Below are 57,390 nucleotides of genomic sequence, written 5' to 3'. Positions count from 1 at the left end.
CGGGGGCAGTATCCGGACCACGAGGTCCTGCGGGGTCACCGTCATCGCTCCACTCCTCCCGCCGGCCTCAGTTCGTAGACCACGCCGGCGCTGTTCTCCGCCACGAGCCGGAACCGCGGTGAGGCGGCTATCGCCTCCCGGACGCGGTTCAGCTGGGCCTCGTCGAGCATGCCGTTCATCTCGGAGTCGGCGAGCTGCCCCTGGGTGAGCAGGAAGTAGGCCCGGCCCGGCGGCTCGACCCCGGCCATGTCGCCGGCGAGGACAGCGGCCGGGTCCTTCAGGATCTGGTCGACATGGCGGCGGTCGTCCTCCAGGAACCAGTAGTGGTCGACGTTCCAGTACGAGGCGTACGCGAGCGGGTAGTTGCGGTCGGCGGCGACCACGAGCGAGCCCGGGGCCGCGCGGTCGAAGAGCCGGCGGACGAGGTCCACTTCCTGCGGCGGGAAGTAGTTGATCCGGTCCTTGCCCGAGTAGCTGGGCACGAAGGCCAGCGTGCCGGCGAGCAGCGTGAGGAGCGGTACCCAGACGCCTGGGCGCAGTCGGCTGCGGACGTCGTTCTGCCGGGTCCCCGATTCCCGCGCGGCGTCGGCGGCCAGCGTGCGCACCTTGGGCAGGAGCGCGGCGGCGGCGAAGAAGGCGGCGCCGGGCAGCATGAACATCAGCACCCGGAAGATCATCTCGCTGCCGTAGCTGCTCGCAGCGAACATCGGCAGCGGGGCCGAGGCGAGCAGCAGCAGCGGCATCGTCCGGTGCCGCAGCACCCGCTGGCGCAGCACGCCGACCAGTGCGAGCAGCAGCACGGAGGCCGACAGCAGCCGGGCCGCCCAGGAGGTCGCCACCGCTCCGGTGCCGGTCGGGGTGGCGCCGTACCCGGTCTCGACGTTGGCGCCGACATCGCCGACCGAGGCGATCATTTCCGGCAGCGCGGCGGACAGGAAGGGCAGCGCGGCGGTCAGGCACCAGGCCAGGAAGATCACGACGGTCGTGATGACCGGGAACCAGCTGCGGTAGCGGCGGGTCAGGCACAGGGCGGCCAGGCAGACGACCAGCATGCCCGGGGTGAGCTGGTGCGAGATGACGATCGCGACGACCAGCAGGGTGAGGACGACCGTCCACACGGCCGGGCGCTGCGACCCGCCTGGTCCGCCGGAACGGCCGTACCGGCGCAGGACGACGGCCAGCACGGCGAGGTGCAGGGCGAAGGCCATGGACTGCGGGGAGAAGTAGTCCTGGCCGACCCAGTTGCCGACGCAGAACAGCCAGACCGCCGTCCAGATCAGCCGCCGGTCCTGGGTGAACGTGCGGTAGATCAGCAGCAGCGGCAGAAGCAGCAGCAGACTTGAGGCCAGCGGCCACCAGGCCATGTACATCGCCGCGGAGTCCACGCCGAGCAGCCGCACCAGCGCCGCCTGGGCGGCGAAGAAGCCCGGCCACTGGTCGTACACGGCCATGTCGCCGAGCTGCTCGGCGGTCTGCAGCTGCCCGGACGTCAGCAGGTGGTCGATGACCTCGTCGTGCTTCCACGCCCACGAGTACAGCGGGGTCGGGTAGAGCACGGCCTGCGTGGCCCGCTCCATCACCAGCAGGCCGAGGACGTAGGCCCCCGGCCAGCCTCTGCGGTGGCGCGGGGCGCGCAGCGTGAACCAGAAGCCCGCCGTGAGCAGGACGAGGCCGAGCCAGAACGTGGGGTGCAGCGCGGTGACGAGCCCGAAGTCGTCGAGCCGGGACACGTTCGTGTGCCGCACGGCGTACGCCCACAGCGCCAGCGCCCCGAGCAGCGGAATGGCCGGCCAGACGAACAGCCCGCGCCCCGGCCAGACGGGCGGCAGATCGGACAGATCCGTCACGGTCTGGTCCGTCGGGTCGGCCTGGCCCATCGGGCCGGTCTGGTCCGCCTGATCAGCCTGTTCCTTCCGGCCGGCCGGCCAACGGCGCGGCCGGTCCTCGGGCACGGCGTCCGACGGTGTCGGCCCGGTGTCCGATGGCACCGGCTGGGCGTCCGGCGTCCGCGGTCCCGGTGCGGGCTCTGGCGCGGATCTCTCCTGTGCAGTTACTGGCGGACGCACTGACGGTTCCCCCCTGGAATTGCGGCTCTGGAGCTTGATCAGTCCCTGGACCGGCCGTTCGGCCGTCTGCGGTGCCGGAGCACCGTCGCCGACGCGGCACGGCCGATCAGCAGGAACAGGACGAGTACGGCGAACAGGGGCAGCGCGACCGGTGCTAGCGGCTCCCGCCACACCCAGCCGCCCACCGCGACGAGATACACAACCCCCCAGCGTCCCGCCCACGTCAGCCGGCCGCCCACGCTCGCGAGCAGCAGCCACAGCGGCACGAGACACAGCAGTTGGAAGACGGGCGGCGCCCAGCGCAGCAACGGCTCGGGCCCGCCCAGCCCGGTCGCGTCCGCGAGGAAACCGGCCGTCTCCGAATACAACGCGCCGCCGACCGGCCGCGGTTCCCATCCGAGCGCGGCGGGCGCGGCGTACAGGGCGGCCAGGGATACGCCCAGCGCGGTCGCGGGCAGCCACGGCTCGCGCCGCGCGCACAGCGTCACCGAGGCGGCGAACACCACGAGCAGCAGCCCCCCGGCCACCAGCGCGGTGAGCGGCAGCCCCGCCAGCAGCCGACGCCCGGTCAGCTCACCCTCGGGCGAGCCCCCACCGAGCCACGACAACCCACGCACCGCCAAACAGAACAACCCGACGGCAACAACAACCAGCCCCCACAGCACCCCTCGCAGCCACCGCTCACCAGCGTCGGCACGAGCACGATCACCGTCCACGCCCGCACTGCCCGACACCGCCCGCTCCCCAGCCCCGGCACGATCACTCCCACCGGCCCCGCCCCGGGCGATTTCCCCAGCCGTACCCCGCCGGCCCGGCGCCTCCAGCTCCCCCGGACCGGCAAGCGCCTTCTCGCCCTCGTCCAGTTCAGCACGGTGCCGGTCGGCGTCGTCCTCGTTCGGGCGGACGATCAGTGCCAGCGTGTCCGCCTCCAGGGCCTCGCGCTCGTAACCGGGATGCCCGATGAACAGCGTGACCGTGTCCTCTTCGGGGCTCCGGTGCTCGTACGCCGCCCGGCGGGCCCAGCTCGTGCCGTACCCGGCGGTGGCGTTCAGCCGCGCCCAGTGCGTGCCGTAGGACGCAGTGACCGATCCGCGGGCGAGCCCAGTGGACCTGTCCTGCGAGCCGCGCAGCGCGGAGCGCAGGCCGAACACCGAGACGACGGCGATCACCGTCATGCTGAGCAGCACCGCCCACCCGGCGCCCGCGATCCCGGCCGGCGTGAACAGCACGGCCGCGCTGCCCAGCACCAGCGTGCACATGGCGCCCTGGAGCGCGGCGAGCACCCCGGTGCGGCCCTGGACCCGCAGCACTCCTATGTACAGCTCGACCACGACCCTGGGCAGCGCCCCGGCCGCGAGCAGCCGCAGCACCGTGGAGCCGTGCTCGGCGTAGTCCGGGCTGAACGGCGCGAGGATCTGCGGCGCGAACACCACCAGGACCAGCACCACCGGCACCAGCAGCAGCGTCATGCGGCGCAGCGCCCCACGGACGCCGTCGGCGAGCTGGCGCGGGTCGTGCGAGGCGTGCGCGGTGAGCGAGGAGGCCATGTTGATGGCCATGAACTCCATCGTGCCGCCGACGGTGTACGCCACGTAGAAGTAGCCGTTCTCGGCGGCGCTGAAACGGACCGCGACCATCACCGGCAGCAGGTTGATCATCGCCAGGCTGAACAGCGCACCGAGCGAGTCACCGGCCAGGAACCGGCCCATGTCACGGATTTTCGGGGGCTCCTTGTCGCGTTCGGCGGCGGCCTGGCGCGGTATGAGCCGCCGGAAGATCAGCCAGCCCAACGGCAGCGTGGAGAAAGCGATCGCCACGGCCCAGGACACGAAGATGCCCAGCACCGGCAGCGCACTGGCGAAGAAGGCCAGCAGGACCAGCTTTCCGGCCGAGAACACCGCGTTCCCGGCCGGCACCCACTCGGCCTTGCGCAGCCCGGTGAGCACCCCGTCCTGGAGCGTGAGCAGCGCCCACGCCACGCACGCGGCCACGAACACCGCCCCCGCCACCGGGGTGCCGAGCGGCGCGTACGACGCCCCCCACAGATCGAGCGTGAGCAGGAAGACGAGCGCGGCCACCGCGACGATCAGCGAACTGACCGCGTACGCGCCCCACACCAGTCGTCCCGTCTCCCGTCCCGCGCGCGGGACGAAGCGGACCACGGCGCCGATCATCGTCGTCGCCGTGATGCTGGCGAGCAGCCGCATCGCGGCGATCGCGGCGGAGCCCTGGCCGACGGCGTCCTCCGAGTAGTAGCGCGCAGCCACCAGCCAGAAACCCAGCCCGAGCACGGCGGACACGCCGGTGCTCAGCATGAGGAAGTACGCGTTCTTGAACAGCGAGTCGGAGCCGGACTCCTTCCCGGCAGGCTGCGCACCGCCGTCGGCCGACGGCGCGGCGGTCTCGTGCACCTGCATGTCAGCCACTGATCGGCCCCAGCCCTCCGGGTGTCTCGGCGGGCAGTGCCCCGGACCGCTCCAGCACCTCGACGACCTCCCGGGCCCGCCGCGGGTCCACGGGGAGCGCGTGCCGCGCGAACCAGCGGGCCCCGTCCGGCGCGGGCGAGAGGTCGGTGAACTCCGCGCCCGCGTAGTCGTCCAGCGGCGGGTCGTAGAGATACCCGACGACGATCCCCCGCCGCGCCAGCGCCCTGATCGCCGCGTCCCGGTCCGCCACGAACAGCGGCACCCGGAACAGCGGCTGCACCCCATGCGCGGGGCCCGGTCCCGCCCACCGGGTGGACAGCAGCAGTTCCGTGCCCGCCCGGCAGTCCGCCAGCACCTCCTCCAGCCGGTCCAGCCTGCGTCCGATCCGGCCCAGCCGCATCCGGCCGGGCTCCAGGCGGTAGTCGTGCATGTCGACCCGCACCCACGGATCGTGCGCCGCGAGACCGGGCCCCGCGGCGACGGCGCGGGCCAGCGCCTGCGGGCGCAGCGGCATCCGGATCTCCTCGCGCTCGACCCTCCCCAGCCGCCGCAGCGTCGCCCACGCGGCGCGCCGCAGCCCGAGCCTGCGCACGGCGGCCTCCGCGTACGGCCGGACGGCATAGGCGAGTTCGGACGTCGTCCTGCGCGGCGCGAGGAGTTCGACGCAGGTCTTCTCCAGCGTCTCGCGCAGCCTCGCGTCAGCGAGCGACAGCATGCCTCCGGCCTGCGCGCCGACGTGCTTGGACAGGCTGAACACGGAGGCGTCGCCCCATGCCCCGACGGGCCGCCCGCCCGCCTCGCTGCCGATCGCGTGCGCCGCGTCCTCGAACAGCGGGATCCCCAGCGCGTCGCACCGCGCCCGCAGTTCGGGCGCCGCGTCCGGATTGCCGTACAGGTTCGTCGTCAGTACGGCGGACACCGAACCCCACACCGCGTCGGGCACGGCGTCGACGTCGGTCGACGCGTCCCACGGCTGCAACGGCGCCTGCACGGGCCGCAGTCCGGCCGCGAGCACCACGAAGAAGATCACATCGTCGTTGACCGGCGACATCAGCACCCGGCCGCCGGGCGGGCACCAGTGGCGCAGCGCCACGAACAGCCCGAACCGGCATGACGGTACATATACGCATTCCCGGCCGAGTCGTGCGCGCATGGTCTCTTCGAGCCGTTTCGCCCGCGAGCCAAGCAGCGCCGATCCCGGGCCGGCCTCCCCAATGGCCATCCGCCCCCCTGGTGTGCCATCGGAATCGCCCCCTCCCCCGAGGCCTTCCGGCACCCGCCCAGAGTCTCCCTGTTCGCACCGCTCCGTCAAGATTGCGTACCGGCCTGTGGATAACTTCCGGAACGCAAGTTGCGGCAGAGCGCTGCCCGTCGACCACCCGTTCCGGCCCCTCCCCGGCCGCCCTTCGATCTCTGCCCAAAACCGTCCGACCACCCGTAACGTGTGGCCCGACCACGGATTCGTGGAGCACATGGCGCACACGAAAGCGAGGCAGCACCCCATGCCCCCCTTCGATGTCCCCGAAGGCGACCCCTTCGGTCCGCACAACCTGCCGTACGGCGTGTTCTCACTCCCCGGCTCGACGGACCGGATGGTGGGCGTCCGCCTCGGCGGCCACGTCCTCGACGCCGGCGCGGCAGCCCACGCCCTCGGCTCCCCGTACGCCTCCCTGTTGGCCCGGCCCGGCCTCGGCCCGCTGCTGGCGGCGGGCCGCACGGCCTGGTCGGACGTACGGCGCGCGCTGACCGCGTGGGTGACGGTGCCGGCCCACCGCGAAGCCCTCGCGCCCCTCTTCCACCCCCTGTCGTCGGTGAACCTGCACCTGCCGTTCGAGGTCGCGGACTACGTCGACTTCTACGCCTCCGAGAACCACGCCCGGAACGTCGGCCAGATCTTCCGCCCCGACGCCGCCGACTCACTGACCCCCAACTGGAAGCACCTGCCGATGGGCTACCACGGTCGCTCCGGCACGGTCGTGGTGTCCGGCACGGACGTCGTCCGCCCCTCGGGCCAGCGCAAGGCGCCCACCGATGCCGCTCCCGTCTTCGGCCCGTCCGTCCGCCTGGACATCGAGGCCGAGGTCGGCTTCGTGGTCGGCGTGCCGACCCGGATGGGCCGGTCCGTGCCGCTCGGCGACTTCCGCGAGCACGTCTTCGGCCTGTCTCTGCTCAACGACTGGTCCGCCCGCGACCTCCAGGCCTGGGAGTACGTCCCCCTCGGTCCGTTCCTCGGCAAGTCCTTCGCCACCTCGGTGTCGGCGTGGATCACCCCGCTGGACGCCCTGGAGGAGGCCAGGGTGACGCCGCCGGAGCGGACGCACCCGCTGCTGCCGTATCTCGACGACTCCGACGAGGAACCCGGTGGCTACGACCTGCGCATCTCCGTGGCCGTCAACGGTCACGTCGTCTCCGAACCCCCCTTCTCCACCATGTACTGGACGGCCGCCCAGCAGCTGGCCCACATGACCGTCAACGGCGCTTCCCTGCGCACCGGCGACCTGTACGGCTCGGGCACGGTGAGCGGCGCCGGCGAGCGCGAGCGCGGCTCGCTGCTGGAGCTGACCTGGAACGGCCGCGACCCGCTCGAACTCCCCGACGGCAAGCGGACGTTCCTGGAGGACGGCGACGTGGTCACCCTGTCGGCCTGGGCCCCGGGCCCGGACGGCCTGCGCGTGGGCCTGGGCGAGGTCACCGGGCGGATCGTGGCCGGATGAGCCGGGCCGGGCCGGGCCGGGGCGGGGCCGACGGGTGGCCGTGACCTTGGGGCGGGTATGCGCCGTGGCCTTGGACTGGGTCCGCCCTGTCGCCATGGCCGTGACCTTCGCCTGGGCCCGCGCGTCGCCGTGGCCGTGGGCCGACAGGCGGAGGAACCGGCCGACTACGGCCCCCGGGACCCACACGAGATGACGTCCGACCCCTGACTCACACCGCCCGTCGCCGTCATACTGGCGTCGGGTGGTGTGCCCGCGCGCTCGTCGCGGCCCCGTGGCACACGGCCGCCGCCCTTCCCAGCACGACCCGTAGCCGCCCCTCTTCCGACCAGGAACCGGAGCCCGTGGCATGACCGTCTGCCTGCTCCTGCTGAGCGTTGTCGCCCTGACGGCCGCTGTGCCGGTCCCCCGCGCCCTGACCCGGGCCGCATGGCCCGAGCGGGAACCGGTGGTCGCCCTGTGGGTGTGGCAGTGCCTGGTCGCCACCGTGCTGCTGTGCTGCCTGACCGCGCTCGCCCTGGGCGCCGCCGCCGTCTTCGGCACCGTCCGCACACAGCTGTTCGCCCCGGCCCCGCCCGCGGTGACCGAGGCGTACGACCTGTCGATCGCGCCGCCCTGGGCGGTCGCCCTGACCGTGCTGCTGGCCAGCGGCGCCGCCTGGACGACCGCGATGCTCGCCCACGAGCTCGTCGAGGCGCGCCGGCGCCGCGCCCAGGCCCGCGCGCACCTGCGGGAGCGCGCCCCCGACCTGCCCGCCGGGCTCCCCGCGGCCCGCGGCCCCCTTCTGGTGCTGGAGGACGAGTACCCGGACGCCTGGTGGATGCCGGGCAACCCGCCCCAGCTGATCGTCACCACCGGCGCCCTGCACCGCCTCACCGACCACCAGCTCGACGCCGTCCTCACCCACGAGCGCGGCCACGCGCGCGCCCGCCACGACTGGCTGCTCCACCTCTCCACGGCCCTCGCCACCGGTTTCCCCCGTATCCCGCTGTTCTCCCACTTCTGCGACCAGACCCACCGCCTGGTCGAACTGGCCGCGGATGACACGGCCTCCCGCCGTTGCGGGCATCTGACCACGGCGTTGGCGCTGATCGAGTTGAACCAGCACCGAGGCGTGCTGTCCTGCGCGTCCAGCCACCGGCTGCTCGGTGAGCGCGTGGACCGGCTGCTGGAGCCGCCGCCGCGGCTGGGGCGCCGGCATCGGGCGCTGACGACGACGGTGGCTTCGCTGGTGCCGTTGCTGCCGTTGCTGATCACGTTCGCTCCGGGGCTGAGGGCGCTGGGGTGACCGCCTGAGAGCTGCCGCCCCCAGACCCCCACTCCGGCCTGCGGCCTCGTCCTCATACGCCGGACGGGCTGGAAGTTGACGTCACCGTCGGCTCGTCGGCGCCCGGTTCGCCCACGGACGCCAGCACCTCCAGCACGCCCTCCCCGTACGTCACCAGCTTCTTCTCGCCCACTCCGCTGACGCCCCCGAGCTGTGCCACCGACGTGGGCCACACCGTCACGATCTCCCGCAGCGTGGCGTCGTGGAAGATGACGTACGCCGGGACGCCCTGCTCCCGGGCCTGGTCCGCCCGCCAGGCCCGCAGCGCCTCGAACGCCGGGAGCAGTTCCTCCGGCAGTTCGGCCGCGGCCGTCTTCGCCTTGCGCTCGCCCCGCCCGGACGCCGAGGCCTGCCGGGACGCCGCCGGCTTCTTCGGCTCCTTCCGCAACGGCACCTCCCGCTCGCGCCGCAGCACCGCCCCGCTCGCCTCGGTCAGCACCAGCGTGCCGTACTCGCCCTCCACCGCGATCAGCCCCTGCGCCAGCAACTGCCGTACCACGCCGCGCCATTCGCCCTCGGTCAGCTCGTCGCCGATGCCGAACACGGACAGCTGGTCGTGGTCGAACTGGATCACCTTGCCCGTGCGCTTGCCGAGCAGGATCTCGATGATCTGGCCCGCGCCGAACTTCTGCCCGCGCTCCCGCTGCAACCGCACCACCGTCGACAGCACCTTCTGCGCCGCGACCGTGCCGTCCCAGGTCTCCGGCGGCGTCAGGCACGAGTCGCAGTTGCCGCAGCCCGCCGGGTCGGGCTCCTGGCCGAAGTACGCGAGCAGCTGCCCGCGCCGGCACTGGGCCGTCTCGCACAGCCCGAGCATCGCGTCCAGGTGCTGGGCGGCCCGGCGGCGGAACGCCTCGTCGCCCTCGCCGGACTGGATCAGCTTGCGCTGCTGTATGACGTCGTTGAGGCCGTACGCCATCCAGGCCGTGGACGGCAGTCCGTCGCGCCCGGCGCGGCCCGTCTCCTGGTAGTAGCCCTCGACCGACTTGGGCAGGTCCAGGTGGGCGACGAACCGCACGTCCGGCTTGTCGATGCCCATCCCGAACGCGATGGTCGCGACCACGACCAGGCCGTCCTCCCGCAGGAACCGCGACTGGTGCGCCGCGCGCGTGCCCGCGTCCAGACCCGCGTGGTAGGGCACCGCCTCGATGCCGTTGCGGGACAGGAACTCGGCCGTCTTCTCGACCGAGTTGCGCGAGAGGCAGTACACGATGCCCGCGTCGTCCGCGTGTTCCTCGCGCAGGAAGGACAGCAGCTGCTTCTTGGGGTCCGACTTCGGCACGATCCGGTACTGGATGTTGGGCCGGTCGAAGCTCGCCACGAAGTGCCGGGCCTGCGGCATGTTCAGCCGCTCGGTGATCTCCCGGTGCGTCGCCCGTGTGGCCGTCGCGGTCAGCGCGATGCGCGGGACGTCCGGCCAGCGCTCGCCGAGCAGCGACAGCGCCAGGTAGTCGGGCCGGAAGTCGTGGCCCCACTGGGACACGCAGTGCGCCTCGTCGATCGCGAACACCGCGATCTTGCCGCGGGAGAGGAGGTCCAGCGTGGTGTCGAGGCGCAGCCGCTCCGGCGCCAGGTAGAGCAGGTCCAGCTCCCCGGCGAGGAACTCGGCCTCCACCACCCGCCGCTCGTCGAAGTCCTGCGTGGAGTTCATGAACCCGGCGCGCACGCCGAGCGCCCGCAGCGCGTTCACCTGGTCCTGCATCAGCGCGATGAGCGGGGAGACGACGACTCCCGTACCGGCTCTGACCAGGGACGGAATCTGGTAGCACAGCGACTTGCCGCCGCCGGTCGGCATCAGCACGACGGCGTCCCCGCCCGCCACCACGTGCTCGATGACCGCTCCCTGCTCACCGCGGAAGGCCTCGTACCCGAAGACCCGGTGCAGCGCGGCCAGCGCCTCGCTGTCATCCGGTCCCGCGGGCAGGCCCACCTCGGTCACCGTGTCCTGTTGCGTCATCACACCCGTCCCGCCGGTAGCGCTCATCGTCCTGTCCCCCGTACGTCACCCCTCGACCACTGCATCCACGATAGGGGCCGCCACCGACAGCCACGGAGTTATCCACAGGCCGCTCTTCCCGGATCCGTCCCGCCCTGTCCCTCAGCCCAATGGACCGCCCCGCCGGCCCGCCCCAGGGGGCGGGCGAACCCCAAGGGCCTCTTCTCCCCCTGGAACCCCAAGGTGACGTGCCCCTGACCGGCCCGGACTTTCGAGTGCGGAACACGCGGCGGACCCGGCTCCCGAAGGAGACCGGGTCCGTCCGTACGACCCCGCGATGCGTCAGCGCACGAACACGCCCGCCTGGCTCGCCAGGTCCAGGAAGTACTGCGGTGCCACACCGAGCACCAGCGTGACCGCCACGCCCACACCGATCGCCGTCATCGTCAGCGCCGATGGCACGGCGACGGTCGGGCCCTCCGGCCGCGGCTCGCTGAAGAACATCAGCACGATGACGCGGATGTAGAAGAACGCCGCGATCGCGGACGAGATCACACCGACCACGACCAGCGGGGCCGCGCCGCCCTCGGCGGCCGCCTTGAACACGGCGAACTTCCCGGCGAAGCCGGAGGTCAGCGGAATGCCCGCGAAGGCCAGCAGAAACACCGCGAACACCGCCGCCACCAGCGGCGAACGCCGGCCCAGCCCCGCCCACTTGGACAGGTGTGTCGCCTCGCCGCCCGCGTCCCGCACCAGCGTGACCACCGCGAAGGCGCCGATCGTCACGAACGAGTACGCGGCCAGGTAGAAGAGGACCGAGGACACACCGTCCGGCGTGGTCGCGATGACGCCCGCGAGGATGAAGCCCGCGTGCGCGATCGACGAGTACGCGAGCATCCGCTTGATGTCGGTCTGCGTGATCGCCACGATCGCACCGCCGAGCATGGTGATGATCGCGACGGCCCACATGACCGGCCGCCAGTCCCAGCGCAGGCCGGGCAGCACCACGTACAGGAGCCGCAGCAGCGCGCCGAACGCCGCCACCTTCGTCGCCGCCGCCATGAACCCGGTCACCGGTGTCGGCGCGCCCTGGTACACGTCCGGCGTCCACATGTGGAACGGCACGGCACCGACCTTGAACAGCAGGCCCATCAACAGCAGCCCGGCGCCGACGAGCAGCAGCGCGTCGTTGCCCATGGTGTCGGCGAGCGCCGGGTTGACGTCCTGCACCGTCCCGTCGACGACCTGCGCGATCGTCGCGTACGACATCGAGCCCGCGTAGCCGTACAGCAGCGCGATACCGAACAGCGTGAACGCGGAGGCGAACGCGCCGAGCAGGAAGTACTTGACCGCGGCCTCCTGCGACATCAGCCGCTTGCGGCGGGCCAGGGCGCACATCAGGTACAGCGGGAGGGAGAAGACCTCCAGCGCCACGAACAGCGTCAGCAGGTCGTTGGCCGCCGGGAAGATCAGCATGCCCGCGATCGCGAACAGCAGCAGCGGGAACACCTCGGTGGTGGCGAACCCGGCCTTGACCGCGGCCTGTTCGCTCTCGCTGCCCGGCACGGACGCGGCCTGCGCGGCGAAGGAGTCCACCCGGTTGCCGTGCGCCTCCGGGTCGAGCCGCCGCTCGGCGAAGGTGAACAGGCCGACCAGACCGGCCAGCAGGATCGTGCCCTGCAGGAACAGCGCCGGCCCGTCGACGGCGAGGGCGCCCATCGCCGCAATGCCCGCCTTGGTTGTGCCGTATCCGTCGACGGCGAGCGCGACGACCGCGGCGAAGGCGGCGACGAGCGCGACGACGGACACGAACATCTGGACGTAGTAACGGGACTTGCGCGGCACGATCGCCTCGGCCAGGATCCCGACGATCGCCGCGCCGACGATGATCAGGATGGGCGCGATCTGCCCGTACTCGATCTTCGGCGCGTCGATCTTCGAGATCGGTTCGGCCGCGGTTGCCGCCGTTGTCCACAGGCTGTGGACGGCTGATGCGCTCATTTGGCCGCCTCCACCTCGGGCTGGGGGTCCTTCTTCTGTACATCGGACATGGTCTGCTTGACCGCCGGGTCGACGATGTCCGTGACGGGCTTCGGGTAGACGCCCAGGAAGATCAGCAGTACGACGAGCGGGGCGACGACCACGAGTTCTCGCACTCTGAGGTCGGGCATCTTCGCGAGCTCCGGCTTCACCGGGCCCGTCATCGTCCTCTGGTAGAGGACGAGGATGTAGAGCGCGGCCAGCACGATGCCGAACGTGGCGATGATGCCGATCACCGGATACCGCGTGAACGTGCCGACCAGGACCAGGAACTCACTCACGAACGGCGCCAGTCCCGGCAGCGAGAGCGTCGCCAGGCCGCCGATCAGGAACGTGCCGGCGAGCACCGGGGCGACCTTCTGCACCCCGCCGTAGTCGGCGATGAGCCGCGAGCCGCGCCGCGAGATCAGGAACCCGGCGACCAGCATCAGCGCGGCAGTCGAGATGCCGTGGTTGACCATGTAGAGCGTCGCGCCGGACTGGCCCTGGCTGGTCATCGCGAAGATGCCCATGATGATGAAGCCGAAGTGCGAGATCGACGCGTACGCCACCAGTCGCTTGATGTCGCGCTGGCCGACCGCGAGCAGCGCCCCGTAGACGATGCTGATGACCGCCAGGACGAGGATGGCGGGCGTCGCCCACTTGCTGGCCTCCGGGAACAGCTGGAGGCAGAAGCGGAGCATCGCGAAGGTGCCCACCTTGTCGACGACCGCCGTGATGAGCACGGCGACCGGGGCGGTGGCCTCGCCCATGGCGTTGGGCAGCCAGGTGTGCAGCGGCCACAGCGGCGCCTTCACCGCGAAGGCGAAGAAGAAGCCGAGGAACAGCCAGCGTTCAGTGCTGGTCGCCATGTTCAGCTCGCCGCTCGCGCGGGCCTGCGCGATCTCCGTGAGCGAGAAGTTCCCGGCGACCACGTACAGCCCGATCACCGCGGCCAGCATGATCAGACCGCCGACCAGGTTGTAGAGCAGGAACTTCACCGCCGCGTACGACCGTTGCGTCGACGCCGTCTCCTCGCCGTGCTCGTGGGCACGGTCCCCGAAGCCGCCGATGAGGAAGTACATCGGGATGAGCATGGCCTCGAAGAAGATGTAGAAGAGGAAGACGTCGGTGGCCTCGAAGGAGATGATCACCATTGCCTCGACGGCCAGGATCATGGCGAAGAAGCCCTGCGTCGGCCGCCACCGCCCCGCAGCGAAGCTGCTGAGAGATGCAGCGCCGGTCTCCAGCGGGTCGGCGTCGTGCCAGCCCGCGAGGACGATGAACGGGATCAGCAGAGCGGTCAGCGCGATCAGCGCCACCGCGATGCCGTCCACGCCCAGTTCGTACCTCACCCCGAAGTCCGCGATCCAGGCGTGGGACTCGGTGAGCTGGTAGCGGTCGCCGTCCGGGTCGAAGCGCACCAGGACGACGATCGCCAGGACGAGTGTGGCGAGCGAGAACAGCAGCGCCAGCCACTTGGCCGCGGTGCGCTTGGCGGCCGGTACGGCGGCCGTGGCGATCGCCCCGATGGCCGGGAGCGCCGCCGTCGCTGTCAGCAGAGGAAAGGACATCGGTATCAGACCGCCCTCATCAGCAGGGTCGCGGCGACGAGGATTGCCGCACCGCCGAACATCGAGACCGCGTAACTGCGCGCGAAGCCGCTCTGCAGCTTGCGCATCCGCCCCGACAGGCCGCCCACCGAGGCCGCCGTGCCGTTGACGACCCCGTCGACCAGGGTGTGGTCGACGTACACCAGGGAGCGCGTGAGGTGCTCGCCGCCGCGGACCAGGACGACGTGGTTGAAGTCGTCCTGGAGCAGGTCGCGCCGGGCGGCCCGGGTGAGCAGCGAGCCGCGCGGCGCGATCGCCGGCACGGGGCGGCGGCCGTACTGCGCCCAGGCCACGGCCACGCCGATGACCATGCACGCCACGGTCGCGCCGGTGACGACGCCCGCGCTGATCGGCGCGTGTCCGTGGTCGTGCCCGGTGATGGGCTCCAGCCAGTGCAGGAACCGGTCGCCGATGCTGAAGAACGCACCGCCCGCGACCGACCCGACGGCCAGCAGGATCATCGGGATCGTCATGACCCTGGGCGACTCGTGCGGGTGCGGCGGGGCGTACTCGCCCTGTGTCTCGGCGGCGGGCTCCACGCTCGGCTCGGCCGGGGACGGCGTCGGGGCGTGCCGCCAGCGCTCCTCGCCGAAGAACGTCATCAGCATCACGCGCGTCATGTAGTACGCCGTGATGGCCGCGCCGAGCAGGGCCGCGCCGCCGAGGATCCAGCCCTCGGTGCCGCCCTTGGCGAACGCCGCCTCGATGATCTTGTCCTTGGAGAAGAAGCCGGACAGGCCCGGGAAGCCGATGATGGCGAGGTAGCCGAGGCCGAAGGTGACGAACGTGACCGGCATGTACTTGCGCAGGCCGCCGTAGCGGCGCATGTCGACCTCGTCGTTCATGCCGTGCATGACCGAGCCGGCGCCGAGGAACAGCCCGGCCTTGAAGAAGCCGTGCGTCACCAGGTGCATGATCGCGAAGACGTAGCCGATGGGGCCGAGGCCCGCGGCCAGGATCATGTAGCCGATCTGCGACATGGTCGAGCCGGCCAGCGCCTTCTTGATGTCGTCCTTCGCGCAACCGACGATCGCACCGAACAGGAGCGTGACCGCGCCGACGACGGTGACCACCAGCTGCGCGTCGGGTGCGCCGTTGAAGATGGCGCCGGAGCGGACGATCAGGTACACGCCCGCCGTCACCATCGTCGCGGCGTGAATGAGGGCCGAGACCGGGGTCGGGCCCTCCATCGCGTCCCCGAGCCAGGACTGCAGCGGCACCTGGGCGGACTTGCCGCACGCGGCGAGCAGGAGCATCAGGGCGATGGCGGTGAGCTTGTCCTCACCGGCGGCTCCGGCGAGCCCGGCCTCCTCGTGGCTGCCGAGGACCGGCCCGAAGGCGAAGGTGCCGAACCACAGGAACATCAGCATGATCGCGATCGACAGGCCCATGTCGCCGACGCGGTTGACCAGGAAGGCCTTCTTCGCGGCCGTCGCGGCGCTGGGCTTGTGCTGCCAGAAGCCGATCAGCAGGTAGGAGGCGAGGCCGACGCCCTCCCAGCCGACGTACAGCAGCAGGTAGTTGTCGGCGAGGACGAGCAGCAGCATCGCCGCGAGGAACAGGTTCAGATAGCCGAAGAAGCGGCGGCGCCGCTCGTCGTGCTCCATGTACCCGACGGAGTACAGGTGGATCAGCGAGCCGACGCCCGTGATCAGCAGGACGAACGTCATCGACAGCTGGTCCAGCTGGAAGGCGACGTCCGCCTGGAAGCCCTCGACCGGCACCCAGCTGAACAGGTGCTGGCCCAGCTCCCGGTGCCCGGCGTCCTTGCCGAGCATGTCGGTGAACAGGACGAGGCCGAGCGCGAAGGACACGAACGACAGCAGCACGCCGATCCAGTGACCGACGGCGTCCAGCCGGCGTCCGCCGCACAGCAGGACCGCCGCTCCTAGCAGGGGCGCCGCAACCAGCAGCGCAATCAGGTTCTCCACGATTCAGCGACCCCTCACAGCTTCATCAGGCTGGCGTCGTCGACCGAGGCCGAGTGGCGGGAACGGAACAGGGACACGATGATCGCGAGCCCGACCACGACCTCCGCGGCGGCGACGACCATCGTGAAGAAGGCGATGATCTGGCCGTCGAGGTTGCCGTGCATCCGGGAGAAGGCGACGAACGCGAGGTTGCAGGCGTTGAGCATCAGCTCGATGCACATGAAGACCACGATCGCGTTGCGCCTGATCAGCACGCCGGTGGCGCCGATCGTGAACAACAGGGCCGCAAGATAGAGGTAGTTGACGGGGTTCACTTCGATGCCTCCTCGGCCCGCTTGACGTTCTCCGGATCGATCGGCGTGCGCCCCAGCCGCTCATCGGAGCGCTGCTCCAGGGCCTTGAGGTCGTTGATCGCCTCGGTCGACACGTCCCGGATCTGGCCGCGTTCGCGCAGTGTCTTGCTGACGGTGAGGTCGGACGGCGTGCCGTCGGGCAGTAGGCCCGCGATGTCCACGGCATTGTGCCGGGCGTACACGCCGGGCGCCGGCAGCGGCGGCACGTACGTGCCCTCCCGGACGCGCTGCTCGGCCAGCTCCCGCTGGGTCTTGGCGCGTTCGGTGCGCTCGCGGTGAGTGAGCACCATGGCGCCGACGGCCGCCGTGATCAGCAGCGCGCCGGTGATCTCGAAGGCGAACACGTACCGGGTGAACAGCAGGGTCGCGATGCCCTCCACGTTGCCGCCCGCGTTGGCCTGCCCGATGCCGTTGAACTCACTGAGCGAGGCGTTGCCGATGCCTCCGACCAGCAGGATGCCGAAGCCGAGCCCGCACAGCAGGGCCAGCCAGCGCTGTCCCTTGATGGTCTCCTTCAGGGAGTCCGCCGCGGTGACGCCGACGAGCATCACCACGAACAGGAACAGCATCATGATCGCGCCGGTGTAGACGATGATCTGTACGACGCCCAGGAAGTAGGCGCCGTTGGCGAGGTAGAACACCGCCAGGATGATCATGGTGCCGGCCAGGCAGAGCGCGCTGTGCACGGCCCTCTTCATGAAGACGGTGCCCAGGGCGCCGAGCACGGCGATCGTGCCGAGGATCCAGAACTGGACGGCCTCCCCGGTGGAGGTGGAGTAGGCGGCGAGATACTGGGTCATCGGCGGATCACCTTCTCCGACGCCGGTTCCTCCTCGCCGAAGGTCGAGGAGGCCTCCTGGACGACCTCGCCCTCGGAGTGGACGTCCTGGCGCACCGTGCCGGGCGCGGCCTCGGTCACCAGACCCCGGTAGTAGTCCTGTTCGTCCGTGCCGGGGTACATCGCGTGCGGGGCCTCGACCATGCCCTCCTCAAGGCCGGCGAGCAGCTGCTCCTTGGTGAAGATGAGGTTGGCGCGGCTGGAGTCGGCCAGCTCGAACTCGTTGGTCATCGTCAGCGCGCGGGTGGGGCACGCCTCGATGCACAGGCCGCAGAAGATGCAGCGGGCGTAATTGATCTGGTAGACGCGGCCGTACCGCTCGCCCGGTGAGTAGCGCTCCTCGTCGGTGTTGTCGGCGCCCTCCACATAGATGGCGTCGGCGGGGCACGCCCAGGCGCACAGCTCACAGCCGACGCACTTCTCCAGGCCGTCCGGATGGCGGTTGAGCTGGTGCCGTCCGTGGAAGCGCGGAGCGGTGGTCTTGCGCTGCTCCGGGTACTGCTCGGTCAGCCGCTTCTTGAACATGGCCTTGAAGGTCACGCCGAAGCCGGCCACGGGGTTCTGGAAGCCGGGCTTCGCCCGCCCGGCCTCCTGGGGCTCCTCAGCCATCGGACGCCTCCTTTCCATCCGTAGATCCACCCAGAGATCCATCACTCTGAGTATCGGGCCCACCACTGACAATCAGCTCCTGCTCCCGGCGCGGGCGGCGCCGCGGCACCGGCGACAGCTCCTGTCCCGGCAGCGGCGGTACGGGGAATCCGCCGGCCATCGGGTCGAAGGCGGCGGGTTCCTCGATAGCCCGCTCGGCCGCCTTCGCCCGCTCGCGGTACATGTCGGCGACAAAGGACAGCAGCAACAGGGCGAGGACGCCGCCGGCGACGTAGAGGGCGATGTCGGTGAAGCCGTAGCCCTCGTTCCGCAGGACGCGCACGGTCGCGACGACCATCAGCCAGGCCACGGCGACCGGGATGAGGACCTTCCAGCCGAGCTTCATCAACTGGTCGTAGCGCACGCGCGGGAGAGTGCCGCGCAGCCAGACGAAGAAGAAGATCAGCAGCTGGAGCTTGACGACGAACCAGAGCAACGGCCACCAGCCGTGGTTCGCGCCCTCCCAGAAGGTGCTGATGGGCCAGGGGGCCCGCCAGCCGCCGAGGAACAGCGTCACCGCGATCATCGACACGGTGACCATGTGGACGTACTCGGAGAGCATGAACATCGCGAACTTGATCGAGCTGTACTCGGTGTTGAAGCCGCCGACCAGGTCGCCCTCGGACTCCGGCATGTCGAAGGGCGCCCGGCTGGACTCGCCCACCATCGTCACGATGTAGATCACGAACGACACCGGGAGCAGCACGACGTACCAGCGTTCCTGCTGGGATCCGACGACCGCCGAGGTCGACATCGACCCGGAGTAGAGGAACACCGAGGCGAAGGCCGCGCCCATGGCGATCTCGTACGAGATGATCTGGGCGCACGAGCGGATGCCGCCGAGCAGCGGGTATGTCGACCCGGAGGACCAGCCGCCCAGGACGAACCCGTACACCCCGAGGGAGCCGATGGCGAGGATGTAGAGCAGCGCGACCGGCAGGTCGGTGAGCTGCATCGCGGTGCGCTGGCCGAAGATCGAGACCTCGTTGCCGGCCGGTCCGAAGGGGATCACCGCGATCGCCATGAAGGCCGGGATGGCGGCGAGGACCGGCGCGAGGACGTACACCGCCTTGTCCGCGCGTTTGACGACGACGTCTTCCTTGAGCATCAGCTTCACGCCGTCGGCGAGCGACTGGAGCATGCCCCAGGGGCCGTGCCGGTTGGGACCGATACGCAACTGCATCCAGCCGACGACCTTGCGCTCCATCACGATGGAGAGCAGCACGGTCACCATCAGGAAGGCGAAGCAGAACACCGCCTTTATGGCGATCAGCCACCAGGGGTCGCGGCCGAACATCGAGAGGTCTTCAGCGGCGAGGTACGGGCTCATGCCTCCACCTCCTTGGGGGCCTCGCCGACGGGCGTCGCCGGGCCGATGCGGACGAGGGAGCCGGGGCGCGCCCCGGTGTCGGAGGCGACGCCGGCGCCGGTGGAGTTCAGCGGGAGCCAGACCACCCGGTCCGGCATCTCGGTGATCTCCAGCGGCAGTTCGACGACCCCGGCCGGGCCGGTAACGGCGAGGACGTCGCCGTCCTTGACACCCGCCTCGGCGGCCGTGGCGGCCGACACGCGCGCGTGTGCGGCGTGCCGGGTGCCGGCGAGCGCCTCGTCGCCCTCCTGGAGGCGGCCCTGGTCGAGCAGCAGCCGGTGCCCGGCGAGCACGGCCTCCCCGGCGGCCGGCCGCGGCAGCGGGTCCGCGCTCTCCAGGGGCTCGGTGGCCCGCGGGCCGTCCCAGGCGCCGAGCCGGTTCAGCTCCGCGCGCGTGGTGCGCAGATCCGGCAGCCCGAGGTGGACGTCCATGGCGTCGGCGAGCATCTGCAGCACGCGTCCGTCGGTGGGCGCGACACGCCGGGTCATCTGGTCGGGCTTGAGCGCGGCCTCGAAGAGGCGCACCCTGCCCTCCCAGTTGAGGAAGGTGCCGGCCTTCTCGACGACCGCGGCGACCGGCAGGACGATGTCGGCCTTCTCGGTGATCTCGCTGGGCCGCAGCTCCAGCGACACCAGGAAGCCGACCTCGTCGAGCGCTTCACGCGCGCGTGCCGGGTCGGGCAGGTCGGCGACCTCCACGCCAGCCACCAGCAGTGCCTGGAGTTCGCCGGTCGCGGCGGCCTCGATGATCTGGCCGGTGTCGCGACCGTAGCGGTGCGGGAGTTCGGCGAGGCCCCACAGGGCGGCGACCTCGTCCCGCGCGCGCGGGTCGGTGGCCGGACGCCCGCCCGGCAGCAGCGACGGCAGCGCGCCCACCTCGATCGCGCCCCGCTCCCCGGCCCGGCGTGGGATCCACACCAGCTTCGCGCCGGTCGCCAGCGAGATCCGTACGGCGGCGGTGAGACCTCCAGGGACGGCGGCCAGCCGCTCGCCGACGACGATCACGGCGCCTTCGGAGCGCAGTGCCTCGGCGACCCGCGCGCCGTCGCCTTCCAGCCCGATGCCGCTCGCGAGCGCGTCCAGCCACTCGGTCTCGGTGCCGGGAGCCGCCGGCAGCAGCGTGCCGCCTGCCTTCTCCAGACCCCGCGTGGCGTGCGTGGCGAGCGCGAAGACCTGCTGGCCGTGCCCCCGCCAGGCCTTGCGCAGCCGCAGGAAGACGCCGGGCGCCTCCTCCTCGGCCTCGAACCCGGCCAGCAGGACGGCGGGCGCCTTCTCCAGAGCGGTGTACGTGACGCCCGTGCCGTCGAGGTCGCGGCCGCGGCCGGCGACCCGGGCGGCGAGGAAGTCGGCCTCCTCGCCGCTGTGCACGCGCGCGCGGAAGTCGATGTCGTTGGTGTCGAGTCCCACACGCGCGAACTTGCTGTAGGCGTAGGCGTCCTCGACGGTGAGCCGGCCGCCGGTCAGGACGCCCGTGCGGCCCCGCGAGGCCAGCAGCCCCTGGGCCGCGATCTGCAGCGCCTCGGGCCAGGACGCCGGTTGGAGGTCGCCCTCGGCGTTGCGCACCAGCGGGGTCTCGAGCCGGTCCCGCTGCTGCGCGTACCGGAAGGCGAACCGGCCCTTGTCGCAGATCCACTCCTCGTTGACCTCGGGGTCCTGAGCCGCGAGCCGCCGCATGACCTTGCCGCGCCGGTGGTCGGTGCGGGTCGCGCAGCCGCCGGAGCAGTGCTCGCACATGCTCGGCGAGGACACCAGGTCGAAGGGGCGGGAGCGGAAACGATAGGCCGCCGAGGTCAGCGCGCCGACCGGGCAGATCTGGATGGTGTTGCCGGAGAAGTACGACTCGAACGGGTCGCCCTCGCCGGTGCCGACCTGCTGGAGCGCGCCCCGCTCGACCAGCTCGATCATCGGGTCGCCCGCGATCTGGTTGGAGAACCGGGTGCAGCGGGCGCACAGCACGCACCGCTCGCGGTCGAGCAGCACCTGCGTGGAGATCGGGACGGGCTTCTCGAACGTCCGCTTCTTTCCCTCGAAGCGGGAGTCGGCGTGGCCGTGCGACATGGCCTGGTTCTGCAGCGGGCACTCGCCGCCCTTGTCGCAGACGGGGCAGTCCAGCGGGTGGTTGATGAGCAGCAGCTCCATCACACCCTTCTGCGCCTTCTCCGCGACGGGCGAGGTGAGGTGCGTCTTCACCACCATCCCGTCCGTGCACGTGATGGTGCAGGACGCCATGGGCTTGCGCTGGCCCTCGACCTCGACGATGCACTGGCGGCAGGCGCCGGCCGGGTCGAGGAGGGGATGGTCGCAGAACCGGGGGATCTCGATGCCGAGCTGCTCGGCGGCCCGGATGACCAGGGTGCCCTTGGGCACGCTGATCTCGACGCCGTCGATGGTCAGCGTCACGAGATCCTCCGGCGGGACCGCCCTCTCTCCCCCGCCCGAGGGAGCGTTGGTGGTCACGGTCATGCGTTCACCTCCGTGCGGTCGGCCCAGGCCGTCGACTTGGCCGGGTCGAAGGGGCAGCCGCGGCCCGTGATGTGCTGCTCGTACTCCTCGCGGAAGTACTTCAGCGAGGAGAAGATCGGCGAGGCGGCGCCGTCGCCGAGGGCGCAGAACGACTTGCCGTTGATGTTGTCTGCGATGTCGTTGAGCTTGTCGAGGTCGGACATGACGCCCTTGCCGGCCTCGATGTCGCGCAGCAACTGCACGAGCCAGTACGTTCCTTCGCGGCAGGGCGTGCACTTGCCGCAGGACTCGTGGGCGTAGAACTCGGTCCAGCGGGTGACGGCGCGCACGACGCAGGTCGTCTCGTCGAAGCACTGCAGGGCCTTGGTGCCGAGCATGGAGCCGGCGGCGCCCACCGCCTCGTAATCAAGAGGCACGTCGAGGTGCTCGTCGGTGAACATGGGCGTCGAGGAGCCGCCCGGTGTCCAGAACTTCAGCCGGTGGCCGGGCCGCATGCCGCCGCTCATCTCCAGCAGCTGGCGCAGCGTGATGCCGAGCGGCGCCTCGTACTGGCCGGGACTCGCGACGTGGCCGCTGAGCGAGTAGAGCGTGAAGCCCGGGGACTTCTCGCTGCCCATCGACCTGAACCACTCTTTGCCCTTGTTCAGAATCGCGGGAACCGACGCGATCGACTCGACGTTGTTCACAACAGTCGGGCACGCGTAGAGGCCCGCGACAGCAGGGAAGGGGGGACGGAGCCGCGGTTGGCCCCGGCGGCCTTCGAGCGAGTCGAGCAGTGCGGTCTCCTCACCACAGATGTACGCGCCCGCGCCCGCGTGCACGGTGATATCGAGATCGAGTCCGCTGCCCAGGATGTTCTTGCCGAGGAAGCCCGCCTGGTAGGCATCGGCGACGGCCGAGTGCAACCGCCGCAGCACAGGGACGACTTCACCACGCAGATAGATGAAGGCATGCGACGACCTGATGGCATAGCACGCGATGATCATGCCCTCGATGAGGCTGTGCGGGTTCGCGAAGAGGAGCGGAATGTCCTTGCACGTTCCGGGCTCCGACTCGTCGGCGTTGACAACTAGATAGTGCGGTTTTCCATCACCCTGGGGAATGAACTGCCACTTCATTCCCGTCGGGAATCCCGCGCCGCCGCGCCCGCGCAGACCGGAGTCCTTGACGTACGCGATCAGGTCGTCCGGCGACATGGCGAGCGCCTTGCGAAGTCCCTCGTATCCTTCGTGCCTTCGGTAGACGTCCAGCGTCCAGGACCTGTCCTCGTCCCAGAAGGCCGACAGCACGGGTGCGAGCAGCTTCTCGGGGCTCGTGCCCTTCAGTTCGGGTGCCAAGGTCATCACTCCCCCTCCTCGGCGACAGGCCCAGCCGGGTGGGCAGGGTCGGAGGCCGACGTCTTCTGCGGCGCGTCGTGCGAGCTGAGGTGCTCCGTCGGCGACGGCTCGTGCACCGTGTCCTGCGGCTCGTCGTGCGGCCCTCCGTCGCGCGGATGGACCACGCGCGCGGGTGCGGCCTCTCCCCTGGCCAGGCGGAGGCCCACCAGCGACGGCGGTCCCGCACTGCCGCCCTCCTCGACGGCCCCCGGCCGCTCGTCGGGGAAGCCGGCCAGGATCCGCGCGGTCTCCTTGAAGGTGCACAGCGGCGCCCCGCGCGTGGGCGTGACCGGCCGTCCCGCGCGCAGGTCGTCGACGAGGCGCCGGGCGCTCGCCGGGGTCTGGTTGTCGAAGAACTCCCAGTTGACCATCACGACGGGCGCGAAGTCGCAGGCCGCGTTGCACTCGATGTGCTCCAGGGTGACCTTGCCGTCGTCGGTGGTCTCGCCGTTGCCGACACCGAGGTGCTCCTGGAGCTCCTCGAAGATCGCGTCGCCGCCCATCACCGCGCACAGGGTGTTGGTGCACACGCCCACCTGGTAGTCACCGGAGGGCCTGCGCCGGTACATGGTGTAGAAGGTGGCGACCGCGGTGACCTCGGCCGTGGTCAGGCCGAGCATGTCGGCGCAGAACTGCATGCCGGTGCGCGTGACGTGGCCCTCCTGCGACTGCACGAGGTGCAGCAGCGGCAGGAGGGCGGACCGGGAGTCCGGGTAGCGGGCGATGATCTCGCGCGCGTCGGCCTCCAGCCGGGCCCGTACGTCGTCCGGGTAGGCGGGCGCGGGCAGTTCCGGCATGCCCAGGCTGACGCCCCGCTCCGAAGGTGAGGTGGTCACCGGTCGACGCCTCCCATCACGGGGTCGATGGACGCCACGGCGACGATGACGTCGGCGACCTGGCCGCCCTCGCACATCGCCGCCGTGGCCTGAAGGTTGGTGAAGGACGGGTCGCGGAAGTGGACCCGGTAGGGGCGGGTGCCGCCGTCGGAGACGACGTGCACCCCGAGTTCGCCCTTGGGCGACTCGACCGCCGCGTACGCCTGTCCCGGCGGGACGCGGAAGCCCTCGGTCACCAGCTTGAAGTGGTGGATCAGGGCCTCCATGGAGGTGCCCATGATCTTCTTGATGTGGTCCAGGGAGTTGCCGAGCCCGTCCGGCCCCAGGGCGAGCTGGGCGGGCCAGGCGATCTTCTTGTCGGCGACCATGACCGGGCCGGGCTCCAGCCGGTCCAGGCACTGCTCGACGATCCTGAGCGACTGGCGCATCTCCTCCAGGCGGATCAGGAAGCGGCCGTAGGCGTCGCAGGTGTCGACGGTCGGGACCTCGAAGTCGTACGTCTCGTAGCCGCAGTAGGGCTGTGCCTTGCGCAGGTCGTGCGGCAGGCCGGTGGAGCGCAGGATCGGGCCCGTGGCGCCGAGGGCCATGCAGCCGGCCAGGTCGAGGTAGCCGATGTCCTGCATGCGGGCCTTGAAGACGGGGCTCCCGGTGGCGAGCTTGTCGTACTCCGGGAGGTTCTTCTTCATCTTCTTCACGAGCTCGCGGATCTGGTCCACCGCGCCGGGCGGCAGGTCCTGGGCGAGTCCGCCGGGGCGGATGTACGCGTGGTTCATCCGAAGGCCCGTGATCAGTTCGTAGATGTCGAGAATGAGTTCACGATCACGGAATCCGTAGATCATGATCGTGGTGGCGCCGAGTTCCATGCCGCCGGTGGCGATGGCCACCAGGTGGGAGGACAGCCGGTTCAGCTCCATCAGGAGCACGCGGATGATCGAGGCCCGTTCCGGGATCTGGTCCTCGATGCCGAGGAGCTTCTCGACCGCGAGGCAGTACGCCGTCTCGTTGAAGAACGGCATCAGGTAGTCCATGCGCGTCACGAACGTGGTGCCCTGGGTCCACGTCCGGTATTCGAGGTTCTTCTCGATGCCGGTGTGCAGGTAGCCGATGCCGCAGCGGGCCTCGGTGACCGTCTCGCCCTCGATCTCCAGGATGAGGCGGAGCACGCCGTGGGTGGAGGGGTGCTGGGGGCCCATGTTGACGACGATGCGCTCGTCGTCGGCGCGGGCCGCGGACTCGACGACCTCGTCCCAGTCGCCACCGGTGACCGTGTAGACGGTGCCCTCGGTGGTCTCACGGGCCGAAGCGGCGGCTGCTGCTGACTGCTGGCTCATGAGTACGACCTCCGCTGGTCCGGAGCCGGGATCTGGGCGCCCTTGTACTCGACGGGGATGCCGCCGAGGGGGTAGTCCTTGCGCTGCGGATGGCCCTGCCAGTCGTCCGGCATCATGATCCGCGTCAGGGCCGGGTGACCGTCGAAGACGATGCCGAAGAAGTCGTACGTCTCGCGCTCGTGCCAGTCGTTCGTCGGATAGACCGAGACCAGCGACGGGACGTGCGGGTCGCTGTCGGGGGCGCTGACTTCGAGGCGGATCAGCCGGTTGTGGGTGATCGAGCGCAGGTGGTAGACGGCGTGCAGCTCACGTCCCTTGTCGCCCAGGTAGTGGACGCCGCTGACGCCGGTGCACAGCTCGAAGCGCAAGGCCGGGTCGTCGCGCAGGGTGCGGGCGACGCGGACCAGGTGCTCGCGTTCGATGTGGAAGGTGATCTCGTCGCGGTCGACGACCGTCTTCTCGATGGCGTTCTCGGGCAGCAGACCCTGTTCCTCCAGGGCGCCCTCCAGTTCGTCGGCGACCTCGTCGAAGTATCCATATGCGCCTCCGGCGCGTGGGCCGCCGTAGGGGCGGGACGCCGGTCCCGGGAGCCGGACCGAGCGGACCAGGCCGCCGTAGCCGGAGGTGTCGCCGCCGTTGTCGGCGCCGAACATGCCGCGCTGGACGCGGATCTCCTCGCCGCCCTGACCGCGCTGGCCGGGCAGGTTGGAGGCCGACAGGTCCTTCTCGGGGTTCACGCCGTTGGCGTCGTTCGCGTCGCTCATTGCAGCAGCCCCTTCATCTCGATCGTGGGCAGGGCCTTGAGCGCCGCTTCCTCCGCCTCGCGGGCCGCCTCCTCGGCGTTCACGCCGAGCTTGGAGTTCTGGATCTTGTGGTGGAGCTTGAGGATGGAGTCCATCAGCATCTCGGGCCGTGGCGGACAGCCGGGGAGATAGATGTCGACCGGGACGACGTGGTCGACGCCCTGGACGATCGCGTAGTTGTTGAACATGCCGCCGGAGGAGGCGCAGACCCCCATGGAGATCACCCACTTGGGGTTCGGCATCTGGTCGTAGACCTGCCGCAGCACCGGCGCCATCTTCTGGCTCACCCGGCCCGCGACGATCATCAGGTCCGCCTGGCGCGGTGAGCCGCGGAAGACCTCCATGCCGAAGCGCGCCAGGTCATAGCGGCCGGCGCCGGTGGTCATCATCTCGATGGCACAGCAGGCGAGGCCGAACGTGGCGGGGAAGACGGACGACTTGCGCACCCAGCCCGCGGCCTGCTCGACGGTGGTCAGCAGGAATCCACTCGGCAGCTTTTCTTCGAGTCCCATGACAAAGGCCCCTCAGTCCCATTCCAGGCCGCCGCGCCGCCATACGTACGCGTACGCGACGAAGACGGTGAGCACGAAGAGCAGCATCTCCACGAGCCCGAAAATCCCCAGGGCGTCGAAGGTGACGGCCCAGGGGTAGAGGAAGACGATCTCGATATCGAAAATGATGAAGAGCATCGCCGTCAGGTAGTACTTGATCGGGAAACGCCCGCCGCCGGCCGGCGTGGGGGTCGGCTCGATACCGCACTCGTAGGCTTCGAGCTTGGCGCGGTTGTACCGCTTCGGACCGATCAGCGTGGCCATGACCACGGAGAAGATCGCAAAGCCTGCCCCGAGGGCTCCCAGTACGAGGATGGGCGCATAAGCGTTCACCGCTCCTCGCTCCTCTCAGTCGGCACTGACTGCTGGCGGTTTGCATCGGGCTCACATCCGCCTCAACCGTCCCGCGAACCCCGCCCGCCCCGGGCGGAGATCGAGAACATGTGAAGCAGGTCACAAGCCCAACCGCTCCGCATCTTATGCCCGCTGCTCTGTGATCTGCGACACGGGGCATTACCAAAGCTTTGTGATCTCCACCACCTGACGAAGGATCATGAAGCCGGATGAGCGGTGATCTTCATACGCGAAGCGTCCCGGCGATCACGAGAGGTGACATTTTGGCTCGTCAGCGCAGGCCGGGAGGGGCGTCTCCATATCAAGAGGCTTCCCTTGCATGCAAATTCGCGCTGGGCGCGACCGCTTGCTAGTGGCCCGCATTCACACCCGAGAGGGGGGCGCGATGAGGTGTGGACGCGTGCACGCGTTCACGAGTGGATCCGGCCAGCCGGCCGCGCCGTGCGACGCGGGCCGCCCCGGTAACCGTTCCGTGACCTGCGCCACATGCACGAGACGCGCACGGGAAGGGGGATTGGCCATCTGTCCCAACAAGTGGTAGGCGTGGGGCAATTCGGGCATAACGATCAAAGGTCGAGATCACGGGCCGGTTACGGCCCGTCCGCAATGTCCGTTACGGCGTCAATAAAGAGCGACACGCCCGGGGCTCGGGGCGCTGATTGAACAACTGTGGCGCAGCACACGTTTCTTGAAGGTATGGAGGAGCCCCTGATACCCGTTGGTCTCATGTCCCACACCGCTCACATACGCAGCCACCGGAAACCCCGCCGCAACGCGACCTCCACGATCGCGATGCGGGCCGGAGTTGCCGGTGGCGTACTCAGCACCTTGGCAGTGGCCGGGGCGTCGAGTTCGGCGAACGCCGCCGAGCCCGCGACGCAGACTCTTGAGCTGCCCACCCTGACGGCCGACCTGTCCGCTCAGGTCGCCGAGTCCGCGAGCGCCACCGAGCTGGCCGCCGCGAGCTACGAGCTGCGGGCCGAGCGTGACGCCGCGGCCGCCAAGGCCGCCGAGGAGGCCAAGAAGAACCTCGCGGAGGCCAAGAAGAAGGCGGAGGCCAAGAAGAAGGCCGCGGAGGCCGCCCGCAGGGCCGCAGCCGAGCGTGCCTCGCGCAACGCGGAGCGGGCCACCCTCAGCGCCAGTGTCAGCACGTCCACGGCGCCCGCGCCGTCCAGCGGCAGCGTTGCGGCGGTCATCGCCTTCCTCAAGGCGCAGGTGGGCGACGCCTACGTGATGGGCGCCACCGGCCCCAACGCCTGGGACTGCTCCAGCCTCGTCCAGGCCGCTTTCAGGCAGGTGGGCGTGGACCTGCCGCGCGTCTCGCAGGACCAGTCGATGGCCGGCACCGAGGTCTCGCTGTCCAACCTGCAGGTCGGCGACATCCTGTACTGGGGCAGCAAGGGCTCCGCGTACCACGTGGGTGTCTACATCGGTAACGATCAGTACCTGGACGCGGCCAACCCGTCCAAGGGCGTCGTCATCCAGGACCTGTCCGGGTACCCCGCGTCGGGCGCGGTGCGCGTGCTCTGAGCCGCGCACACCGTACGGACTGAGGCCGCTGCCCCTCGGGGGCGGCGGCCCTCCCGTGCTGCCGCAGAAGGGCTCCTGGGCCCTCTCTGGGCGCTCTCTGGGCCGCTCGCGGACGGCCCACCCGCCCCGGCGCTCGTGGTCGGTCACCCGCCCCGGGGCGCGGCACCCGCGCGCCCAGGGCTCACACCGGCGGCCGTCACGCCTTCGGCGCCACCTTGCTCAGGCCGTTGATGATGCGGTCCATCGCGTCGCCGCCCGTGGGGTCGGTGAGGTTGGCGAGGAGCTTGAGAGTGAACTTCATCAGCAGGGGGTGGGTCAGGCCCCGCTGCGTCGCGATCTGCATGACCTTCGGGTTGCCGATGAGCTTCACGAAGGCGCGGCCGAGGTTGTAGTAGCCGCCGTAGGTGTCCTTCAGGACGCGCGGGTAGTGCCGGAGGGCCGTCTCGCGCTGGGCCGGGGTCGCGCGCGCGTGGGACTGGACGATGACGTCGGCGGCGATCTGGCCGGATTCCATGGCGTAGGCGATGCCCTCGCCGTTGAAGGGGTTCACCAGACCGCCCGCGTCGCCGACGAGCAACAGACCCTTCGTGTAGTGCGGCTGGCGGTTGAAGGCCATCGGCAGCGCAGCGCCGCGAATGGGCCCGGTCATGTTGTCCGGGGTGTAGCCCCAGTCCTCCGGCATGGACGCGCACCAGGCCTTCAGGATCTCCCGCCAGTCCAGCTCCTTGAAGGACGACGAGGTGTTCAGGACACCGAGGCCGACGTTCGACGTGCCGTCGCCCATGCCGAAGATCCAGCCGTAGCCGGGGAGGAGTCGGTCCTGGGGGCCGCGGCGGTCCCACAGTTCCAGCCAGGACTCCAGGTAGTCGTCGTCGTGGCGCGGGGAGGTGAAGTACGTCCGGACGGCGACGCCCATCGGGCGGTCCTCGCGGCGGTGCAGGCCCATCGCGAGGGACAGGCGCGTGGAGTTGCCGTCGGCGGCCACCACCAGGGGCGCGTGGAAGGTGACTTCCCGCTTCTCCTCCCCCAGTTTGGCGTGCACGCCGGTGATGCGGCCGGTGCGGTCGTCGACGACCGGGGCGCCGACGTTGCAGCGCTCGTACAGCCGCGCGCCCGCCTTCTGCGACTGCCGGGCGAGCTGCTCGTCGAAGTCGTCGCGCTTGCGGACGAGGCCGTAGTCGGGGAAGGAGGCGAGGTCCGGCCAGTCCAGCTGCAGACGCACACCGCCGCCGATGATGCGCAGCCCCTTGTTGCGCATCCAGCCGGCCTCCTCGGAGATGTCGATGCCCATCGCCACGAGCTGTTTGACCGCGCGCGGGGTGAGCCCGTCGCCGCACACCTTCTCGCGCGGGAACTCGGTCTTCTCCAGCAGCAGGACGTCGAGTCCGGCCTTGGCCAGGTGATAGGCCGTCGTGGCGCCGGCCGGCCCCGCGCCCACGACGATGACATCGGCGGTGTTCTCGGAGAGGGGCACGGAATGGGGCTCGGTCACGACAGTCACGGCGGGATCTCCCCAAGTTCAAAATCTGTGTGCCGACCGGCACTGGACATGGGCAGTCTATTCAGCAGAATTGATCAACCAGCTGAAGGGCTGCCCCGTGAACCGAGCTCTCCCCGTAGTACGGCTGCGTGTCCCAAACCAAGAGGACGCGTTCGCCTGGCACCGGATCTTCGACGACCCGGACGTGATGGAGTTCCACGGCGGCAAGTCCGAGGAGCTGTCCGTCTACGAGGAGCTGACCGCCCGCCAGCGCCGCCACGACGCCCAGTACGGCTTCTGCTTCTGGACCATGCTCGACGAGGACGACCAGGCCCTCGGCTTCACCGGCGCCCAGCCGTGGCCGTACGACTGGGGCCCCATGGGCGAGATCGAGATCGGCTGGCGGCTCGGGCGGGAGCACTGGGGCAAGGGATACGTCACCGCGGCCGCGCGGCAGACGCTCGACCGGGTGCGCGCGGCGGGCGTACCGAGCGTGGTGGCGATGGTGGCCGCCGAGAACAAGAGATCCATCGCGGTCACCCAGCGCCTCGGGATGCACCTCGCCGAGGTCTTCACGGCGCCGGTGTCGAAGCGCGAGGGACACTGCTACCGACTGGATCTGTGACACAGGGTAACCGACTGCTACAGAACGGTACTTGGCGCTTCCGGCGGGCACGGGGCGGGGTTACCCTTCCAGTACCGCTGGGGGTGACATCTGTGCACATAACACCCAAGACACCCGAAGTGCGCGTACCGCACCTGGTCGGCCTGATGGCCGTGGACGCATGCGAGACCGCCCGGGCGCAGGGTCTGCTCCTCAACGCGCCGGACCGGCCGGACTTCCATCTGACCGTCGTCGACTACGTCGTACGCCAGTACCCGCAGCCCGGTTCCGAGGTGCCGCGGGAGTCCATGGTGTACGTGTGGTTCGACTTCGGTGAGGGGGAGGGCGGCGGAGGCATGCGCGAGCCTCGGGTGCCGAAACCCCCGCGGGGCGGCTTGCAACGCGAGCTCGACGAGCCCGGAGGCTCGTTCGAGATGATCAGGGGCGCCACCTGAACCCGCCGCGCTGATGCCCGGAGGGGCTCAGCCCTTCTTGAACCCCCGGTGCAGGGCCACCACACCGCCGGTCAGGTTGCGCCACGCCACCCGCGACCACCCGGCCTTGCGCAGCCGCTCGGCGAGGGCGGGCTGGTCGGGCCAGGCGCGGATGGACTCGGCGAGGTAGACGTACGCGTCCGGGTTCGAGGACACCGCGCGCGCGACCGGCGGCAGAGCACGCATCAGGTACTCGGTGTAGACGGTCCGGAACGGCGCCCACGTCGGGTGCGAGAACTCGCAGATCACCACGCGTCCGCCGGGCCGCGTCACCCGGTACAGCTCGCGCAGCGCCGCGTCCGTGTCCTGCACGTTGCGCAGCCCGAAGGAGATGGTCACGGCGTCGAAGACGTCGTCCCGGAAGGGCAGCCGTGTCGCGTCCCCGGCGGTGTAGGGCAGCCAGCTCTGGCGCCGCTTGCCGACCTGGAGCATGCCGAGGGAGAAGTCGCACGGGACGACGTACGCGCCCGTGCGCGCGAAGGGCAGCGAGGAGGTCCCCGTACCGGCCGCCAGGTCCAGGACCTTCTGCGCGGGGCGCGCGTCGACCGCCTTCGCGACCTCCTTGCGCCAGCGCCGGTCCTGGCCGAGCGACAGCACGTCGTTGGTCAGGTCGTACCGTTCCGCCACGTCGTCGAACATCGAGGCGACTTCGTGCGGCTGCTTGTCCAGGGATGCGCGGGTCACGGGGGCCATTCTTGCAGCAGGGCCGTCCGGGCTCGCAGCGCGGCCGTACGACGCCGCGGACCACCCGGCCGTCGCGGCTACCGCCGCCGGTACACCAGCCGCCCGCCCAGGACCGTCGCCACGCACGTCCCCGCTCCCCGCTCGGCCAGCTCGGCCTCGTCCCGTACGTCGAACACGGCGAACCGGGCGGCGGAGCCGCGCTCCCGCGGAGGCAGGAAGTCCACCGGCTGTCCGGCGGCGAACGGGTCGAGCGCGGGGACACCGCCGGGACGGCCCAGCCGGCCAACGACCCCGAGCCCGGAGCGGCGCACGGCGTCCTTCACCGCGCGGTTGCGCATCGGTTCACAGGCCGCGGCGACCGTGCCGTGGGCCAGCATGCGCTGCACCGCGCGCCGGGCGCTGCCGCCCCAGCGGGCGTCGTCCAGACCGAGGGCGGCCAGCGCATCCCCGGTCAGCGGCTCGGTGCCCAGCTCGTCGGCCTCGCGCGGATCGGGGTGGTAGGCCTCCTCCAGCAGTTCCGTGCCGTACGGGCTGAGCAGTCCGGGCGTGAGGATGCCGGGCCACTTGCGCACGCGCGCGCGTGGATGGGCGGCGCCGAGGTCCGCCACGTCTCCGGCGTCCGCGATCCACTCCCCCTCGACGGCGAGCGCGCGGCCGCGGGAGTCGGCGTGCAGGGTCAGCATGCGGGTCCTAGTTGCATGCAGCCCTAGTTGGGGGCCAGGAGCTTCAACTCCGGGTGCGCCGTGCCGCCCGCGATCGCGGTGGACGAGATGTGCGAGACGACGCGGTCGTCGACGGGGTCGTTCGCCGGGTCGTCGTGGACGACGAGGTGCTCGTACGTCGTCGAGCGCTGCGCCGGGACCCGCCCCGCCTTGCGGATCAGGTCGATGATCTCCAGCCGGTTGGAGCGGTGCTTGGCGCCGGCCGACGACACGACGTTCTCCTCGAGCATGATCGAGCCGAGGTCGTCGGCGCCGTAGTGCAGGGAGAGCTGGCCGGCCTCCTTGCCGGTGGTAAGCCACGAGCCCTGGATGTGGGCGATGTTGTCCATGAACAGCCGCGCGATGGCGATCATCCGCAGGTACTCGAAGAGGGTGGCCTGCGTGCGGCCCTTCAGGTGGTTGTTCTCGGGCTGGTAGGTGTACGGGATGAAGGCGCGGAAGCCGCCGGTGCGGTCCTGTACGTCGCGGATCATCCGCAGGTGCTCGATGCGCTCGGCGTTCGTCTCGCCGGTGCCCATGAGCATGGTGGAGGTCGACTCCACGCCCAGCCCGTGCGCGATCTCCATGATCTCCAGCCAGCGCTCGCCGGACTCCTTCAGCGGCGCGATGGCCTTGCGCGGGCGCGCGGGCAGCAGCTCGGCGCCGGCGCCGGCGAAGGAGTCGAGGCCGGCCTCGTGGATCCGCGTGATGGCCTCCTCGACCGACACGCCGGAGATCCGGGCCATGTGCTCGACCTCGCTCGCCCCCAGGCTGTGGACGACCAGCTGCGGGAAGGCCTCCTTGATGGCGCGGAAGTGCTTCTCGTAGTACTCGACGCCGTAGTCCGGGTGGTGGCCGCCCTGGAACATGATCTGGGTGCCGCCCAGCTCCACGGTCTCCGCGCACCGGCGCAGGATGTCGTCCAGGTCGCGCGTCCAGCTCTTGGCCTTGTCCTTGGGAGCGGCGTAGAAGGCGCAGAACTTGCACGCCGTGACGCACACGTTGGTGTAGTTGATGTTCCGCTCGATGATGTACGTCGCGATGTGCTCGGTACCGGCGTACCTGCGGCGGCGTACGGCGTCGGCGGCGGCACCCAGCGCGTGCAGCGGGGCGTCGCGGTACAGCGCGAGCGCCTCCTCGGGCGTGATGCGCCCGCCCGCGGCGGCTCGGTCGAGGACGGACTGCAGGTCGTCGGCCTTCTCGGTCACCGGGGCGGCCCTTTCCTCAAGGGGGTTGAACGGACCGATCCAGCGTACGCCAGCCCTTTCACTGCGCGACGGTCAGGCCGCGTACGCGCCCGCCAGCAGCCCCAGGAACGCCCCCGCGATCAGGAATGGCCCGAACGGGATCGCCGTCTTGCGCCCCGCCCGGCGTGCGACGACGAGGGCGCCGCCGTACAGCGCCCCGAGCAGGAAGCCGGCGAAGGTGCCGAGCATGACCGTGGGCCAGCCGTACCAGCCGAGCATGGCGCCCGCGCCGAGGGCGAGCTTCACGTCGCCGAAGCCCATGCCGCTGGGGTTGATGAGGAACAGCACGAAGTAGCCGGCGCCGAGGGCGAGGGCGGCGAGCAGGGCGGTGGTCCAGTCGCCGGCGTGCTCGGGCACGAGCGCGGTGAGCCCGAGGAGGGCGAGCGCGGCACCGGCGAACGGGAGCGTGAGGGGGTCCGGCAGCCGCCGCACGCGGAGGTCCACGACCGCCAGCAGCACGCCGACGGGCCCGAGCAGCAGCCAGACGCCCAGCTCGGGCCGGGTGCCGGTGGCGGCGGCGAGGGCGGCACAGACGAGGGCGGTGGCGATGGCGAGGGGGGTGGTGCCGGGGCCGTACGAGGGCCCGGGCGCCGCGGAAGCCGTACCCGAGCCGGATGCCGCAGCAGCCGTACCCGAGCCGTACGACGATCCGGACGCCGCAGCAGCCGTACCCGAGCCGTACGACGGTGTGGGCGCCGCGCACTGGGCGCACCGTGCCCGTCCCAGCCACCCGCGGACGGGGTGCCCGGCCGGACACGCGTCGCGCCACGGCTCCCCCGCCGGCGCGGAGAAGCGGTGGGCGGCGCGCGGCAGGAACGCCCCGGCCGCCGCGCCCCACAGCGCGGCGGCGAGAACCAGCAGACCGGTGCTCACGAAGGCACGGCTCAGCCGACCGCGGCGACGGAGTCGCGCCACGTCGGCAGCAGTTCGTCGAGCAGCGCCTCGGTGCGCGGCGGCAGACCGCGGGCGCCGCTGCGGCCGATGAGGTCCGTGGCGAGGGCGGTCAGCCGGGCGGTGTCGCCGGTGGCGTGGGTGGCGCGCAGCAGCTCGTTCCACAGGCGCTCGTCGGCCGGTGCGGTGCGCAGGGCGGCGCCCAGCGCCTCGATGGCCTTCTCCGCGCGGTTCTTCTCCATGTGGAACTCGGAGAGTGCGAGCCCGGTGTCCGCGACGAGCAGCGGGAGCTGGGCGTCGACGATCTCGTGGGTGAGCCAGCGGTAGCGGCCCTCGGGCCGGTCGGCGAGCAGCGGCCCGCGCACCAGCACGAGCGCGTCCCTGAGCAGCCGCCCGCGCACCGCGCGTCTGTCGACGCCCTTGCCCTGGGTGGCCTCGTGGTAGAGGGACCGCAGCACGTCCAGGTCGGACACGACGGACTTGGCGAGCGTGAGCCGACCCGTCCGGTCCGCGCGCAGCCGGGGGCTGCCGTCGGGGTCGGTGCCGAGCCAGTCGCGCAGCCGGTCCAGGAGGGCTTCCCGTACGTCGTCGGTGACGCCGCGCGGCCACAGCGCGGAGGCGAGCACGCGCGGGTGCACGCCCTCGCGGTGCAGGAGCAGCAGGGCGAGCGCCTCGTGCAGCAGCGCGCTCCGCTCGCCGTCCGGGGTATCGAGCCCGATGATCTCGTACGGCCCGACGAGGCGGGCGTAGACGGCGGGCCGCCCCTGCTCGCTGATGTCGACGAGGAACGGCGGAGTGTGGGCCGGTCCGTCCGGCCGGTGCTCGGGGTCGACGAACAGCTCGACGACGGCCCGCTGCTGGTCGGCCGGCAGGAGCTGGGCGTCGAGTTCGAGGCTGAGGAGGGGCGCGAGCAGCTTGCCCTCGCCGGTGATCTCCATCTCCCAGGCGGCGCCGGGCAGGTCGCCGGTCTCGGTGCCGACGAGGTAGCCGATGCCGAGGCGGCTCGCGTCCGCGGCGAGTTCGGCGAGCTTGACGGCGTCCTCGGCGGAGGGCTGGGCGGCGAGCAGGACGAGGTGCGGGGCCCAGCGGGTGTGCTGGGCGGGTCCGGTCCGCCCGGTGAGGACGGAGTCGTGCCCGGCGGCGCCCAGTGCACCGCGTCGCTGCCGGGTCTCGGCCTCCATGGTCTCGACGAGGTCCTCGATGCCGTCGAGGTGCCGCAGCCGGCTGGGTGCCAGCGGGGTGAGGTCCTGCCCGAACCCGACGAGCGTGATGGTCATCCGGTCCGACCAGCCGTTGGTGGCGAGTTCGGCGGCGAGGGACGCGAACACGGCGGCGCGGTCGGCCTCGCGGCCGCTCAGCGACACGATGCCGGGCACGGACTCCAGGTTGAGCAGCAGCCGGGAGTCGTCCATGGTGCCGAGGCTGACGAGACCCGGGTACGGCGCGGCGGTGTCGACGTCCTCGTACCGCTCGGCGTCGGTGCGGGCCAGCATCCAGAAGGTCTGGTCCTGCCCGAGCTGCCAGGGCTCGGGCGGCTTTCCCGCGGGCTGGGCGAGCTGGAGGTGGAGATCGCCGTTGCTCAGCCAGGCGGCGTACACGGTCGGCAGCGGCCGGGACTCGGCGGCGAGGGAGGCGGCGAGCCCGCGCAACGACCGGTCGAGCAGTCGTACGCCCTCGGGGTCGGCGCCGACGAGGAGCGCGTCCTGCACGTCCTGGGCGTCCCCGGTCGGGGTGGGCGGCTCCATGCCGCGCCGTCCGCCGACGGCACCGAAGGCCGACTGCCACAGCGCCTGCCGGCGCCGGCGGCCGAGGGCGAGGAGGAGACCGGCGGCGAGGAGGGGGGCGCCGAGGAGGGCCTCGGACAGGCCGAACGAGTCGCTGCTCGACTCGGTGCTCCCGGCCTGCTGCTGGTGCTGCGGGGCGGGGCCGGTGTCGGTGGCGGGCCGCTGCTCCGGGAGCGAGACGTGCGAGGCACCGCCGCCGGCCTGCGCGCCGCCTTGAGCGTGGTCCCCGGTCTGGGCGTAGGCATCGATCTGCTGCTGCACGTCCGGCGAGACACGAGGAGCCTGGTCGGGCATCTCGACGAGATCCCCACCACGCGCGTCCCCGGGCATCTCCATGATCCACCCGGGCCGGATGAGGCTGGCCTCGGACAACCGGGAACCGTCCGGCTGGACCCGGTCCTTGTTGAGCTCGAAGATCTCGTGGTACCGGCGTCCGTCGCCGAGGTGCCGCTCGGCGATCTCCCAGAGGGAGTCGTGGTGGCGCCCCTCGGGCGGCTGGATCCGGTAGTACTTAATGTCGCCGTGCTGGGACGCGGTGGGGGTCTCGGCCTGCGCCTGCGCCGCGGCATGCGAGGCCTGCTCGGCGAGAGCGGCGGCGGTGCCGGTGGCCTGCTCCTGCTGCTGGGCGAACAGCCCCGGGGTCTGCTGGGCGGCGGCGACGGACGGCTTCTGGTTCCCCTCCAGGTGGTGCTGCCCGAACTGCGACAGTCCCGGCGTGAGGCTCGCGGCGGTGGCGCCGACGAGCAGCAGCGCGGCGACGAGCTGCCGCGCCAGCAGCTGGCTGGGCCCGGCGCCGGGCACCCTCCCGGGCACGCCGACGCCGGACAGCGCGGCCTTCACCTCGACGAGCACGCAGGCCGTGAACTGGGCCCAGGCGAGCCAGACGACGACGGTCAGGATGTGCAGGAACGTCGTGACGGTGATCTCCTGCTGCAACCAGTCGAGGCTCGGCGCCCCGCTGGGCAGCGGCCACCCGACGGTCACGGCGAGCGCGCCCGGCACGCCGACGACGAGGACGAGCAGGGCCACGAAGGCGAGGAACGCCTTGACGAAGTCCCCGAACGTACGCCTGCGCGCCCGCACCGGCTGTGGTGTCCGGTTCCTCGGCGCCGAGGATGGGGCCGTGGCGGGAGCCGTCGAGCTTGACGAGCTTGAAGTGCGGCGTCGCGGCATGGCGGGTGTCCTGGATGGTGTGGGGTGTGCGGGGCGTTGAGGGGTGTAGTGAGCCTACAGAGATCTTATTGACTCTTCGGTGGTCGTCGAAGGGCTGTGGAAAAGGAGGCCCGAGTCGACGCCCGATTTGTCACGCGATGTACATCAAGGCCGAGTTGCCCGCAGCCCGCCACCGCCACGATCCAAGCCCTTCGCGACCGCCACGACACACTCCTCACGTCCCCACCATCGCCTCTCAAGGGGCCATTACCCGCCCCTGATAGCTTCGTTCCCTGCCGCACACGCACGACGACGAACAATCACCGGGGGAGAACGCCCGTGGCCCGCCACGCACTCACCACCACCGCCGCCGTACTCACCACGGCGGCGGCTCTTTTGCTCACCGCCTGCGGCGGAGGCGACGACGCATCGCCGGAGGACATCAAGGGGGCGGACACGGGGGCGAGCCCGTCTGCTTCGGCTGCGGCGTCCGCGCCGGAAAGCGGTGACGGTCCCGACCTCAGCGTGCCCAGTGACTTGGACTTGGTCTTCGACTTCGACAAGCCGTCCGACGCGAAGCAGGCGGCTGCGCTTGCCGACGCGGAGAATTACATCCGTGCGCTGAACCACGGCTTCGCCGCACAGGATCCCAACGACCCTGCGTACCAGTACTACTCCGGCAACCAGGCGGCCGCGTACGCGAAGTCACAGATCCAGGCCTGGGTGAAGGGCGGCTGGACCCCCACTGGGACGGACAAGTACTACAACGAAGAAATCACCACACTGAGCAGCAAACGCGTCCTTGTCACCTTCTGTAGAAACCAAGCCAAGTTCTACGGCAAGGAGATCAAGACTGGAAAGATCCTTTACACGGACGAGAATCTGGACAGCTACCAGAAGTACAGCATGTTCCTGACTCCCTCCGGCTCCTCCAAGATCTGGAAGACACAGGTCATCCAGGTCAGGGGCCAGGCGAAGGAATGCCAGTGATGACACCTCCGCGATGGATTCTGCCCTGGGGGGCAGCCGTGAGCGCTGCAGCGGTGCTGTGGGCCGGTGGCGTGGCCCGTGCCAACGGCCCCGCGGAAAACGCGAATCAGCCCCCGGCCTCTTCCGGGCCGTCCGGTGGCGCCGAGGGCAACGAACTGTTCGCCTCCGCTGCCCACTCCCAGATCAAGGTCACCCAGGTCAGTGGCCCCACCGGCGGTGACACCGGCAGCGTCTCGTCGACAGACGTGAACTGGACGCCCCCGCCCTGCTGGTACGAGCCCGTGTTCACCCCGGAGCAGCTGAAGAGGTTCTCGGAGACCAACGGCCAAGGAGACGTCAGCCCCCACGTGTCCTGGTACGGCGAGAAGCTATGGACCGACCACTACCGGGACAAGAAGGACGCCACCAACTGGAACGACGACTCCCTCTCCACCGCCAAGGGCTACGACAACTACAACATCGGCAAGAAGGGCTACTTCTGGCGCGGCGTCGCCCCCGACCCCACCGACAAAAAGTCATGGGCCTGCGACCGCGTCATGTTCTGGCAGGACGCCGGCAACATCCCCGACGTACCGAACGCTCCCACGCCCAAGACGCTCGCCGAGTACGCCTACAACAAGGTCAAGGTCCCCAAGACCGAGGTCGACCTCAAGCCGGAGAACAAGTCCACAGTCAACCTCCCCACCTGGGTCTGGCTGGACAAGGGCACCTTCAAGGAGATCAAGGTCCGCGCCGAACTCCCCAACACCGGCCTGTGGGCCGAGACGACCGCCAAGCCGGTAGCCCTCCACCTGGACCCCGGCACGCAGGACGCCGAGACCTTCCCCGCCTCCGGCGACTGCCAGATCAACGACGACGGCTCGATCGGCACCCCGTACACCCGGGGCGACGCCGACAAGACCCCACCCTGCGGCATCCGCTACCTCCACGCCACAGACGGCACCCCCTACCACCTGTCGGCCAGCATCACCTGGCAGATCACCTGGCAAGGCAGCGACGGCACCGGCGGCGACCTCCCCGACGGCACCTTCGAGACGACCCAGGACATGAACGTCCAGGAGATCCAGGCCGTCAACCGGTGAACCGGAGGAACCCCCAGGCGATGAAGGCGACGCAGAGGGCGAGTCCGGCCGCGGCTGTCCGGCCGCCGTGTGCCGACCCTTGATGAGCGGGCCGTCATTTCGTCGGACGAGCCGGACACGTCGAAGTCGGTCTGTGGATCAGACGTCCATGTTGGAGGGGTACGGGCGCCAACTGCGGTCCATCAAGACGCGGCTGAACCACACCAAGAAGCTCTTCGAGTCGTACCGGGACGACATCGGTGACAGCAGCGTCAATGACGCGCTCGGTGACTTCGAGTCCAACTGGGAGGACGGGCGGGAGGACATCACCCAGCAGCTCGACGCGCTCGCCGAGATGTCCGAGGCCGTCGTCCGGGAGTTCAAGAAGCTCGACGACGAACTCACCAAGCAGGTCGACAAGGCCGTGCAGACGAAGGACGCGAGGGGGAAAGGGGGAGGTGGCGGCGGCGAAGGCAAATGAGTCCGTGGCCGGGATTGTGAGCGTGGCGTTTTCAGTCGAGGTTGTGGATCGCTGACCGACTTCCTGATCTGCGTGCCCGGGGCGAGTGGACAAGCGCAGGCGTATATGCCACAACTGGTGGCCTCTACGTCACAGTTGCCGACGCGAGACGCCACGAGAGGGTGCTTCGGGCGCGTCGCAGGACAGGCCAACCGGGGGACGCATCCATGTCGGTGCCGCAGGAGAACAGGAAGCGCAGGAGCAGGCATCCCGGCCTACCGACGCACGTAATCGTTGGCATCGCCACGTCTGTACTCGCCGGGTTGGCAGGGGTCATCACGGCGGGGATCAGCGCTACCGACCAGGTTCAGGTGGTGCCGCCACACGGCAGGGAGCCCCGGAGCGACTACAGAACCAAGATCATCGAGGCCCAGGAGGGACTCTCCGAGGGATTGCTCGTCTACACCATTCTGAGTGATGCAAAGGCTGGCGATTCGCTGGCCTTTGAAGCGACACTCTACGGTGCTACGGGACGTAAGGCGGTCCCCCCGAAAGACAAGGACAAGAGGCCGGCCCCCAGCGGAGCACTGATGGGCGTCCAACTCCACTGCTCGGGCCCCAGCGTCAGGTGCGTGAGCAATTCTTCGGAAAAGAAACCCGTACTGCGCACCAAAGACGACGCCTCGTGGTCGTGGACCATCAGCACACCCAAAGCCGGGAAAGCCGTAGTCAACCTGACAGTCACCGCATACCTCGACGACACGGACACGGTCATCGCAGAGCCGATCCCCGTTCGGCAAGAAATCGAGATCCAGGAGGACAAGAACGGATTCCTGAGCTTCATGAAGTCAGCCTGGAAAGAGATCCTGGCGGCCTTGACAGCACTTGGCGGGGTTGGCGGACTGGTCGCCTTCTGGCAGACGCGCCGATCCAGTCGAAGCACCGAAGGCACCAACGGTGGTGACGACCGATCCGATAGCAACAGCGGCGGCAGCAGCAGCAGCAGTGCCCCACAGCCGTCACAGCAGCCGACGAACCCAAGCGCTGCACCTGGCAATCAGGAGCCGGACTCAGCAGCCCCCGCATAGAGGCCCGTTCGGCACCGAATGTCCCAGGCGCGTCCGGGGACGCCGTACGAGCCGGGTGAACACGACCTCGCCACCGACCTCGAACCGCAGCGGTTTCGCGCGCGGATACGTGAGGTCGCGGCCGTGGCCTCGCCCGTGACACGCCGAGGCCCCGGGTCCGTTGGGATCCGGGGCCTCGGCAGGTGGTGCGTCAGCTGTTCAGCGCGGACTGGAAGTGCAGGTCGCCCGCGATGCCCTGGGGCGACGCGGCGAGGGCGCCACCGCCGGAGACGGTGAGGGGGCCGGCCTCGATGTAGAGGCCGGCAGATCCGCCGCCGCCGAGCGCGGGGACGCCTGCCTGGCCACCGGACACGCTGTCCAGGGCGGCGTCGGACAGTTCGGCCGTTTCGACCTGACGGGCAATGTTCATGGCGCGCGTTTCCCTTCGTTTCAATGCTTCGAGGTGGCGGAGTTCACCTGAGGCCCGGAATCGGGACTGAATTACGGTGACTGCGCCCACAGATCAAAGCACGCGAGGGATGGGGCGGCCAGTCGTACGATGTCGATACGGGCCGCCCCCGTGCCGTCGGTTTCATCAGTGTGTGAATGCGGTCACCGAATGGGCTGAATCCTTCACACGACCTGTCGGTTCTCCCATGACCCCGGCCTTCGGTATCCGGGTTTCGTGAGGGCTCGTCACGTTCTATGGGTTCCAGTAGGGTCTGTCGGTGAACTGTGTGCAGGTCCGTGGGATATTCCGGGACGGCCGCAACCGGGCTCAGCGGTTCACCGACTGGATCTCCTGGACCGTCACGTCCTGCGCCATACCGAACGTTCCGTCGGGCAGGTCGCCGCCCTCGCCGTTCATCTCGCAGACGCCGGAGACACGAATCCTCGTCCGCCGTGGTCGTGCGAAAGGGAGAGTCGGCCAACGCGTGGGGAACGGCCGGTCAGCCGACCTCGTTCTCCGCGACCGCCCGGCCGTGGACCACGACGTCCCCGCCGTAGAACATGCCGGTGAAGACCGGGGAGTACGTCAACTGCACCTCGACCTCGACCTGCTGGGCGTCGGCCGCCACGCAGTGGGTCGCGGCGACGTCCGCGCCCGTCATGTTCATCTCGCGGGCGAAGGCCTTCACCCGCGCGTTGCAGTTCTCGTAGTTGATCGGCCCCAGGCCGTTGAGTTCCGGGTTCTCGTAGAGGGCCTCGCGGTCGATGTCCTGGGCGGCGTAACGGGCCGCCTGTTCCGCGATGTCGGCGGCGCGTTCCCGCTTCGAGATGGACATGCCGCCGTCGATGACGAAGGCCGAGAGGGACAGGAAGACCAACGCGAAGATGATGACCGCGCCGGCGCCCGAACCCCGGTCGTCCAGCTGCCGCCTGCGCGACGACAGCCACGTACGTGCGCGGTCTCTCACGCCGTCCTCCGGAACGGATCCAGCGGCGAGCTGAAGGTCGCCGTCAGGGTCGTCGGGATGTCCAGGCCGAGCATGGCCAGGCCCCGTACCTGGCAGCTGACCTCGACCGAGAAGAGGGTGTCCGGCTCGAAGCCCGGACTCGTCTGCCGCACCGTCACCGGGCCGGAGCAGACGTCCGCCAGGTCGGCCTCCGCCGCCTTCCTCGCCTCGGCCATCGCCGTGCCGTGGTCCTTCTGGATCGAGCCCGCACGGGCCGCGTCCCGGGCCGCGCCGTCCAGCGCGCCCCGGCCGTCCACCAGCTGCCCGAACGCCACCAGGACCAGGATGAACAGGATCATCACCGGGGCGAGGATCACCACCTCGACCGTCGACAGGCCGCCGTCATCCCACCTCGCATCGCGAGGCCGACGGTCGCTCCAGGAAGAGACGTCCACCTAGTTCCCTTCGTCCTGCACGAACCGCTCCACCGGCCCCACCGACTGCGCGTGCACCGTCAGATCGAGCCCGGGGAACACCGTCGGGATCCGGGCCGTGACCTCCACCCCGACCGTGTTCTGCTCCGGCTGCACCATCTTCACGTCCGGCGCGATCACCAGCTGCGGGCCCAGCTGGCTGATGTAGCTGTCCACCACGTCCTGCGCCTCGCCCCGCCACGCCCCCGGCCGCGCGTCCGCCGTGGCGCGCGCCTTGCGGGCGCCGGCCTGGGCCGCCGCCTGGGCCACGTGATCGGCGAAGAAGTACAGGGCGAACTGCACCGTCGCGAAGATCATGAAGAAGAGGACCGGCGTGAGCAGCACGAACTCGATCGCGGTCATGCCGGAGTCGCCGCGGGCGGAGGCGGCCTCCACCCGGCGGCGTACCCAGCGATGTACCCAGCGACGTACGGCCACCAGCAACCCCGTTGTCCCGTACGAGCGTTCAGCAGGTCTTGCCGGCGTCGGCGCCCTTGATGCATTCGCCGACCTTGTCGGCGCCACTCTTCAGCGCGGCGTTGATGATGGCCGCCACCACACCAACGATCGCTACCACAACGGCCGAAATGATGACCCACTCGACCGCGGAGGCGCCCCGGTCCAGTTCGCCGGAGCGGGCGCGGTCCACGCGGGCTTGCAGGAAGGTGACCAGGAAGTCCACGGCGGGGATGCCGGTGTGGAAGTTACGTCCGTTCATGACGCCTTGTCCTCTCGAAGTCCTTCGAAAACGGTTCACGGAAGTTCTGGAGTCTGGAGTTGTGAGGAACTACTCACTGAGAACGGCTCACTGCACCTGGAACACCCGCATCGCCGCAGGAAAGATCAGGAACACCAGGAACCCGGCACACAGCAGCAACTGGGCCACAAGCATCGACTGGGACTTCTCGCCGGCGCTGCCCTCGATCTCGGCCATTTCGCGGTGCCGCATGGTCTCGGCGCGGGAGGCGAGCGACTCACGCACCTTCGCGCCGTCGTCCGAGACCAGCGCAAGGGACGCCGACAGGTCCTTCAGCTCCTCGACGCCCAGCTCCTCGCCGAGCTGCCCCAGCGCCTGCCACTGGCTGAGGCCGGTGATCCGGGCATCGGAGAGGGCGTTCCTGATGCGCTGGTTGGCCCAGCCGTCGGAGATCTCGGCCGCCGCCATCAGCGCCTCCGGCAGCCCTCGGCCGCCGGCCAGGCTCATCGACACCAGGTCGAGGTACGCGCCGATGACCCGGCGCAGGTCCCGCCGCTTCTCGGCCGCGTCCCGCCGTACCTCCAGGTCCGGCAGAAAGAAGAAGACCAGCGCGAACATCAGCGCCAGCCACACCGGGATGACCGGGCCGCTGCCGAAGCCCAGCGTCCACACCACCGCGAACAGGAACGGGCCGAAGAACAGGCCCCCCGTCGCCAGCAGCACCTTCGTCGCCAGGAACTTCTCCCAGCTGCGGTCCAGCACCGCCAGGTCCGCGCGCAGCGAGCGCTGCTCCCAGCCCTGCTGGAGGTAGAACTCGGCGACGCGCTGGCCGACCTGGGCCCGCAGCGATCCGAGGCGGCCGCTGTCCTTGGCAGTGCGGGCCGACTCGTACGCCGCGCCGCGCGCCCGCATCGCGTCGATCCGCGCGACCTGCGAGATCGCGCTCCGCTTGCTGGGCATAAGGGCCCGTACGAGGGCGTAGATACCCAGGCCGATGACCGCGCCGACGACGATCGGCATCGTCAGGTTCACCGTCGTACCCCCTCTTCCTGCGGCTGGGGCCACCCACCAGCGGCGCCGTCCGGTGTGCGGGGCCGTACGAACTGGATCGCCACCTCGTCGCGCACCAGGAAGCGTTCTGGCGTCTCGATGGTGGACAGCTTGCGCAGCCACCAGAAGCCGAGTGCGAACAGACCGCAGACACAGGCCAGGACAACCTGCCCGAGGGCGGTGCCGTACGGCTCCACGAAGTCCCGGTTGAAGATGGACAGGCCGAGCACGAACGCGATCGAGACGGCCACCACGATCTGCACCGAACGGCGGGTGGACGCCCGCTGGGCCATCACGCGCTGGCGCATGTCGACCTCTTCGCGCGCCGACTTGGCCAGCGCGCCCAGTACCTGGCGCAGACCCGGGCCGCGCAGGCGGGCGTTGAGGATGAGCGCAGCGACGATGATGTCCGCGGAGGCGTCGTCGATCTCGTCGGCGAGCAGCTGGAGCGCGTCGGGCAGCGGCGTACGGGCGCGCAGCCGGTCGACGAGAGCGTCGAGGTGGGGCCGCAGGACGGGGCCCGCCGCGCGGGCGGACGCCGGGATGGCCTGCTCCAGGCCGACCGCGCCCGCGATCGTGTCGCGCAGCGACTCCGTCCAGGAGGCCAGTGCCTCCACGCGGCGCATGGCGGCGCGTTCCTCCGCGGCGCCGCCGAAGAGGCGGTCCCAGAAGAAGACGAGGACGGCGGCCGCGATGCCCGCCACCGCCCAGCGGGTGAGCAGCAGGACGACGAGGCCGACGATGGCCGCGAGCGAGCCGCGCTGGCCGGCGAACCGGATCAGTTCGCTCGCGCGCCGGCTGGCCTTCTGCTTCTCGTGCTCGGGTTTGGGGGGCAGTCCGCGTACGGCGACCATGAGCAGCGCGAGGCCGCCGCCGACGGCGACGCCGCAGCCGATCGAGTACAGGACGGTGGTGGAGAACAGGCCGCCCATCGAACCGAGCGAGCCGAGTGCAGCGAGCTTCATGGTCACCCCCACGTTCCGGTGGGCCGGTAGCCGTGCGCGATCAGGTCCTCCAGGCAGCCGAGGGGCGCGTGCGGCACGATCCGCCCGTCGGGCGTCTCGGCGAACACCTCGCTGGACAGCACGCGTCCGTCGACGCCGTTGACCTCGCGGACGGAGGTGACCATGCGCTGGAGGCGGCCGCCGTTGCCGTAGTTGTTGCGCCGCTGGACGAAGACGACGAAGTTCACCGCGCCCGCGATCAGCATCTGGCTGGCCTCGATGGGCAGCCGCTCGGACGCCTGCAACGCGTAGGTGGAAATACGGTTGAAGACCTCGTGGGAGCTGTTGGCGTGGATCGTGGACAGCGAGCCGTCGTTGCCCTGCGACATCGCGTTGAGCATGGTCACGATCTCGTCGCCGAGCACCTCACCCACGATGACGCGGGAGGGGTTCATACGGAGCGAACGGCGCACCAGCTCGGCCATGGAGATGGTGCCCTGGCCCTCGGAGTTGGGCAGCCGCTCCTCGAACGCGACGACGTTCGGGTGGAGGTCGGGGAAGGTGTCGAGCCCGAGCTCCAGCGCACGCTCCACCGTGATCAGACGTTCGTGCGGCGGGATCTCGTTGGCGAGGGCGCGCAGCAGCGTGGTCTTACCGGCGTTGGTCGCGCCCGCGATCATGATGTTCTTGCGGGCCCGGACCGCGCAGGCGAGGAAGTGCGCGACCTCGGGGGTGAGCGTGGCGTTGCCGACGAGGTCGGAGATGAACACCTTGCCCATGCGCGCCCGGCGGATGGACAGCGCGGGACGGCGGGCGACGTCCATGACGGCCGACAGTCGCGAGCCGTCCGGCAGGCGCAGGTCGAGCTGCGGGTTGGCGGAGTCGAAGGGCCGGGACGACAGTCCGGAGTACGCACCGAGCACCTGGATGAGCTCGATGAGCTCCTCGTCGGTCTCGGCGACGGGATCGCCCTTGACCTCGCGCCCGTCCGCGAACCCCACGAACACCTGGTCGCAGCCGTTGATGTCGATGTTCTCGACCTCGGGGTCGTCCAGGAGTGGCTGGAGCCGCCCGACGCCGAACAGCGCGGCGTGCACAGCGGCCGCGTACTGCTCCTCGGTCTCGGCGTCCAGCGGCGTACGCCCGGCGTTGATCTCCGTCCGGGCGTACTCCTCCAGAATCTGGGCTATGACCGCGCGGGCGTACTGCCGCTCGTCCTCGGTGGACATCGGCGAGACGCCGGAGGCCTGGTCGAGGCGGCGCTGCTCGGCGATGCGGTCACCGGCGTCCTGCCGGAACCGCTTGACCAACTGGTGGTCGACAGCGGTCATGCGCCGGCCCCCGCGTGGCCGTTGACCTGGCCCTGGGGGGGTACGGTCCAGGCGGCGCCGTACTGCTGGTAGAGGTCAGCGGTGATCTTGCGGGCCGAGCGGATCAGCAGCGACCTGTCGAGGCGCCCGCGCCTGCGGCCGGCCAACTGGTCGGCGCCGGCCGGGTCCTCGGCGAGGGTGCCGACCACCCGGGCGCCGGTCTGGGCGTGTACGAGCATGTCGTTGACCTGGCTCGCGAGCTTGCCGGCGGTGCCCGGGTCGGCGATCAGGATCACGCCGATCATCGGCATGCCCAGGTTGGCGGCACCGCGCGGTCCGCCGTGCCGCTTGGCGGCCAGGGCGGCGGCGCGGTCCCGGACACGGGCGATGGCCTCCGGCTCGGTGCGCGAGATGAGCAGCACGAGGGCGGCGTGCGGGAACAGGTCGACGGCCGGGGTGTCCCCGCTGATGCGGCCGCAGTCGGCGATGACGTCGGCGGCTGCGTGCGGGGAGTCGGCGAGCGCGGAGAAAGCGTGCCCGAGGGTGGGCCACAGCCCCGCGAGCCCCGCGGCCTGCTCGGAAATCCCGAGCCCGACGAGAACTTCCAGCCCGCCGCTGAGCGGCTGGACATGATCCCAGAGCTGATCGGGCACGAGGCCGCGCCGGGCGGTCGCGGCGATCGACAGCATCCCGGTGTTCGGGTTGAGCGGCCCGCCGTGCGCAGCGGCACTGCGGTAGACGAGGTCGCCGCCCGCCGGGTCGGTCTCGGCGAGCAGGACACGCCGCGGCCAGACCGCCGCGAGGGCGACGGCCGCGGTGGTGACGCCGGGGGATCCCTTGTCGGCGGCGAGAGCGATGAGCGCCATGGGTGGGGAGCCGCCTTTTAGTTGCCGGGGACGTGCACGATGGCGACCTGGCCGGCGGCCGCGGCGGAGGCGAGCGCGGCCGCGTCGGCCTCGTCGACGATGAGGGTGAGCGAGAGGTTGCCGGTGCTCACGGTGGCGTCGCTGTCTTCCGCGACGGAGTTCACGCGCGCGTTCTCGACGAGGGCGTTTCCGGAGGACGAGGACGAGCTTCCGCTCGAAGAGGAGTCGGAGCTGTTGGAGCTGCTCGAATCGGTGGTGCTGACATGGTAGGCGGCCACGACGTCACCGGACTTGATGTCCGCCGGGTACTGGCCCTCCTTGAGGGCCAGGCCCACGGAAGCCTTGCCGGCGGGCAGGCTGTTGGACTTGGCGAACATCTCACCGACCGCCAGGGTCCCCGGGTAGAGCGTGCTCTTGGCCTTGTAGCTCTTGATGGCGTCCAGCTCGGACCACTTGACGTAGTTGATGCTGTCGTCGGCGGCCACCATCACGGAGGTCACGTTGCTGTTGGTGACGGACTCCCCGGCCTGGATCTCCTTCGTCACCTTGACGACCTCGACCCGGTCCCCGGCCTGCAGCACGAGCATCGTCGCACCGAGCGCCCCGACCAGAATCAGCAGCACCGCCAGCGCGGCCAACGCCGGTTTGCGCTCGCGAGGCGGCGTGGGAAGGCGGTCACCGACCGACGGCTGAGCCGGAGCGGCGGAACGACCGGCGCCCGCCCCCGTACGCTCTTGGATCTTCACGCAACCGCTCCCCGTACACCCAAGAAATTGTCTGCCACGTCTGCCAAATTCTCTACGAATTAGGACACTTCACTCGTTGGGTGTCCGCGCGGGACCTAGCGCCCGAGGTGGCCGAATACCCATGACTGGAGTGAGTGTCAAGCCATCGCACCGTATCAGCCGCACATAAGCCCCTCAATACGCGTCCGAACTCACGATCCCCGGCGCAGGCGCCGTTACCCATCTGCAACTTCGGGCGCCCGCAGGCCAGCGACCTCATCAAGACGATCGGTGACGTCCTGAGCCTGGCGAGCGGCGTCCTGGGGATGCTGGCCATCATCACCGCTCCCTTCGAACCGCTGGGCGCGATCTTCGCCGCCGGGGCGATGATCACCAGCGGGGCGGCCCTGCTGAGCCACGCGGTCGCCAAGGCGGCCGGTGCGGACGTCGGCTGGACCGAGATCGGCTTCGACGCGCTCGGCATCCTGCCGGGTGTGAAGGGACTGACGGGCAGCGCCGAGCTGGCCAAGGGCGCCAACGCGGCCGCGCGGGCGGAGGAGCTGGGCGAGGGGTACCGGGGAGTGACCAGCCTCAGCAAGTCGTTCGTGCTGTTCGGGCCGTTGAAGGCCGCGCCCATGGTGAAGCTGGGGGAAGGGGGCAGCAGGCTGACGCTGGCGGTGGAGAGCGGGCTGCAGAACTTCCGCAAGGGGCAGATCCTCGGCACCCCGGGCATCAACGCCATCGGTTCGAAGCTGCCGTTCGTCAAGGGCGAGGAGGTCATCGCCCCCATGGGCCGGGCAGGGGGATGCCGCCGGTTGCCGACCTTGGTATTGCCGCTGACGGCGCCGACGGCCGGGTGCGCGAGCGGCTGGATGATCCGCTGGATCGCGTCGCGTTCGAAGACGGTGTTGGCGTCGACCATCACCACGATGTCGTACCGGGCGTGCGCGAGGCCGGCGTTGAGCGCGGCGGCCTTCCCGCCGTTGGCCTTGCGGACGACCTCCACGCGCGGATCGCCGATCCCCGCCGCGATGTCGGCCGTACGGTCGGTGGACCCGTCGTCGATCACGACGATCTGCAGCTGCTGGTGGGTGGAGTCGAGCAGCGAGCGGACGGTGGCCTCGATCCCGGCCTCTTCGTTGTACGCCGGGACGAGCACTGTCACCGGCCCGGTCACCTCCTGCATCCAGGGCGCGCCGGGGCGGAAGCGGGCCAGGCGCCGGACGTGGGCGCGGGCGAACAGGGCGAGCAGCAGCAGGCGCAGCACGCCGAGCCCGCCGGCGATCACCAGGGTCCAGGTCAGGGCGTCGGAGAAGGCCCGCCCGGCGGCCGTGGCCCAGAGGAACCCCTGCCCCTGCCACCGGTCGGCACTGGACGCGGAGTCGTACGGGACGAGGTCGGCCGCCTGCGACACGGTGGTGAACCGGTCCACGGTGCGGTTCTTCAGCAGCCGCTCGGCCTCGTCGTACGCGGTCTGCGTGTGGCTCAGCTGCCGGACGGTGCCCTGGGCCGGTTTCCGGGTGCCCGTGTCGGCGGCGACGAGCACGTACCCGCGGTCGGTGGCCCGCCGCGCCGCCTGCCAGTCCCGGCCGCACAGGGTTTCCGGGGTGGTGGTGCGCGGCATCCGCAGCAGGTTGGTGTGCAGGCCGGTGGCACCGGCCAACGCGGTCTGGGTCAGGCCGAGTTCGGCGGAGAAGCGGGCGGCGGAGGACTGGCCGAGGACGGCGCCGGTGTAGGTGTTCGAGCCGATCTCGTGGCCCTCGGCGCGGATGCGTTTGATCAGGTCGGGGTGCTCGGCGGCGCGGGCGCCGTTGACGAAGAAGGTGGCGCGTGCCCGGTAGCGGTCCAGCAGGTCGAGCAGGCGCGGGGTCCACACGGGTTCGGGGCCGCCGTCGAAGGTGAGGGCGAGGGTGCGAGCGGGCATCGACGCGGTCTGGATCCCGTTGCCGTTGATGCCGATCACGGGTCCGCCGCGGGCCACGGCGTCCGGCACGGGCGAGGTGCACGGCGCCCGGTCCTTCGCGGCGTCGACCTCGTGCTCGGTCCAGCCCTGGAAGAGGAGGAGGCCGAACAGGACGGGGAGGAGGAGGGCCAGTAACAGCCAGTGGCCGCGGGGGTCGCGGGCCTGTTTGTGACGGGCCCTCCGAGCCTTCTGAGCCTTTTGGGCCTGGGCCGTCACGGGACATCACCTGCCCCGGGGTCTTCCCTCGCTCCTCCCCTCCGGGAGACGCGGCCTCTGGTCGGCATCCACTGCGTGGCGGGGCTGGTGTTACGCATGGGGCGCGAGTGTAGTTACGGCGTGCCAATTGCATGGCCATAACACGGACTCTCGCGGGGGAGGGGTCCTACGATTTGTGGGGCCCACGTTCCCAAGCGCCCTGGCCATCCAGCCACCGGGCCCCAAGAAGTCACCTCTCGGACCGCCGCCGCTGCCTGGCATAGAACAGGGCCGAACCACTCACCAGAAGAAGCCCCGCCGTGATCTGCAGGGCGAGGACGTCGAGGTCCCGCTCACCGGGCAGTCCTTCCACCCACGGATCAAGCCCACCCACCGGATCCTTGAAGAGGATGATGTGCTGCCCCGCTTTGAACTGACCGTGGCAGTTCTGCTGCTCAGACAGGTCTTGCACGGCACCAGAGGTGTCGACGACCCGGCACACGGACAGCACCTTGCTCCTCTTCACCCCCCGCCGCTCCCCGGTGTCCGCCACAACACCGTGCACGCGCTCCCCGAACTGTTTGATGTACGTCTCGCAGAACGCGGGCCCGGCAAAGAAGGGCAACGCCAGTACAGCAAACGCCCCAACCGTCGCGGCCCCCGCCCGATGCCAACTGCCACCGGCGACGATGGCAGCGGCAGCAGCGACCGCCAAGGTGAAACAGCCCCCACCCACAGGCCGTACGGGTACTGCTCGACAACCCAGGCAGCAACACCCGTCAGCGGAAGCAGAAGGGCCCACTTCAGACTGTTGAGCGTGCGCCGCGGCACGGCCCCTGTCTCCCCCGTCTCGCTCTGCGCGACCGACTGCACGCCGTACACGTCCATACAGATGTACTCCCCGTTCCAGCAACTTCGGCCTGGTCAGCGACTCGTGGAGCGATTCACGGACTGGATCTCCTTGACTGCCACGTCCTGCTCGAACGTGGACAACCCATCCGGCAGACCGGGCTGCTGCGGCGGACCCTCCGGGTCGGCCGAGTCGGTCCACGTCACCTTCCAGGTGATGGACGCCTTGAAGGGATAGGTTCCGCTGCCGGACGACCGGCGGTACGTGGCCTTGCACCCGGCATCCTCTCCGTCGACCAAGTAGCCGTCCTTGCCCTTGACCAGGTCATAGGTGCAGCTCTGCGGATCGGCATCGGCGGTACCGGCGTCGACTCTGAGCGCCACGGGAGTGGCGACGGTGGTACGAGCCGGTCAGAGTAATCCTTCTCGTCCTCCGGCTCTGACGGGACCTCGACCACCGCCAGCACGTCGAGACACGAGTAGCTGTTCTTCCGGCGCTCGGCGTCGAAGCCGACGATCGTCAGGTCCGGCGCGGCGTCGTCTCGCCGGGGAAGGTGATCAGCACATCGCCAAAGACCCGCTCGCGGGCGATACCGGCAGCCGTGACCGCACCTTCGACGTCCCGGACGGTCCAATGCTGCTCCGGGCTCTGCGGGGTCATGATCAACCTCCCGTCGAAGATCTCGGCCTGGTAGCCCTCGGGGATACCGCCCCGCTCGATCAAGTCGCTCATGACGGACACGACAGCTCACCTCCTACGAGGATTATGGCTGGTCGGGAACGAGCAAGCCGACCTTCAGCAGGGGTTCCCCGGAAGCGGTCGCAGCGCGGTGGGCAGCCGTGGCCTCACGGACAGCACGAGTGCGATGGGCACGTTCCTGGCTACTCCCGCTCGCTGTTCTCGGACTCATTGGCTTCAGCGGGGTACGCGACGAAGGTCCCCTTCGCGGGGAGCGTGACTACGAGGCCGCGTTCACGGAGCTCGCGGATGGCGCGGCGGGCGGTCAGATACGCAACTCCGTACTCCTCGCCGAGATCCCGCTCGCCGGGCAGCCGCGCTCCAGGCCTCAGCTCACCCGACGCGATCCGGGCAGCAATGTGGTCAGCCACCTGCATATAGACGTACGCGATCTTGTTGGGGTCGATCGGCGAATCACCGGTGTCTGCTGCCATAACAACCACCGTAAAACAGCCTTGAGCTGCAACGATGAACGTGTTGCTGCGCACTGCTATGCACTGACATGCGCAGCAATGTAGGCTAATCAAGCGAAAGACCCCGGCGACGGATGATGGCCGTCCCGGGGCGTGGCCAACGCTGACAAGGAGCGTCGACATGCTGGACCTTATCGTCCGCGCCCTCGCGTGGACGCTGACTCTCTGCACCCCACGCCCCCGAGGCCGTCGCCTCGGCACCGCCCCACCCCTACAGATCACCCCCACCCCGCCACCCCGTCCCCGCTTCACGGAACTCCTCGACGGCAGCGCATCCCGCCTCGTCCGCCCCTACGTACTGGACCCCACCGAACACCACCGCCAACGCGAACACCGCCGAGCCGCCCGCTTGGCATCCCTCGGCACCGGCATGGGCCCCAAGCACATCCACGGCGTACGAGTCCCGGCGGCCACCCGATGACCCGCCCGGCCCTCCGGATGTGCGCCCGCTGCGAGCGCAGCACGGACGCACCGGTCCTGGTCCACCAGGTCCACGCCCCCACAGGCCCCGGCTTCAACGTGTACGCCTGCCCGGACTGCGCCCCCCACTACCCACCCCCGACAGACCAGACCACCGAAATCCTGAACCCCACCCACCGCCGCTCCCGTCTCACCCTCCGCGTCTACAAGATCGACACCGAGGAAACGGTGACCAACGACCGCGGCAGAGTCGAGATCCTGGCCGACGCAGGCACCACCCTGGCCCCCTGCACATCGACGTACCCACCCTGCGCCTGCCCGAGATGCAGGACACCGCACTAGCGAATCGAGCGCCTCAGCACCACGGCCCCGGACGCCGCACACCGCGGCATCCGGGGCCATCACCCGTTGGGCACGATCAGGACACAGCCAGCACCCCGAGAGCCCGATACGCCCCGAATTGCCCCTGCTCTCGCGGAAGTTCGCTCTGGTGAAACCGGGAACCTCACCGATACCGTCAGTGCTCTTGACTGAACTTCTGTCTCACGGGGAGCCCACTGTGAAGCGCCGCCCAATGCCCGTTGCTGCCGCGCTGGCGGCGACGGCAGCACTGCTGTTGACGGCCTGCGGTAGCGGGGACGACAAGTCCAGCAACAACGACAAGATCGCCGGCGCCGACCAGGGAACGGAGACGCCGAAGGAGTCTGCGAAACCGTCGGCAGCACCGGCGGAGGACAATCCCGACGGCGTGGACGTGTCCCTGCCCAAGGACATGAACCTGGTCTTCGACTGGGACAAGCCGAAGGACAAGAACGAAGCGGCCGCGATGGACGACGCCGCCAACTACCTCCGCGCCATCTACCGAGGCGTCGCCAAGCGCACGACCAAGGACGCGGCCGTGACCGCCTACGCCACCGGCGAGGGACTCCACTACGCGCAGGTACAGATCAACGAATGGATCAAGGGTGGCTGGACCGCCCACGGCACCCGCCGTCACTACGATGCAACCACACGATCCGCCCCGAACGGTAAATCCGTAGAGGTCGCGTTCTGCGCGGACACCGGGAAGTTCTACGGCAAAGAGGTCAAGACGGGGAAAGTCCTGAAGACCCAGCCAAGCCTCAAGGACTTCGGCTACTACAAGATCATCATGGTCAAGTTCCCCACAAGCAAGGGCCTTTGGCAGGCATCCAAGGTGTTCGTCGAGACGGGGGCGGAAAAGTGCCAGTGAACAGGTCACGACGTACGGTCCTCGGCACCCGCACTGCTGCCCTGCCCCTTGCGATCAGCGCGCTCATCCTCACGGCATCCAACGCCGCGGCGGAACCCGTGGATTACGGCAAGGGCGGCGGCGCGGGAGAGAAGGGTGGCAGCGACAAAACCGGCATCTACGCCGCCGCAAGCATCCAGTACGCCGGAGCCGTAACCAAGGACGGCAGCACCGGAAACGTGACGTCCTCGGACGTCAACTGGACACCACCGCCCTGCTGGTACGCCCCCTACCTCGGCGCCAAGGACTTCAAGGAAAAGATGTCCAAGAGCATCGAGCGCCAACCGAACACACCCGGCATGACCGGCACCGCGGCTTCAGGGCTCGGCGAGACGCAGCGCCACTACGAGGACGGGTACGGCTGGACCGACACTCCCGGCTACAAGGACTACAACGTCGAGAAGGACGGCGAGGGGATGTTCTGGGCCGGCGTCGAGAACCCCAACGAGCCGGACGCCCTCAAGCGGAACTCGTGCAGTGACCTCCCCTTCTGGGTCGCCAACGGCGAGGCCCCGCCGCCCCAGTACGAAGAGGCCATCAGCCCCGAGATACTCGCCGCTCTCGCCTACCAGCACATGCAGCTCCCCGACACGAAGGTCACCCTCGCCCCCGAGGCCAACACCAAAGTGAACCTGCCGACCTGGGCCTGGCTCGACAAGGCCGTCTTCGACGAGGTCCAGGCCACCGCGGCCATCAACGCCCCCGGCCTCAACATCCAGGCCACCACCACCGCCAAGCCAGTCTCCCTCAAGCTGGAGCCGGGCACCGAGGACGCCGAGACCTACCCGGCCTCCGGCGAGTGCGCCATCAACGCCGACGGCTCCATCGGCGAGCCCTACGCCAAGGGCAAGGCAGACCAAACCCCGCCGTGCGGCATCACGTACCTCCGCTCCTCCGGCAACGGCACATTCAAACTCCAGGCCACCATCACCTGGGAGATCAACTGGACCGGCACCGGCGGCGCCGGCGGCGACCTCCCGAACGGCACCTTCGGCAACGACCAGGACATCACCGTCCAGGAGATCCAAGCCATCAACCGCTGATCCGGCATAGGCGATGCACGACGCCGCAGGGGACTGCCACCAGGAAAGACAGAAACCGACATGAGCGATCTGCGCCTCGACGACACCATCTTCGCGCACCTGAAGAAGACCTTCTCCTCCATAAGCGACCGGATGGAGGACACCCGCCGCGCCCTGCGCGGCACAGACGCCTCCGCCGTCGGAGAGAGCAAACTCATCGAGGATGTACAGGACTTTGCCGACGAATGGGGATATGGCATCAAACAACTCGGTAAGCACACCCACGGCGCGGTGAAGATGATCAATAAGATCGGTGAGTCGTTCGGCGGACTCGACCTGGAGCTGGCCGAATCGCTCAAGGTCAAGAAGAAGGGCAAGTGACGTGGCAGGGCAGCGGCCCTCCCTCCCGAACATAGGCTGGGACCCCACTCCGGGAAGCGTGGAGGACACCCGGGAACTCGCCAAGCAGCTCGGCAAGCTGGCAGGCGAACTGGGCACCGCGGTGAGCGAGCTGGAACGGATCGAGTGCGGCGCCTGGAAGGGCAAGACCGCACTCGCCTTCACCGAGTACATCGGCGAGGACGTCACCCCGCTCATCCGCAAGAGCCATGAATCCTTCGACAAGGCCTCCCGCGCTCTGCACCGGTGGGCGGGCGAACTCCAGGACTTCCAGGACGAGACGGACCGGCTGGAGAAGTCCGCCGGGGAGAAGCTCGACGCCAAGGAGAAGGCCGAAGGAAAAGCCGAGGGCAAGGGCAGCAAGGAACTCGGCGAGGCCTCCAGCGCGGTCAACGGAGTCATCCAGAAGGTCCACGACCTCGAAGAGCGTTACAAGCGGGCCGCCGGCCAGATCAGCAAGGAACTGGACAAGGCCGCCGACATCGCCCCCAACGAGCCCGGCTTCTGGGACAAGCTCGTCAAGGGAGTCGCGGACGCCTGGGACGCCACCGGGCAGTGGCTCAAGGACCACGCCGACCTCATCAAGCAGATCGGTGACGTACTGAGCCTGGTCAGCAGCGCCTTGGGCGTGCTGGCCATCATCACCGCCCCCTTCGAGCCGATCGGAGCGATCTTCGCTGCTGCGGCGATGGTCACGAGTGGAGCGGCCCTACTGGCCCACCTGGCAGCCAAAGCGGCTGGCGCGGACGTCAGTTGGGCCACCATCGGGTTCGATGCCCTCGGTATCCTGCCCGGTGTCAAGGGCTTGACCGGGACCGCCGCGCTCGCCAAGGGCACCAACGCCACCGCGCGCGCCGCCAAGCTCGGCTCCGGTTACCGCGGGGCGACCGACATCAGCAAGACATTCGTCCTCTTCGGCCCCTTGAAGGCCACTCCCGTCGTCAAACTCGGCCAGGGCGGCAGCCGTATGGCTCTCGCCGTCGAGAGCGGACTGCAGAACATCCGCCAAGGACAATGGCTCGGCACCCAGGGAATCAACCTGATCGGGTCCAAGCTGCCGTTCGTCAAGAGCGCCGAAGTGATCGCACCGATGAGCAACGCGGGTCGCGCCTTGGACGCCACCATCAAGGCGGGGCTCACCGGGCACAAGGCCAACACCATTGCGAATACCGCTTACGGGAACTGAATGCGTCCGTACGTGATCGCAGCAACCGAGCGAGAAGAAACAGTCACAGTATGGACAATGCCAAAGAACTCCAGATCCTGGGCGTGGAAGGCATGGCACTGCCGCCCATGTCCATACATCTCCCCGAAGGCCTGCACGCCATCGAGGTCTCCCTAGACGAGACCGAACGGGCCGAAGCCGTGCAGAAGTTGGTCCGGGACATCTACCCGCGGGGCGAGGAGCCGCTGTGGGCCTCGATCATTCACGTGCGCGCGCCGGCCTGGGGTGGTCGGTCGGGGTTGAGGATTCGTCCTGGTTCGTCCTTCGGGTGGTGGTGA

Annotated in this window: 56 protein-coding genes (1 of these 56 only partly in view); 16 read left to right on the top strand and 40 right to left on the bottom strand. The window is 69.9% G+C overall.

Going from position 1 to position 57,390, the window contains the following annotated elements:
• The 4 genes from H8R17_RS14950 to H8R17_RS14935 all read right to left on the bottom strand — a co-directional run.
• Window positions 1-45, bottom strand: the 5' portion of a protein-coding gene (locus tag H8R17_RS14950) for a hypothetical protein (RefSeq protein ID WP_223125042.1). 360 nt of this gene lie to the left of the window's left edge; 45 of the gene's 405 nt are visible here — the first part of the coding sequence; it begins with the start codon at window positions 43-45; its stop codon lies off the left edge, out of view.
• A complete protein-coding gene (locus H8R17_RS14945; protein ID WP_223125057.1) occupies window positions 42-1,877 on the bottom strand; it encodes a glycosyltransferase in 1,836 nt (611 codons plus the stop codon). The genes H8R17_RS14950 and H8R17_RS14945 overlap by 4 nt, the downstream gene beginning before the upstream one ends.
• A 227-nt stretch (window positions 1,878-2,104) precedes the next feature.
• Complete coding sequence (locus tag H8R17_RS14940) at window positions 2,105-4,483, bottom strand: lipopolysaccharide biosynthesis protein (protein ID WP_187823667.1); 2,379 nt, start codon at window positions 4,481-4,483, stop codon at window positions 2,105-2,107.
• A 1-nt stretch (window position 4,484) separates the two neighbouring features.
• Window positions 4,485-5,714: a DegT/DnrJ/EryC1/StrS family aminotransferase gene (locus H8R17_RS14935; RefSeq protein WP_187823666.1), complete on the bottom strand. Its 1,230-nt coding sequence runs from the start codon at window positions 5,712-5,714 to the stop codon at window positions 4,485-4,487.
• 280 nt (window positions 5,715-5,994) lie between these two features.
• Here H8R17_RS14935 and fahA point away from each other — a divergent pair, with 280 nt between their 5' ends.
• Together fahA and H8R17_RS14925 are read left to right on the top strand one after the other, a co-directional pair.
• Window positions 5,995-7,206 (top strand): fumarylacetoacetase, encoded by a 1,212-nt coding sequence (gene fahA, locus H8R17_RS14930; RefSeq protein ID WP_187823665.1) that lies wholly within the window; start codon window positions 5,995-5,997, stop codon window positions 7,204-7,206.
• Window positions 7,207-7,552: 346 nt separating this feature from the next.
• Window positions 7,553-8,491 (top strand): M56 family metallopeptidase, encoded by a 939-nt coding sequence (locus tag H8R17_RS14925; protein WP_187823664.1) that lies wholly within the window; start codon window positions 7,553-7,555, stop codon window positions 8,489-8,491.
• A gap of 52 nt (window positions 8,492-8,543) precedes the next feature.
• Here the strand turns inward: H8R17_RS14925 and recQ are convergent, their stop codons facing one another.
• The 15 genes from recQ to H8R17_RS14850 all read right to left on the bottom strand — a co-directional run bounded on the left by recQ (window position 8,544) and on the right by H8R17_RS14850 (window position 26,929).
• Complete coding sequence (gene recQ / locus H8R17_RS14920; RefSeq protein ID WP_262505257.1) at window positions 8,544-10,514, bottom strand: DNA helicase RecQ; 1,971 nt, start codon at window positions 10,512-10,514, stop codon at window positions 8,544-8,546.
• Window positions 10,515-10,808: 294 nt separating this feature from the next.
• Entirely contained in the window at window positions 10,809-12,467 is a 1,659-nt protein-coding gene (nuoN, locus tag H8R17_RS14915) for an NADH-quinone oxidoreductase subunit NuoN (RefSeq protein WP_187823663.1), read from the bottom strand.
• A complete protein-coding gene (locus H8R17_RS14910) occupies window positions 12,464-14,059 on the bottom strand; it encodes an NADH-quinone oxidoreductase subunit M (RefSeq protein ID WP_187823662.1) in 1,596 nt (531 codons plus the stop codon). The genes nuoN and H8R17_RS14910 overlap by 4 nt, the downstream gene beginning before the upstream one ends.
• A gap of 5 nt (window positions 14,060-14,064) precedes the next feature.
• Complete coding sequence (nuoL, locus tag H8R17_RS14905) at window positions 14,065-16,029, bottom strand: NADH-quinone oxidoreductase subunit L (protein ID WP_187823661.1); 1,965 nt, start codon at window positions 16,027-16,029, stop codon at window positions 14,065-14,067.
• 14 nt (window positions 16,030-16,043) lie between these two features.
• Window positions 16,044-16,343 carry an NADH-quinone oxidoreductase subunit NuoK gene (nuoK, locus tag H8R17_RS14900; protein ID WP_003974374.1) on the bottom strand — a complete coding sequence of 100 codons (300 nt, stop codon included), beginning with the start codon at window positions 16,341-16,343 and terminating at the stop codon, window positions 16,044-16,046.
• A complete protein-coding gene (locus H8R17_RS14895; protein ID WP_187823660.1) occupies window positions 16,340-17,182 on the bottom strand; it encodes an NADH-quinone oxidoreductase subunit J in 843 nt (280 codons plus the stop codon). The genes nuoK and H8R17_RS14895 overlap by 4 nt, the downstream gene beginning before the upstream one ends.
• Complete coding sequence (gene nuoI / locus H8R17_RS14890; protein WP_187823659.1) at window positions 17,179-17,829, bottom strand: NADH-quinone oxidoreductase subunit NuoI; 651 nt, start codon at window positions 17,827-17,829, stop codon at window positions 17,179-17,181. Before nuoI ends, H8R17_RS14895 begins: the two co-directional genes overlap by 4 nt.
• A complete protein-coding gene (gene nuoH / locus H8R17_RS14885) occupies window positions 17,822-19,198 on the bottom strand; it encodes an NADH-quinone oxidoreductase subunit NuoH (RefSeq protein WP_187823658.1) in 1,377 nt (458 codons plus the stop codon). Before nuoH ends, nuoI begins: the two co-directional genes overlap by 8 nt.
• A complete protein-coding gene (locus H8R17_RS14880) occupies window positions 19,195-21,699 on the bottom strand; it encodes an NADH-quinone oxidoreductase subunit G (protein ID WP_187823657.1) in 2,505 nt (834 codons plus the stop codon). Before H8R17_RS14880 ends, nuoH begins: the two co-directional genes overlap by 4 nt.
• Complete coding sequence (gene nuoF, locus H8R17_RS14875) at window positions 21,696-23,045, bottom strand: NADH-quinone oxidoreductase subunit NuoF (protein ID WP_187823656.1); 1,350 nt, start codon at window positions 23,043-23,045, stop codon at window positions 21,696-21,698. Before nuoF ends, H8R17_RS14880 begins: the two co-directional genes overlap by 4 nt.
• A complete protein-coding gene (gene nuoE, locus H8R17_RS14870; RefSeq protein ID WP_187823655.1) occupies window positions 23,042-23,911 on the bottom strand; it encodes an NADH-quinone oxidoreductase subunit NuoE in 870 nt (289 codons plus the stop codon). Before nuoE ends, nuoF begins: the two co-directional genes overlap by 4 nt.
• The gene (locus H8R17_RS14865) at window positions 23,908-25,242 is read right to left on the bottom strand and encodes an NADH-quinone oxidoreductase subunit D (protein WP_187823654.1); all 1,335 of its coding nucleotides are present in this window, start codon (window positions 25,240-25,242) and stop codon (window positions 23,908-23,910) included. Before H8R17_RS14865 ends, nuoE begins: the two co-directional genes overlap by 4 nt.
• Complete coding sequence (locus tag H8R17_RS14860; RefSeq protein ID WP_187823653.1) at window positions 25,239-26,006, bottom strand: NADH-quinone oxidoreductase subunit C; 768 nt, start codon at window positions 26,004-26,006, stop codon at window positions 25,239-25,241. Before H8R17_RS14860 ends, H8R17_RS14865 begins: the two co-directional genes overlap by 4 nt.
• Complete coding sequence (locus H8R17_RS14855; protein ID WP_187823652.1) at window positions 26,003-26,557, bottom strand: NADH-quinone oxidoreductase subunit B family protein; 555 nt, start codon at window positions 26,555-26,557, stop codon at window positions 26,003-26,005. Before H8R17_RS14855 ends, H8R17_RS14860 begins: the two co-directional genes overlap by 4 nt.
• Before the next feature lie 12 nt (window positions 26,558-26,569).
• Window positions 26,570-26,929, bottom strand: a complete 360-nt coding sequence (locus H8R17_RS14850; RefSeq protein ID WP_003974383.1) for an NADH-quinone oxidoreductase subunit A — start codon at window positions 26,927-26,929, stop codon at window positions 26,570-26,572.
• A gap of 717 nt (window positions 26,930-27,646) precedes the next feature.
• Between H8R17_RS14850 and H8R17_RS14845 the strand changes: the two genes are divergently transcribed.
• Entirely contained in the window at window positions 27,647-28,480 is an 834-nt protein-coding gene (locus tag H8R17_RS14845) for a C40 family peptidase (protein WP_187823651.1), read from the top strand.
• A 196-nt stretch (window positions 28,481-28,676) separates the two neighbouring features.
• On the opposite strand, the gene H8R17_RS14840 is transcribed toward H8R17_RS14845, so the two are convergent.
• The gene (locus tag H8R17_RS14840) at window positions 28,677-29,981 is read right to left on the bottom strand and encodes a geranylgeranyl reductase family protein (RefSeq protein WP_187823650.1); all 1,305 of its coding nucleotides are present in this window, start codon (window positions 29,979-29,981) and stop codon (window positions 28,677-28,679) included.
• Between the two features lie 97 nt (window positions 29,982-30,078).
• Between H8R17_RS14840 and H8R17_RS14835 the strand changes: the two genes are divergently transcribed.
• Entirely contained in the window at window positions 30,079-30,585 is a 507-nt protein-coding gene (locus H8R17_RS14835) for a GNAT family N-acetyltransferase (protein WP_187823649.1), read from the top strand.
• Window positions 30,586-30,704: 119 nt separating this feature from the next.
• On the top strand, window positions 30,705-31,019 hold the full coding sequence (locus H8R17_RS14830; protein ID WP_187823726.1) for a PASTA domain-containing protein: 315 nt from the start codon (window positions 30,705-30,707) through the stop codon (window positions 31,017-31,019).
• A 27-nt stretch (window positions 31,020-31,046) separates the two neighbouring features.
• On the opposite strand, the gene H8R17_RS14825 is transcribed toward H8R17_RS14830, so the two are convergent.
• The 5 genes from H8R17_RS14825 to H8R17_RS14805 form a co-directional block, all read right to left on the bottom strand.
• A complete protein-coding gene (locus H8R17_RS14825; RefSeq protein WP_187823648.1) occupies window positions 31,047-31,742 on the bottom strand; it encodes a demethylmenaquinone methyltransferase in 696 nt (231 codons plus the stop codon).
• A gap of 77 nt (window positions 31,743-31,819) precedes the next feature.
• The gene (locus H8R17_RS14820) at window positions 31,820-32,425 is read right to left on the bottom strand and encodes a hypothetical protein (RefSeq protein WP_187823647.1); all 606 of its coding nucleotides are present in this window, start codon (window positions 32,423-32,425) and stop codon (window positions 31,820-31,822) included.
• Window positions 32,426-32,448: 23 nt separating this feature from the next.
• Window positions 32,449-33,651: a cyclic dehypoxanthinyl futalosine synthase gene (mqnC, locus tag H8R17_RS14815; RefSeq protein WP_187823646.1), complete on the bottom strand. Its 1,203-nt coding sequence runs from the start codon at window positions 33,649-33,651 to the stop codon at window positions 32,449-32,451.
• Window positions 33,652-33,723: 72 nt separating this feature from the next.
• Window positions 33,724-34,563, bottom strand: a complete 840-nt coding sequence (locus H8R17_RS14810) for an A24 family peptidase (protein WP_187823645.1) — start codon at window positions 34,561-34,563, stop codon at window positions 33,724-33,726.
• 11 nt (window positions 34,564-34,574) lie between these two features.
• Entirely contained in the window at window positions 34,575-37,538 is a 2,964-nt protein-coding gene (locus H8R17_RS14805) for a bacterial transcriptional activator domain-containing protein (RefSeq protein ID WP_187823644.1), read from the bottom strand.
• 318 nt (window positions 37,539-37,856) lie between these two features.
• Between H8R17_RS14805 and H8R17_RS14800 the strand changes: the two genes are divergently transcribed.
• From H8R17_RS14800 to H8R17_RS14785, 4 genes are all read left to right on the top strand, one after another.
• The gene (locus H8R17_RS14800) at window positions 37,857-38,507 is read left to right on the top strand and encodes a hypothetical protein (RefSeq protein WP_187823643.1); all 651 of its coding nucleotides are present in this window, start codon (window positions 37,857-37,859) and stop codon (window positions 38,505-38,507) included.
• Window positions 38,507-39,589, top strand: a complete 1,083-nt coding sequence (locus H8R17_RS14795) for a hypothetical protein (protein WP_399476727.1) — start codon at window positions 38,507-38,509, stop codon at window positions 39,587-39,589. Before H8R17_RS14800 ends, H8R17_RS14795 begins: the two co-directional genes overlap by 1 nt.
• 148 nt (window positions 39,590-39,737) lie before the next feature.
• Window positions 39,738-40,049: a hypothetical protein gene (locus H8R17_RS14790; protein WP_187823641.1), complete on the top strand. Its 312-nt coding sequence runs from the start codon at window positions 39,738-39,740 to the stop codon at window positions 40,047-40,049.
• Between the two features lie 206 nt (window positions 40,050-40,255).
• A complete protein-coding gene (locus tag H8R17_RS14785; protein ID WP_187823640.1) occupies window positions 40,256-41,116 on the top strand; it encodes a hypothetical protein in 861 nt (286 codons plus the stop codon).
• Window positions 41,117-41,306: 190 nt separating this feature from the next.
• On the opposite strand, the gene H8R17_RS14780 is transcribed toward H8R17_RS14785, so the two are convergent.
• The 15 genes from H8R17_RS14780 to H8R17_RS14710 all read right to left on the bottom strand — a co-directional run bounded on the left by H8R17_RS14780 (window position 41,307) and on the right by H8R17_RS14710 (window position 52,737).
• Window positions 41,307-41,525, bottom strand: a complete 219-nt coding sequence (locus H8R17_RS14780; protein WP_187823639.1) for a hypothetical protein — start codon at window positions 41,523-41,525, stop codon at window positions 41,307-41,309.
• Between the two features lie 520 nt (window positions 41,526-42,045).
• Window positions 42,046-42,513 carry a pilus assembly protein TadG-related protein gene (locus H8R17_RS14775; RefSeq protein WP_187823638.1) on the bottom strand — a complete coding sequence of 156 codons (468 nt, stop codon included), beginning with the start codon at window positions 42,511-42,513 and terminating at the stop codon, window positions 42,046-42,048.
• Window positions 42,510-42,947, bottom strand: a complete 438-nt coding sequence (locus H8R17_RS14770; protein ID WP_187823637.1) for a TadE/TadG family type IV pilus assembly protein — start codon at window positions 42,945-42,947, stop codon at window positions 42,510-42,512. Before H8R17_RS14770 ends, H8R17_RS14775 begins: the two co-directional genes overlap by 4 nt.
• Window positions 42,948-43,328: a TadE family protein gene (locus tag H8R17_RS14765; RefSeq protein ID WP_262505263.1), complete on the bottom strand. Its 381-nt coding sequence runs from the start codon at window positions 43,326-43,328 to the stop codon at window positions 42,948-42,950.
• A 103-nt stretch (window positions 43,329-43,431) separates the two neighbouring features.
• Window positions 43,432-43,683, bottom strand: coding sequence for a hypothetical protein (locus tag H8R17_RS14760; RefSeq protein WP_187823636.1), 252 nt, complete (start codon window positions 43,681-43,683; stop codon window positions 43,432-43,434).
• Window positions 43,684-43,770: 87 nt separating this feature from the next.
• Window positions 43,771-44,694, bottom strand: coding sequence for a type II secretion system F family protein (locus tag H8R17_RS14755; RefSeq protein WP_187823635.1), 924 nt, complete (start codon window positions 44,692-44,694; stop codon window positions 43,771-43,773).
• Entirely contained in the window at window positions 44,691-45,677 is a 987-nt protein-coding gene (locus tag H8R17_RS14750; protein WP_262505255.1) for a type II secretion system F family protein, read from the bottom strand. The genes H8R17_RS14755 and H8R17_RS14750 overlap by 4 nt, the downstream gene beginning before the upstream one ends.
• 2 nt (window positions 45,678-45,679) lie before the next feature.
• Window positions 45,680-46,987 carry a CpaF family protein gene (locus H8R17_RS14745; protein ID WP_187823634.1) on the bottom strand — a complete coding sequence of 436 codons (1,308 nt, stop codon included), beginning with the start codon at window positions 46,985-46,987 and terminating at the stop codon, window positions 45,680-45,682.
• Entirely contained in the window at window positions 46,984-47,832 is an 849-nt protein-coding gene (locus tag H8R17_RS14740; protein WP_187823633.1) for a hypothetical protein, read from the bottom strand. Before H8R17_RS14740 ends, H8R17_RS14745 begins: the two co-directional genes overlap by 4 nt.
• A 17-nt stretch (window positions 47,833-47,849) precedes the next feature.
• The gene (locus H8R17_RS14735; RefSeq protein WP_187823632.1) at window positions 47,850-48,578 is read right to left on the bottom strand and encodes a hypothetical protein; all 729 of its coding nucleotides are present in this window, start codon (window positions 48,576-48,578) and stop codon (window positions 47,850-47,852) included.
• 52 nt (window positions 48,579-48,630) lie between these two features.
• Entirely contained in the window at window positions 48,631-50,736 is a 2,106-nt protein-coding gene (locus tag H8R17_RS14730) for a glycosyltransferase (RefSeq protein ID WP_187823631.1), read from the bottom strand.
• 229 nt (window positions 50,737-50,965) lie between these two features.
• Window positions 50,966-51,430, bottom strand: a complete 465-nt coding sequence (locus tag H8R17_RS14725; protein WP_187823630.1) for a hypothetical protein — start codon at window positions 51,428-51,430, stop codon at window positions 50,966-50,968.
• 209 nt (window positions 51,431-51,639) lie between these two features.
• Complete coding sequence (locus H8R17_RS14720) at window positions 51,640-51,948, bottom strand: hypothetical protein (protein ID WP_187823629.1); 309 nt, start codon at window positions 51,946-51,948, stop codon at window positions 51,640-51,642.
• A gap of 136 nt (window positions 51,949-52,084) precedes the next feature.
• On the bottom strand, window positions 52,085-52,297 hold the full coding sequence (locus H8R17_RS14715; protein WP_187823628.1) for a hypothetical protein: 213 nt from the start codon (window positions 52,295-52,297) through the stop codon (window positions 52,085-52,087).
• 149 nt (window positions 52,298-52,446) lie between these two features.
• On the bottom strand, window positions 52,447-52,737 hold the full coding sequence (locus H8R17_RS14710; RefSeq protein ID WP_187823627.1) for a winged helix-turn-helix domain-containing protein: 291 nt from the start codon (window positions 52,735-52,737) through the stop codon (window positions 52,447-52,449).
• 160 nt (window positions 52,738-52,897) lie between these two features.
• On the opposite strand from H8R17_RS14710, the gene H8R17_RS14705 reads away from it, so the two are divergent.
• From H8R17_RS14705 to H8R17_RS14675, 7 genes are all read left to right on the top strand, one after another.
• On the top strand, window positions 52,898-53,197 hold the full coding sequence (locus H8R17_RS14705; protein WP_187823734.1) for a hypothetical protein: 300 nt from the start codon (window positions 52,898-52,900) through the stop codon (window positions 53,195-53,197).
• Window positions 53,194-53,538, top strand: a complete 345-nt coding sequence (locus H8R17_RS14700) for a hypothetical protein (RefSeq protein ID WP_187823733.1) — start codon at window positions 53,194-53,196, stop codon at window positions 53,536-53,538. Before H8R17_RS14705 ends, H8R17_RS14700 begins: the two co-directional genes overlap by 4 nt.
• Before the next feature lie 217 nt (window positions 53,539-53,755).
• Window positions 53,756-54,427 carry a hypothetical protein gene (locus tag H8R17_RS14695; RefSeq protein WP_187823626.1) on the top strand — a complete coding sequence of 224 codons (672 nt, stop codon included), beginning with the start codon at window positions 53,756-53,758 and terminating at the stop codon, window positions 54,425-54,427.
• Window positions 54,418-55,509, top strand: coding sequence for a hypothetical protein (locus tag H8R17_RS14690; protein WP_187823625.1), 1,092 nt, complete (start codon window positions 54,418-54,420; stop codon window positions 55,507-55,509). Before H8R17_RS14695 ends, H8R17_RS14690 begins: the two co-directional genes overlap by 10 nt.
• 60 nt (window positions 55,510-55,569) lie before the next feature.
• Window positions 55,570-55,869: a hypothetical protein gene (locus tag H8R17_RS14685; RefSeq protein WP_187823624.1), complete on the top strand. Its 300-nt coding sequence runs from the start codon at window positions 55,570-55,572 to the stop codon at window positions 55,867-55,869.
• A gap of 1 nt (window position 55,870) precedes the next feature.
• The gene (locus H8R17_RS14680; RefSeq protein WP_187823623.1) at window positions 55,871-57,073 is read left to right on the top strand and encodes an enoyl-CoA hydratase/isomerase family protein; all 1,203 of its coding nucleotides are present in this window, start codon (window positions 55,871-55,873) and stop codon (window positions 57,071-57,073) included.
• Window positions 57,074-57,123: 50 nt separating this feature from the next.
• The gene (locus tag H8R17_RS14675) at window positions 57,124-57,390 is read left to right on the top strand and encodes a hypothetical protein (protein ID WP_262505254.1); all 267 of its coding nucleotides are present in this window, start codon (window positions 57,124-57,126) and stop codon (window positions 57,388-57,390) included.

The organism is Streptomyces sp. TRM68367 (assembly GCF_014495685.1).
In the GTDB taxonomy this organism is placed as follows: domain Bacteria; phylum Actinomycetota; class Actinomycetes; order Streptomycetales; family Streptomycetaceae; genus Streptomyces.
The sequence above is the reverse complement of the archived record's forward strand: the minus strand, read 5'-3'. Positions and strand labels throughout refer to the sequence as shown.

Coding starts and splice junctions, on each gene's coding strand:
- H8R17_RS14945 (WP_223125057.1), bottom strand. CDS start 1,877: ATGGGCCAGGCCGACCCGACGGACCAGACCGTGACGGATCTGTCCGAT.
- H8R17_RS14940 (WP_187823667.1), bottom strand. CDS start 4,483: ATGCAGGTGCACGAGACCGCCGCGCCGTCGGCCGACGGCGGTGCGCAG.
- H8R17_RS14935 (WP_187823666.1), bottom strand. CDS start 5,714: ATGGCCATTGGGGAGGCCGGCCCGGGATCGGCGCTGCTTGGCTCGCGG.
- fahA (WP_187823665.1), top strand. CDS start 5,995: ATGCCCCCCTTCGATGTCCCCGAAGGCGACCCCTTCGGTCCGCACAAC.
- H8R17_RS14925 (WP_187823664.1), top strand. CDS start 7,553: ATGACCGTCTGCCTGCTCCTGCTGAGCGTTGTCGCCCTGACGGCCGCT.
- recQ (WP_262505257.1), bottom strand. CDS start 10,514: ATGAGCGCTACCGGCGGGACGGGTGTGATGACGCAACAGGACACGGTG.
- nuoN (WP_187823663.1), bottom strand. CDS start 12,467: ATGAGCGCATCAGCCGTCCACAGCCTGTGGACAACGGCGGCAACCGCG.
- H8R17_RS14910 (WP_187823662.1), bottom strand. CDS start 14,059: ATGTCCTTTCCTCTGCTGACAGCGACGGCGGCGCTCCCGGCCATCGGG.
- H8R17_RS14895 (WP_187823660.1), bottom strand. CDS start 17,182: ATGACCCAGTATCTCGCCGCCTACTCCACCTCCACCGGGGAGGCCGTC.
- nuoI (WP_187823659.1), bottom strand. CDS start 17,829: ATGGCTGAGGAGCCCCAGGAGGCCGGGCGGGCGAAGCCCGGCTTCCAG.
- nuoH (WP_187823658.1), bottom strand. CDS start 19,198: ATGAGCCCGTACCTCGCCGCTGAAGACCTCTCGATGTTCGGCCGCGAC.
- H8R17_RS14880 (WP_187823657.1), bottom strand. CDS start 21,699: ATGACCGTGACCACCAACGCTCCCTCGGGCGGGGGAGAGAGGGCGGTC.
- H8R17_RS14865 (WP_187823654.1), bottom strand. CDS start 25,242: ATGAGCCAGCAGTCAGCAGCAGCCGCCGCTTCGGCCCGTGAGACCACC.
- H8R17_RS14860 (WP_187823653.1), bottom strand. CDS start 26,006: ATGAGCGACGCGAACGACGCCAACGGCGTGAACCCCGAGAAGGACCTG.
- H8R17_RS14855 (WP_187823652.1), bottom strand. CDS start 26,557: ATGGGACTCGAAGAAAAGCTGCCGAGTGGATTCCTGCTGACCACCGTC.
- H8R17_RS14845 (WP_187823651.1), top strand. CDS start 27,647: ATGGAGGAGCCCCTGATACCCGTTGGTCTCATGTCCCACACCGCTCAC.
- H8R17_RS14820 (WP_187823647.1), bottom strand. CDS start 32,425: ATGCTGACCCTGCACGCCGACTCCCGCGGCCGCGCGCTCGCCGTCGAG.
- H8R17_RS14805 (WP_187823644.1), bottom strand. CDS start 37,538: ATGCCGCGACGCCGCACTTCAAGCTCGTCAAGCTCGACGGCTCCCGCC.
- H8R17_RS14795 (WP_399476727.1), top strand. CDS start 38,507: ATGACACCTCCGCGATGGATTCTGCCCTGGGGGGCAGCCGTGAGCGCT.
- H8R17_RS14790 (WP_187823641.1), top strand. CDS start 39,738: ATGTTGGAGGGGTACGGGCGCCAACTGCGGTCCATCAAGACGCGGCTG.
- H8R17_RS14785 (WP_187823640.1), top strand. CDS start 40,256: ATGTCGGTGCCGCAGGAGAACAGGAAGCGCAGGAGCAGGCATCCCGGC.
- H8R17_RS14780 (WP_187823639.1), bottom strand. CDS start 41,525: ATGAACATTGCCCGTCAGGTCGAAACGGCCGAACTGTCCGACGCCGCC.
- H8R17_RS14765 (WP_262505263.1), bottom strand. CDS start 43,328: ATGACCGCGATCGAGTTCGTGCTGCTCACGCCGGTCCTCTTCTTCATG.
- H8R17_RS14760 (WP_187823636.1), bottom strand. CDS start 43,683: ATGAACGGACGTAACTTCCACACCGGCATCCCCGCCGTGGACTTCCTG.
- H8R17_RS14750 (WP_262505255.1), bottom strand. CDS start 45,677: ATGAAGCTCGCTGCACTCGGCTCGCTCGGTTCGATGGGCGGCCTGTTC.
- H8R17_RS14745 (WP_187823634.1), bottom strand. CDS start 46,987: ATGACCGCTGTCGACCACCAGTTGGTCAAGCGGTTCCGGCAGGACGCC.
- H8R17_RS14740 (WP_187823633.1), bottom strand. CDS start 47,832: ATGGCGCTCATCGCTCTCGCCGCCGACAAGGGATCCCCCGGCGTCACC.
- H8R17_RS14715 (WP_187823628.1), bottom strand. CDS start 52,297: ATGAGCGACTTGATCGAGCGGGGCGGTATCCCCGAGGGCTACCAGGCC.
- H8R17_RS14710 (WP_187823627.1), bottom strand. CDS start 52,737: ATGGCAGCAGACACCGGTGATTCGCCGATCGACCCCAACAAGATCGCG.
- H8R17_RS14705 (WP_187823734.1), top strand. CDS start 52,898: ATGCTGGACCTTATCGTCCGCGCCCTCGCGTGGACGCTGACTCTCTGC.
- H8R17_RS14700 (WP_187823733.1), top strand. CDS start 53,194: ATGACCCGCCCGGCCCTCCGGATGTGCGCCCGCTGCGAGCGCAGCACG.
- H8R17_RS14685 (WP_187823624.1), top strand. CDS start 55,570: ATGAGCGATCTGCGCCTCGACGACACCATCTTCGCGCACCTGAAGAAG.
- H8R17_RS14675 (WP_262505254.1), top strand. CDS start 57,124: ATGGACAATGCCAAAGAACTCCAGATCCTGGGCGTGGAAGGCATGGCA.